This window comes from Providencia rettgeri, assembly GCF_023205015.1.
GTDB classification, from domain to species: domain Bacteria; phylum Pseudomonadota; class Gammaproteobacteria; order Enterobacterales; family Enterobacteriaceae; genus Providencia; species Providencia rettgeri_E.
On sequence record NZ_CP096258.1, the window covers coordinates 346029 to 403699 of the forward strand.

At 42.1% G+C, this 57671-nt stretch carries 53 protein-coding genes (2 of these 53 cut by a window edge); 33 read left to right on the plus strand and 20 right to left on the minus strand.

Annotated elements, in window-relative coordinates; translation table 11 throughout:
• A protein-coding gene (gorA, locus tag M0M83_RS01525) for a glutathione-disulfide reductase (RefSeq protein WP_102138925.1) crosses the window boundary here: on the plus strand, nucleotides 1-1088 show its 3' portion. Its footprint begins 265 nt before the window's first position; the window shows 1088 of its 1353 coding nt (coding positions 266-1353); its start codon lies beyond the left edge, outside the window; its stop codon occupies nucleotides 1086-1088.
• A gap of 58 nt (nucleotides 1089-1146) precedes the next feature.
• Here the strand turns inward: gorA and M0M83_RS01530 are convergent, their stop codons facing one another.
• From M0M83_RS01530 to mobA, 8 genes are all read right to left on the minus strand, one after another.
• Nucleotides 1147-1746 (minus strand): glutathione S-transferase family protein, encoded by a 600-nt coding sequence (locus tag M0M83_RS01530; RefSeq protein ID WP_248467438.1) that lies wholly within the window; start codon nucleotides 1744-1746, stop codon nucleotides 1147-1149.
• 49 nt (nucleotides 1747-1795) lie between these two features.
• Nucleotides 1796-2494, minus strand: coding sequence for a helix-turn-helix transcriptional regulator (locus M0M83_RS01535; protein ID WP_125891697.1), 699 nt, complete (start codon nucleotides 2492-2494; stop codon nucleotides 1796-1798).
• 155 nt (nucleotides 2495-2649) lie between these two features.
• Nucleotides 2650-3954, minus strand: a complete 1305-nt coding sequence (locus tag M0M83_RS01540) for a carbohydrate porin (RefSeq protein WP_248467439.1) — start codon at nucleotides 3952-3954, stop codon at nucleotides 2650-2652.
• Nucleotides 3955-4096: 142 nt separating this feature from the next.
• Nucleotides 4097-5488, minus strand: a complete 1392-nt coding sequence (locus tag M0M83_RS01545) for a glycoside hydrolase family 1 protein (RefSeq protein WP_213913601.1) — start codon at nucleotides 5486-5488, stop codon at nucleotides 4097-4099.
• 12 nt (nucleotides 5489-5500) lie between these two features.
• Nucleotides 5501-7396, minus strand: a complete 1896-nt coding sequence (bglF, locus tag M0M83_RS01550; RefSeq protein WP_248467441.1) for a PTS beta-glucoside transporter subunit IIABC — start codon at nucleotides 7394-7396, stop codon at nucleotides 5501-5503.
• A gap of 169 nt (nucleotides 7397-7565) precedes the next feature.
• Entirely contained in the window at nucleotides 7566-8411 is an 846-nt protein-coding gene (gene licT / locus M0M83_RS01555) for a BglG family transcription antiterminator LicT (protein WP_248467443.1), read from the minus strand.
• A gap of 224 nt (nucleotides 8412-8635) precedes the next feature.
• On the minus strand, nucleotides 8636-9172 hold the full coding sequence (gene mobB, locus M0M83_RS01560; protein ID WP_248467445.1) for a molybdopterin-guanine dinucleotide biosynthesis protein MobB: 537 nt from the start codon (nucleotides 9170-9172) through the stop codon (nucleotides 8636-8638).
• Complete coding sequence (gene mobA, locus M0M83_RS01565) at nucleotides 9169-9762, minus strand: molybdenum cofactor guanylyltransferase MobA (RefSeq protein WP_248467447.1); 594 nt, start codon at nucleotides 9760-9762, stop codon at nucleotides 9169-9171. Before mobA ends, mobB begins: the two co-directional genes overlap by 4 nt.
• Nucleotides 9763-9978: 216 nt before the next feature.
• Here mobA and M0M83_RS01570 point away from each other — a divergent pair, with 216 nt between their 5' ends.
• From M0M83_RS01570 to polA, 4 genes are all read left to right on the plus strand, one after another.
• Nucleotides 9979-10248 (plus strand): YihD family protein, encoded by a 270-nt coding sequence (locus M0M83_RS01570; protein ID WP_004262581.1) that lies wholly within the window; start codon nucleotides 9979-9981, stop codon nucleotides 10246-10248.
• Nucleotides 10249-10254: 6 nt separating this feature from the next.
• Complete coding sequence (locus tag M0M83_RS01575; protein ID WP_282561408.1) at nucleotides 10255-11250, plus strand: serine/threonine protein kinase; 996 nt, start codon at nucleotides 10255-10257, stop codon at nucleotides 11248-11250.
• A 33-nt stretch (nucleotides 11251-11283) separates the two neighbouring features.
• Nucleotides 11284-11904 carry a thiol:disulfide interchange protein DsbA gene (gene dsbA / locus M0M83_RS01580; RefSeq protein WP_125891689.1) on the plus strand — a complete coding sequence of 207 codons (621 nt, stop codon included), beginning with the start codon at nucleotides 11284-11286 and terminating at the stop codon, nucleotides 11902-11904.
• Between the two features lie 399 nt (nucleotides 11905-12303).
• Nucleotides 12304-15096, plus strand: coding sequence for a DNA polymerase I (gene polA / locus M0M83_RS01585; RefSeq protein WP_213913584.1), 2793 nt, complete (start codon nucleotides 12304-12306; stop codon nucleotides 15094-15096).
• 499 nt (nucleotides 15097-15595) lie between these two features.
• Here polA and yihA read toward each other — a convergent pair whose 3' ends face one another.
• Nucleotides 15596-16207 carry a ribosome biogenesis GTP-binding protein YihA/YsxC gene (yihA, locus tag M0M83_RS01590; RefSeq protein WP_125891687.1) on the minus strand — a complete coding sequence of 204 codons (612 nt, stop codon included), beginning with the start codon at nucleotides 16205-16207 and terminating at the stop codon, nucleotides 15596-15598.
• 323 nt (nucleotides 16208-16530) lie between these two features.
• On the opposite strand from yihA, the gene ppiA reads away from it, so the two are divergent.
• From ppiA to M0M83_RS01605, 3 genes are all read left to right on the plus strand, one after another.
• On the plus strand, nucleotides 16531-17103 hold the full coding sequence (gene ppiA / locus M0M83_RS01595; RefSeq protein ID WP_125891686.1) for a peptidylprolyl isomerase A: 573 nt from the start codon (nucleotides 16531-16533) through the stop codon (nucleotides 17101-17103).
• A 446-nt stretch (nucleotides 17104-17549) separates the two neighbouring features.
• Nucleotides 17550-18125, plus strand: coding sequence for an aminodeoxychorismate synthase component II (locus tag M0M83_RS01600; protein ID WP_004265957.1), 576 nt, complete (start codon nucleotides 17550-17552; stop codon nucleotides 18123-18125).
• Nucleotides 18126-18254: 129 nt separating this feature from the next.
• A complete protein-coding gene (locus M0M83_RS01605) occupies nucleotides 18255-19469 on the plus strand; it encodes an aspartate aminotransferase family protein (RefSeq protein ID WP_213913586.1) in 1215 nt (404 codons plus the stop codon).
• A 67-nt stretch (nucleotides 19470-19536) separates the two neighbouring features.
• Here the strand turns inward: M0M83_RS01605 and M0M83_RS01610 are convergent, their stop codons facing one another.
• The 3 genes from M0M83_RS01610 to crp all read right to left on the minus strand — a co-directional run bounded on the left by M0M83_RS01610 (nucleotide 19537) and on the right by crp (nucleotide 22116).
• Nucleotides 19537-20466, minus strand: coding sequence for a hypothetical protein (locus M0M83_RS01610; RefSeq protein ID WP_248467449.1), 930 nt, complete (start codon nucleotides 20464-20466; stop codon nucleotides 19537-19539).
• 299 nt (nucleotides 20467-20765) lie between these two features.
• Entirely contained in the window at nucleotides 20766-21296 is a 531-nt protein-coding gene (locus tag M0M83_RS01615; RefSeq protein WP_248467451.1) for a hypothetical protein, read from the minus strand.
• Nucleotides 21297-21483: 187 nt separating this feature from the next.
• Nucleotides 21484-22116: a cAMP-activated global transcriptional regulator CRP gene (crp, locus tag M0M83_RS01620; protein ID WP_006813718.1), complete on the minus strand. Its 633-nt coding sequence runs from the start codon at nucleotides 22114-22116 to the stop codon at nucleotides 21484-21486.
• Between the two features lie 356 nt (nucleotides 22117-22472).
• Between crp and M0M83_RS01625 the strand changes: the two genes are divergently transcribed.
• Nucleotides 22473-22874, plus strand: a complete 402-nt coding sequence (locus M0M83_RS01625) for an OsmC family protein (RefSeq protein WP_213913590.1) — start codon at nucleotides 22473-22475, stop codon at nucleotides 22872-22874.
• A 90-nt stretch (nucleotides 22875-22964) separates the two neighbouring features.
• On the opposite strand, the gene M0M83_RS01630 is transcribed toward M0M83_RS01625, so the two are convergent.
• From M0M83_RS01630 to M0M83_RS01640, 3 genes are all read right to left on the minus strand, one after another.
• Nucleotides 22965-23834 carry a phosphoribulokinase gene (locus M0M83_RS01630; protein WP_004265947.1) on the minus strand — a complete coding sequence of 290 codons (870 nt, stop codon included), beginning with the start codon at nucleotides 23832-23834 and terminating at the stop codon, nucleotides 22965-22967.
• 176 nt (nucleotides 23835-24010) lie between these two features.
• Nucleotides 24011-24229, minus strand: a complete 219-nt coding sequence (locus tag M0M83_RS01635; RefSeq protein ID WP_125891644.1) for a YheU family protein — start codon at nucleotides 24227-24229, stop codon at nucleotides 24011-24013.
• A complete protein-coding gene (locus M0M83_RS01640; RefSeq protein WP_248467452.1) occupies nucleotides 24226-25209 on the minus strand; it encodes a hydrolase in 984 nt (327 codons plus the stop codon). The genes M0M83_RS01635 and M0M83_RS01640 overlap by 4 nt, the downstream gene beginning before the upstream one ends.
• Nucleotides 25210-25310: 101 nt before the next feature.
• Between M0M83_RS01640 and M0M83_RS01645 the strand changes: the two genes are divergently transcribed.
• Nucleotides 25311-25916, plus strand: a complete 606-nt coding sequence (locus M0M83_RS01645) for a LysE family translocator (RefSeq protein ID WP_125891642.1) — start codon at nucleotides 25311-25313, stop codon at nucleotides 25914-25916.
• Between the two features lie 74 nt (nucleotides 25917-25990).
• Here M0M83_RS01645 and murP read toward each other — a convergent pair whose 3' ends face one another.
• On the minus strand, nucleotides 25991-27454 hold the full coding sequence (murP, locus tag M0M83_RS01650; protein ID WP_248467454.1) for a PTS N-acetylmuramic acid transporter subunit IIBC: 1464 nt from the start codon (nucleotides 27452-27454) through the stop codon (nucleotides 25991-25993).
• Nucleotides 27455-27480: 26 nt separating this feature from the next.
• A complete protein-coding gene (gene murQ, locus M0M83_RS01655; protein ID WP_125891640.1) occupies nucleotides 27481-28392 on the minus strand; it encodes an N-acetylmuramic acid 6-phosphate etherase in 912 nt (303 codons plus the stop codon).
• 255 nt (nucleotides 28393-28647) lie between these two features.
• Between murQ and M0M83_RS01660 the strand changes: the two genes are divergently transcribed.
• The gene (locus M0M83_RS01660) at nucleotides 28648-29508 is read left to right on the plus strand and encodes a MurR/RpiR family transcriptional regulator (protein WP_125891639.1); all 861 of its coding nucleotides are present in this window, start codon (nucleotides 28648-28650) and stop codon (nucleotides 29506-29508) included.
• A 104-nt stretch (nucleotides 29509-29612) separates the two neighbouring features.
• On the plus strand, nucleotides 29613-31880 hold the full coding sequence (gene adiA / locus M0M83_RS01665; protein WP_248467455.1) for an arginine decarboxylase: 2268 nt from the start codon (nucleotides 29613-29615) through the stop codon (nucleotides 31878-31880).
• Nucleotides 31881-31960: 80 nt separating this feature from the next.
• Here the strand turns inward: adiA and M0M83_RS01670 are convergent, their stop codons facing one another.
• Nucleotides 31961-33895 carry an ABC transporter ATP-binding protein gene (locus M0M83_RS01670; protein ID WP_248467456.1) on the minus strand — a complete coding sequence of 645 codons (1935 nt, stop codon included), beginning with the start codon at nucleotides 33893-33895 and terminating at the stop codon, nucleotides 31961-31963.
• Between the two features lie 222 nt (nucleotides 33896-34117).
• Here M0M83_RS01670 and kefG point away from each other — a divergent pair, with 222 nt between their 5' ends.
• The 4 genes from kefG (at nucleotide 34118) to slyD (ending at nucleotide 37386) form a co-directional block, all read left to right on the plus strand.
• Complete coding sequence (kefG, locus tag M0M83_RS01675) at nucleotides 34118-34672, plus strand: glutathione-regulated potassium-efflux system ancillary protein KefG (protein ID WP_125895223.1); 555 nt, start codon at nucleotides 34118-34120, stop codon at nucleotides 34670-34672.
• On the plus strand, nucleotides 34672-36480 hold the full coding sequence (gene kefB / locus M0M83_RS01680) for a glutathione-regulated potassium-efflux system protein KefB (RefSeq protein WP_213914625.1): 1809 nt from the start codon (nucleotides 34672-34674) through the stop codon (nucleotides 36478-36480). Before kefG ends, kefB begins: the two co-directional genes overlap by 1 nt.
• Before the next feature lie 9 nt (nucleotides 36481-36489).
• Entirely contained in the window at nucleotides 36490-36693 is a 204-nt protein-coding gene (locus M0M83_RS01685; RefSeq protein ID WP_125895220.1) for a YheV family putative zinc ribbon protein, read from the plus strand.
• 87 nt (nucleotides 36694-36780) lie between these two features.
• Nucleotides 36781-37386: a peptidylprolyl isomerase gene (gene slyD, locus M0M83_RS01690; RefSeq protein ID WP_004262508.1), complete on the plus strand. Its 606-nt coding sequence runs from the start codon at nucleotides 36781-36783 to the stop codon at nucleotides 37384-37386.
• Nucleotides 37387-37445: 59 nt separating this feature from the next.
• On the opposite strand, the gene M0M83_RS01695 is transcribed toward slyD, so the two are convergent.
• Nucleotides 37446-37667, minus strand: a complete 222-nt coding sequence (locus M0M83_RS01695) for a SlyX family protein (protein WP_004262507.1) — start codon at nucleotides 37665-37667, stop codon at nucleotides 37446-37448.
• Nucleotides 37668-37913: 246 nt separating this feature from the next.
• Here M0M83_RS01695 and fkpA point away from each other — a divergent pair, with 246 nt between their 5' ends.
• The 9 genes from fkpA (at nucleotide 37914) to tuf (ending at nucleotide 45346) form a co-directional block, all read left to right on the plus strand.
• The gene (gene fkpA / locus M0M83_RS01700; protein WP_248467457.1) at nucleotides 37914-38657 is read left to right on the plus strand and encodes an FKBP-type peptidyl-prolyl cis-trans isomerase; all 744 of its coding nucleotides are present in this window, start codon (nucleotides 37914-37916) and stop codon (nucleotides 38655-38657) included.
• Nucleotides 38658-38954: 297 nt separating this feature from the next.
• Complete coding sequence (locus M0M83_RS01705) at nucleotides 38955-39659, plus strand: helix-turn-helix transcriptional regulator (RefSeq protein ID WP_004262503.1); 705 nt, start codon at nucleotides 38955-38957, stop codon at nucleotides 39657-39659.
• Complete coding sequence (gene tusD / locus M0M83_RS01710) at nucleotides 39656-40060, plus strand: sulfurtransferase complex subunit TusD (RefSeq protein ID WP_213914627.1); 405 nt, start codon at nucleotides 39656-39658, stop codon at nucleotides 40058-40060. Before M0M83_RS01705 ends, tusD begins: the two co-directional genes overlap by 4 nt.
• Before the next feature lie 54 nt (nucleotides 40061-40114).
• Complete coding sequence (gene tusC, locus M0M83_RS01715) at nucleotides 40115-40444, plus strand: sulfurtransferase complex subunit TusC (RefSeq protein WP_241098780.1); 330 nt, start codon at nucleotides 40115-40117, stop codon at nucleotides 40442-40444.
• A gap of 57 nt (nucleotides 40445-40501) precedes the next feature.
• On the plus strand, nucleotides 40502-40789 hold the full coding sequence (tusB, locus tag M0M83_RS01720; RefSeq protein ID WP_125895214.1) for a sulfurtransferase complex subunit TusB: 288 nt from the start codon (nucleotides 40502-40504) through the stop codon (nucleotides 40787-40789).
• Nucleotides 40790-40925: 136 nt separating this feature from the next.
• Complete coding sequence (gene rpsL / locus M0M83_RS01725; protein WP_004265905.1) at nucleotides 40926-41300, plus strand: 30S ribosomal protein S12; 375 nt, start codon at nucleotides 40926-40928, stop codon at nucleotides 41298-41300.
• Nucleotides 41301-41397: 97 nt separating this feature from the next.
• Nucleotides 41398-41868: a 30S ribosomal protein S7 gene (gene rpsG, locus M0M83_RS01730; protein ID WP_004262486.1), complete on the plus strand. Its 471-nt coding sequence runs from the start codon at nucleotides 41398-41400 to the stop codon at nucleotides 41866-41868.
• Nucleotides 41869-41957: 89 nt separating this feature from the next.
• Nucleotides 41958-44084, plus strand: a complete 2127-nt coding sequence (fusA, locus tag M0M83_RS01735; protein WP_125895212.1) for an elongation factor G — start codon at nucleotides 41958-41960, stop codon at nucleotides 44082-44084.
• Nucleotides 44085-44161: 77 nt separating this feature from the next.
• Nucleotides 44162-45346 (plus strand): elongation factor Tu, encoded by a 1185-nt coding sequence (tuf, locus tag M0M83_RS01740; protein ID WP_217748398.1) that lies wholly within the window; start codon nucleotides 44162-44164, stop codon nucleotides 45344-45346.
• A gap of 94 nt (nucleotides 45347-45440) precedes the next feature.
• Here the strand turns inward: tuf and M0M83_RS01745 are convergent, their stop codons facing one another.
• The gene (locus tag M0M83_RS01745) at nucleotides 45441-45641 is read right to left on the minus strand and encodes a hypothetical protein (RefSeq protein ID WP_125895081.1); all 201 of its coding nucleotides are present in this window, start codon (nucleotides 45639-45641) and stop codon (nucleotides 45441-45443) included.
• A gap of 325 nt (nucleotides 45642-45966) precedes the next feature.
• Between M0M83_RS01745 and secE the strand changes: the two genes are divergently transcribed.
• From secE to rpoC, 8 genes are all read left to right on the plus strand, one after another.
• Nucleotides 45967-46353 (plus strand): preprotein translocase subunit SecE, encoded by a 387-nt coding sequence (gene secE / locus M0M83_RS01750; protein WP_004265885.1) that lies wholly within the window; start codon nucleotides 45967-45969, stop codon nucleotides 46351-46353.
• Nucleotides 46354-46899, plus strand: coding sequence for a transcription termination/antitermination protein NusG (gene nusG / locus M0M83_RS01755; RefSeq protein ID WP_004264378.1), 546 nt, complete (start codon nucleotides 46354-46356; stop codon nucleotides 46897-46899).
• A 157-nt stretch (nucleotides 46900-47056) separates the two neighbouring features.
• Complete coding sequence (rplK, locus tag M0M83_RS01760) at nucleotides 47057-47485, plus strand: 50S ribosomal protein L11 (protein ID WP_125895083.1); 429 nt, start codon at nucleotides 47057-47059, stop codon at nucleotides 47483-47485.
• Nucleotides 47486-47489: 4 nt separating this feature from the next.
• Nucleotides 47490-48191: a 50S ribosomal protein L1 gene (gene rplA, locus M0M83_RS01765; RefSeq protein WP_125895085.1), complete on the plus strand. Its 702-nt coding sequence runs from the start codon at nucleotides 47490-47492 to the stop codon at nucleotides 48189-48191.
• A gap of 333 nt (nucleotides 48192-48524) precedes the next feature.
• Nucleotides 48525-49022, plus strand: coding sequence for a 50S ribosomal protein L10 (gene rplJ, locus M0M83_RS01770; RefSeq protein ID WP_004264381.1), 498 nt, complete (start codon nucleotides 48525-48527; stop codon nucleotides 49020-49022).
• A 60-nt stretch (nucleotides 49023-49082) separates the two neighbouring features.
• On the plus strand, nucleotides 49083-49448 hold the full coding sequence (gene rplL, locus M0M83_RS01775; RefSeq protein ID WP_004264384.1) for a 50S ribosomal protein L7/L12: 366 nt from the start codon (nucleotides 49083-49085) through the stop codon (nucleotides 49446-49448).
• Nucleotides 49449-49806: 358 nt separating this feature from the next.
• Complete coding sequence (gene rpoB, locus M0M83_RS01780) at nucleotides 49807-53835, plus strand: DNA-directed RNA polymerase subunit beta (RefSeq protein ID WP_125895087.1); 4029 nt, start codon at nucleotides 49807-49809, stop codon at nucleotides 53833-53835.
• 108 nt (nucleotides 53836-53943) lie between these two features.
• Nucleotides 53944-57671 carry the 5' portion of a DNA-directed RNA polymerase subunit beta' gene (gene rpoC / locus M0M83_RS01785; RefSeq protein ID WP_125895089.1) on the plus strand. The gene runs 496 nt beyond the window's last position, so only the first 3728 of its 4224 coding nucleotides appear in the window; it begins with the start codon at nucleotides 53944-53946; its stop codon lies off the right edge, out of view.

Consider the following 57671-nt stretch of genomic DNA (forward strand, 5'->3'; position numbering starts at 1 on the left):
CTGCTTACATTGATCGTATTCACCAATCTTATGACCGTGTCTTAGGCAATAACAAAGTCGATGTTATCAATGGTTTTGCACGTTTTATTGATGCCCATACTGTTGAGGTAAATGGTGAAACCTACACGGCAGACCATATTTTGATTGCAACTGGCGGGCGTCCGGTGATCCCTGCTATCCCAGGTGCAGAATATGGCATGACTTCTGATGGCTTCTTTGAACTTGAAGCCTTACCAAAACGTGTTGCGGTTGTGGGAGCTGGTTATATTGCCGTTGAACTCGCAGGTGTATTAAATGGCTTAGGTGCAGAAGCGCATTTATTCGTGCGTAAACACGCCCCGTTACGCTCATTTGACCCACTTATTGTTGAAACATTAGTGGAAGTCATGAATACGGAAGGGCCAAAACTGCACACAGAATCAATTCCAAAAGAAGTCGTGAAAAATTCAGATGGTTCACTGACATTGAAATTGGAAAATGGCCAAGAACAAACGGTAGACGCATTAATTTGGGCAATTGGCCGTGAACCAATGACTGATAACCTGAATATTGAAGCCACAGGTGTCGCACTGAATGAAAAAGGCTATATCAAGGTTGATAAATACCAGAACACCAATGTACCGGGTGTCTACGCGGTGGGTGATAACACTGGCGCGGTTGAATTAACCCCAGTTGCGGTTGCGGCTGGCCGTCGTTTATCTGAGCGTTTATTTAATAATAAACCGGATGAGCACTTAGATTACAGTAATATTCCAACGGTGGTATTCTCACACCCACCAATTGGCACTGTTGGTTTAACTGAACCAGAAGCAATTGAAAAATATGGCGCTGATAAAGTTAAATGCTATAAGTCATCTTTCACAGCCATGTACACCGCGGTTACTTCGCATCGTCAGCCTTGCCGTATGAAGCTAGTTTGTGTTGGCGACGATGAAAAAATCGTTGGTATTCATGGCATTGGATTCGGTATGGATGAAATGTTACAAGGCTTCGCGGTTGCATTAAAAATGGGCGCAACCAAAAAAGATTTTGATAATACTGTTGCTATTCACCCAACCGCAGCGGAAGAATTTGTGACCATGCGTTGATCCATTGGTTATCTTAAATTAAAAGCTAAGTTCATCTGAACTTAGCTTTTTTTTGGCATTATTTTGCCAACAGTTCAGCAATCGCAGGAATGGCCGCTAAGCTATCAAGGTATTTTTGCATCGCAGGGGTGGTTTCCATGACTTGGTATTTAACTAAAAACATCACAAATGCGCCGATATACACATCGACAGCCGTAAATTGCTCGCCACAAATAAACGGTTTAGCATTGTTTAAACCCACTTCTAAACACGCCATGGCGCGCTCGATAGAACCAAAGCCAGAAGATTTTTGTTGCTCTTCGTCTAATTGAATGCCTAAATTATTGATGGTAAAGGCAGATTCAATTGGCCCAGCAGTAAATAGGAACCAACGGTAGTAATCTGCACGTTTAGGGTCGCTCAAGGCCGGTGCTAACCCTTTTTCAATAAACTTATCTGCTAAATATAAGCAAATGGCGGCAGTTTCAGTGACAATGGCATCACCATCAACAAGCGCAGGGACTTTTGCCATGGGATTAATTGCAAGATATTCAGCAGTGTGCATATCCGCGCCATAACCTAATTCAACACGTTTGTAAGGAATGTCTAAAATTTTTAAAAGTAGGTCGACAGTATTACCGCGTGACATTGAATTAGTAAACAGAACCAGTTCGCTCATGGTGATTTCCTTATATGAAGTTGAGCGCTTACTATAAGGGAGTCGAGTGTCAGAAATTGTCAGGAGAGACGCACAATACTTCTTTTTGCCAACGTTCTAGTAGGTAATTTTTGGGGTAAGGTAGCTTATCTGAAAGTGCCTGATAAGATTGAATGCGGTCTAAACGGAAGTGGCGGTAACTTTCACGTAATTCACACCAAGCGGCCAAAACTTGTGAATCTTTCATATAACCAATCGCAATTGGCCAAATAGTGCGTTTGCTAGGTTGATTTTGTCCATCCAGGTAAGTCATTTGAGCTTTGCACTCTTCTCGCAAGCTTAAACGCAAATCTTTAGCTATCGTGTCATTAATTTCATAGAAATGGGTGGTTGGGGCAAATAAGGTATTTTGATTTAGGATTTTCTGTGAATGACCTGCCACCACCGCATTAATCTTACTTATCGCTCGTATTGCTGAGCTTTTTAGTTCAGTGTCTGTATTACTTTTTACCCAACGTAAACCTAATATTAAGGCTTCGAGCTCATTTTCATCAAAAGTTAAAGGCGGTAATAACAGGCCCGTTTTTAATTGGTAGCCAATACCGGCTTCACCAATAATCTCAGCACCTTGGTCGCGTAAGGATTCTATATCCCGATAGATCGAGCGAACGCTGACCTGCAGTTGTGATGAAAGTGCTTCTGCCGTAATCGGATAGCGATTCTCTTTGAGTATCTGCAATAATGTGAGTAGGCGCTGCGTGCGGGTCATAAAGTCGTCTGCTTAATATTATAGAAGGAGAAAAACAGCAAAGATAATGTGTCTAACTATAATAAAAAAATAATAAGCGGAATGCTAATTTATTGGCGATAAAGGGAGTGGGGAACTCCCTTTATCGATAGAGATAAAATAAACGGTAATATCATTTAAAACGTTAAAACCGTTTTCAAACCCAAGACCCACGCATCTGATGTTCTTTTGACACCGCCCGGTTGATGCCAATACTGCATACTTGGTTGGAGTTCCAACCAATGAACAGGCTTAAAGCGATAATAGAGTTCTGCGTTTAATGCGTTTGAAGTAATAGGATGATATAACGGATCATTATAATCGGTGATCCCTAACTGCTTATTTTGTATTTTTTGGTTTTTTGCAAAGTGGTCACTAAGCTCAATATAGGAAACACCGAGGCCAATCCAATCTTCAGGTCTGGCATCAAAAGCCCCGCGGTAGCGAAGGGAGCTTGAGACAACATAATTCATGAAATTACTGCGCTCATCGTGGTAACTGCCACTAACCGATAGACTTAATCCTCGATTTTCATCGTCTTGATGGCGAGTTAACTGTTGGTTCATTCCGCCATAGGCAAACCATGTGTGGTTGTAGCTTTTATCTTTATAGAGGTCATGCTGTTTGGCATTGGTATATAATAACCCTAGGTTATAGGCACCAGGCAACCCATTGACGAAAGTGCGGTTTTCAATTTCTAAAGGTAATAAAATGCCTTTACTGCCTTTGGTTGACCAACTCCACGCATGGCTTCTATCCGTTGCTTGAGGATTTTGTTCCATAACCCCTGTTTTGATGGTGATTCCGGGGGTGATTTTATAGCTAACCGTTGTTCCCCAAGTGTGAATATTCCAGTTACTCCATGTCAGGGCGTTAGCTGATTTTCCGCCACATTGGCTGAGTAATTGGAAATCACAAGGAATAATTTGGTCGAACTCTTGTACTTTATTCATCATACCAATACGCCAGGTTAGTCGGCGGTCATCAAAGCTACGAGCGAAGGTTAGCCATCCTAATCGTGTTATGGAGCCGCCCCCATAGCTTTCTTGTGCAAGGTCGTTATTCGGTACTCGAGGGTCTTGCAGGCGTTTAATGGTCAGGTTGTCTTCATGGTTTCGATTGACAATATTTCCTTCAATACGGGCATCTGGAATACCTGTCCAACGTTCAAGGTCTTGTGTGAATGTAAAAGCAAATTGGTCGATATAAGCAGTATGTTTATCATTATTGTAGCCACCCCCTGCATTATAGGCGACTTGGCTCAAATAATTGCTGTGAAATGAAAAACCGTGGTCGGATAATATAGGACGTATTCCTAACATATCGCCAAATATTCCTTTAGGGGCGGGCTCAAAGCCTAAAACAGTTCCATTCCATTGTTGCTCATTCGCGATAGCAGGTAACGTTAAAAATAACAAAGAGAATAATAATTTTTTATTCATGTCGGAAATAACCTATTAGCAATAGTTTGCCTTAACCCAATAGTAGATAATGGGTTTATGCAGTTGTCTTTTTAATCTAAGGGCTCTCGAGATAAATAAATTATCCCGAGATATTTTTTATTATATTGAGGTATTTATTTTATTAGCGTAATAACTCTCCTTGGCTCTTAATAATACTTTGATACCAATAAAAGCTTTTTTTACGTTTTCTTTCGAGAGAGCCATTACCTTGGTTGTCACGGTCAACATGAATAAAACCATAGCGTTTTGACATTTCAGCTTTGGATGCGCTAACAATATCAATCGGCCCCCAACTGGTATAGCCCATAATGTCTACACCATCTTGGATGGCTTCATGTATCTGAACTAAATGGTCGTTGATATATTGAATACGATAATCATCAATAATTTCTCCTTCAGGCGTTATTTCATCAATAGCGCCTAATCCATTTTCAACAATAAATAATGGTTTTTGGTATCTATCCCATAATAAATTTAAAAGTGTTCTCATCCCTTTGGGATCTATTTGCCACCCCCACTCTGAACTTTCTAAATGAGGGTTTGGAACCATGCTGAGAATATTTCCGCGTTTTTTCTCATATTCATCTTTATCCGCAGTCACGCAACCCGTCATATAATAACTGAATGAGATAAAGTCCACGGTATGCTGTAAATCGCGTTTATCTTCTTCTGTAATCGTTATATTAATTTGCTGGTCTTTAAAATAACGCAGCATATAGCCTGGGTATTGCCCTCTACACTGTACATCACCAAAAAACAGCCATTTACGATTTTCCGTCAGGGTTTCCCACACATCATCAGGTTTACAAGTTAATGGATAAACAAGACCCCCTAATAACATATTACCGATTTTGGCATCAGGAATAATGTCATGGCAGGCTTTCGTGACTCTTGCACTGGCAACGAGCTGGTGGTGAATTGCTTGGTAAACTGCTGAAGGAGAACTATTTTCAGGCAGGCCCACGCCAGTCATTGGTGCATGTAAAGACATATTGATTTCATTGAATGTCAGCCACAGTTTGACTTTATCTTTATAGCGCTCAAAGACGGTACGTGCATAACGTTCGAAAAATTCAATTGTTTTACGGTTTCCCCAACCGCCATACTCTGTCACTAGGTGATAGGGCATTTCATAATGGGATAAAGTAATAACGGGTTGAATGTTATATTTCGCCATTTCATCAAATAAACTATCGTAAAAAGCGAGGCCGTCTTCATTGGCTGTTAATTCGTCACCAAGTGGAAATATACGGCTCCATGCAATAGAGGTGCGTAAGCAGGTGAAGCCCATTTCAGCAAAAAGAGCGATATCCTCTGGATAGCGATGATAAAAATCGATAGCGACATCTTTAATATATTGGTCGTTATCATTTCGTTCAACAAGCTCTCCAAAAATACCATTTGGCTGAACATCAGATGTACTTAATTCTTTCCCTGCCGTTAAATATGCGCCTTCGGCTTGGTTTGCTGCAATTGCGCCACCCCATAAAAAGGTATTCGGAAATTTGGTCATCATTTTAATTCCTTATTTCGGATTAACTGTCATGAATGTAAGTCCAGAATTGATTGTCTGGTTCAGCAAGGTTGTTTCAACGGCGGCGTAATCATCACTATTACTAATAATGATTGGCGTTGTTAAGTCATAACCAGCCTCAATAATTTTCTCTAATTCAAAGGTGAGAAGAAGGTCACCGGCTTTGAATGTATCCCCTTGTTTAACTTGGGGGGTAAAGTAAAGCCCATCGAGTTTTACGGTATCGATGCCAACATGGATTAATAATTCAATTCCACTTTGGCTTAATAGACCTAGCGCATGGCCAGTTTTAAAAAATGAGCCAACTTCACCATCGAATGGGGCATAGACTGCGCCAACAGTTGGGACAATGGCGGCACCTTGTCCGAGTAATCCACTGGCGAATGTTTCATCAGGGACATTTGTTAGTGGAAGTGAGTGCCCAGACATAGGGGACAAAATATCATTGTCAGTCACGGGTTGAGCTTGAACATGGGTAGGTTGAATGAGTTTAGTTTCATGTTTAAGCCCAAAGAGGCGCGTTGCTAGGCAAGCAAAAACAAAAGAAAGCAATGATCCAATAATCGCTCCCCAAACGGTATTATTGAAACCACTTTCAGGAATGATTTGTGTGAAAGTGAAAATGTTGACTAAGCCAAAAGAGTAGGTCAGCGTTTGGCTATAACCGATGATTGCACCACCGACACCACCACCGATGCAGCCAAAAATAAAGGGACGGCGCAGCGGTAAAGTGACGCCATAAACGGCGGGTTCGGTAATGCCAAAGATCCCTGCGGTGACGGAAGAGCCTGCCATAATCCGCATCTTTGCATTGCGAGTGGCTAGCATGACGCCAAGTGCTGCACCGACTTGCCCCGCAACGGCAGGAAGAAGCAATGGAACCAGCGCATCTTGTCCATAAACACTAAGATTATTGATGCTAATGGGAACAATGCCCCAATGTAGGCCGAAAATAACACAAACCTGCCAAATCGCCCCCATAAATGCACCAGCAATAACGGGGGTAAAGTTATAAATAGTTTGGAAAGTATCTGCAATTAATAGGCTTAGCCAGGTTGCTGATGGGCCAATAACCAAGAAAGTGAGAGGAACGATAATCAGTAAACATAAGAGTGGCGAGATGAAGTTTTTCATCGCAGCAGGCAATAAAGTATTCAGCTGCTTTTCTAATAAACAACTCAGCCAAGCTGCAAAGATAATAGGAATAACCGAAGTACTATAATTAATGAATGTAACAGGTAAACCTAGAAAATATTCAGTAGCCGAACCATTAAGGCTTTGTTGAAATGCCGCTATCATTGATGGGTGTACTAAAGCACCACCAATTGCCATGGTTAAGAATGGGCTTCCTCCAAACTTTTTACCCGCGGTATAACCGAGAACTAAAGGGAAAAAATAAAATAATGAGTCACTGGCAGCAAACCATAATTTATAAGTGGCACTTTGTTCTGATAACCAATTAAGAGTGACAGATAAAGAAAGGAAACCTTTTAAAATCCCCGAGGCTGCCATCACGCCGAGTATTGGTGTGAATATACTGGAGACAATATCGATAAAATGGCTAAGAATATTTTCTTTGTCTTTTTTCTCGTTAGCTATCTGACCGCTTTCTTTTAGGGAATGTTCTGTCGTTACATCTTCTTTGCCAATGAGTTGGTTTATTGCGTTATAAACCTCATGTACATGGTTACCAATAACTACCTGAAATTGGCCCCCGCTTTCAACAACGGTAATCACTTCTGAGTTTTGCTTTAAATGCTCAGGGTTGGCTTTTTTTATCTCTTTAAGCTTAAAACGCAAACGCGTTGCACAATGAATGACATTGACGATATTGTCTTGGCCGCCTACATCGTTAATTATCTGCTCTGCTAAAGGTTGGTACTTCATAAATATTCCTTTATCACTTTATGATGAACACTAGCGCTATTAATGAATATGCAAAAAAAAACCTGATGCACACTCGCCTAATGAGGCGAGTGATAATCAGGTTTTGCCCACCATGAGTTGGTGGTAACAATCCATTCGGTTTTTATTCGTTGTCAGTTAAATAGCGAATTTAATTTTGTGGTAACGCGTTCTCTTTTCTCACGCGCTCAATATGGATAGTAAGAAACATACGTTCTTCATCTGTTAAGTCGCGTTGGTATTTTTTCTGTAAAAACTGGCTTATTTTTTCGGCACATTGCCAAGCAATGGCATAATTTTCTTTAATCACAAGATGCATAGAAACATCATCATTCGGTACTGGCGTATTACTCATCATGCGATGGGCAAAAAACTTTAAATGAGTAACGAAGCGTTGATAACTTAATGTTTCTGCATGGTACTCAACTTTTAGGTTATATTTCACAATGTTCATGATTTCTTGCATCACGTCCATCGTTTGCATAACAACAGGCATTTCCCCTGTAAGCTGCGCATTAACGAAATGTAACGCGATAAACCCAGCTTCATCGATGGGTAAATCAATCTCTAAATCTTGCTTAATTAAGGCCAGTGACGCTAACCCCAACTGGTACTCTTTTGGATAAAGTCGCTGAATTTCCCATAGCATAGTATTAGTGATAGCGAGGCCTTTTTGTTGTCTTTCAATTGCATAATTACAGTGATCAGTTAAAACGATATATAAGCTTTCATGTAGGCTGCCAAGTTTACTTTTCGCATTTTCAATTATCTTGTCACAGACTTGCATGACAGAAATCGGTATTTGGCTCAACAGTTCACTTAATCGGTTTGTTAATTCATGGCTACGTAACTCAAAGATTTTTTCTATTTTTTTAGGATCGATAAAGTCATTAACCTTCATTTGAAAGGCGAGTCCACGCCCCATGATGACAATTTCTTGCTGTTGTTCATTTAGGGCAACGACCACATTGTTGTTTAAAATTTTTGCGATCTGCATTTTGTTTCCCCTGAAACGAAAAAAACCTGATAGCACAATGACAATTCATTGACTAATCAGGTTTTGCCTGCGTGATAAGTGCAGTAACAATCCAATAACTTAATTTCCAAGTACTGTAATTAAACTTTTTGGATTATTCAAACAGCAAAGCATGAAAATGTGAACTCACACGGTCAATTCAGCCAATCTCTTTTTTGCATGACCAATGACCGTGTTGCGCCTATTTAACTGTTTTTTGCCACCAAGACACTTTTTTGCCACCAAGACACAATGTAATCAGCAATTTGTTCTGGGCTATTGATATCTAACTGCGGCACATTTGTATCAATGATTTCATTGCTGGCAACAGCAACCACATAGTCATCAATTAAGCCGTTTAACGGCTTACCCACCTCAGAACGGAACAAGGCAATTTTGTCGATCGTTTCATGTTTGAACCCTTCAACGAGGATCAGATCTAATGAAGTGGGATCGAAACGGCTGGCTAAATAGCGTAGATCCATCTCATTCGTGTCGGGGGTTTCAGTCATCAGTGCCCAGCGTTTTTCACTGGCAACAAGCGTTTGGTCAGCACCAGCTTTACGTAATTCAAAGCTGTCCTTGCCTGGTTTATCCACCTCCATGTCATGGTGAGTGTGTTTAATTAAACCAACGCGTACGTTACGTTGCTTGAGCAGAGGAATAACTTTTTTTAATAGGGTCGTTTTTCCTGTGCCACTGTAAGCGGTAATTCCAAGTAGGGGTAGAGTATTTTGCTTCATGATTCTTTTTGTTGTAGCTCCCAGTTACGGCTATCTTCCAGTGTATTAAGATTCGCAAATGAACCTGACTCGGGTGAGAAAATAACGCCTTTTGCATTAACTCCATGCATAAATAGCATTAATTTACGGTCACCTCTTGCAAGGTAATCATCGAGTTGAGTTTTTAGTGACCGATGTAATAAAGCAAATGTAGGGTGTTCTCGTTCTGCATCACAAGCGTAGCAGGCTAAATGTTTTTCTTTCTCACTAAACATTTTTTCCACTAAATTAAGAGGAAATGCAGGAACATCGCAAGGCACAAACAGTAACCAGTCAGTTGTCGCGTGGTGCAAAGCAGATTGCATTCCTGCTAATGGGCCAGAAAAATGGTTATTTAAGTCAGAAATAACGGTCAATTGGCTTTCGCTGTAACGTGCCTGATTACGGTTTGCATTGATGAGTACTTCGCCAACTTGAGGTTGTAAGCGTGCTAAAATATGTTGATAAAGCGGCTTTCCCGATAAAAGTACCAACCCTTTATCTTGCCCCCCCATTCGAGTGCCTCGGCCACCAGCGAGTATCACACCGGTTATTGACTGACGAAATGACATGTTCAATATCCTTGAATATCTTCAAGAAAATGTTTCAACATTCGTATAAAACACTTTCGAGTATAGTAATTACTAAAATTTATTCTATTTTGCTATAAAATCAATGAATATTCGTGCGTATTGCCGTTAAACTTTACGTAGATTGACAACAGTTCGCTTTTTCTCTTGTATGATTATTGGTAACTTGTATCAAATATTCGTGATAAAGGAATAAACATGAAATGCCATCGCTTAAATGAAGTTATTGAGCTTCTGCATCCTGTCTGGAAAGATAATTCAGATTTAAACTTGGTAGAATTATTGCAAAAATTGGCTGATGAAGCCGGCTTTAAAGGTAGTTTATCTGAGTTAACAGACGATGTGCTGATTTATCATTTAAAAATGCGTGGCTCGGACAGCAATGAAGCGATCCCGGGTTTAAAAAAAGATTATGAAGATGACTTTAAAACCGCTATTTTGCGTGCCCGTGGCATCATTAAAGACTAAAGCGCGATGGATGAAATAGAACATTCGAATTTCCATTTTAGTGGAATTTCCCCTGACTTAATTTTAGATGCCTTAATGGAAGTTGGGGTTTACCCCGAATCAGGGCTACTTGAATTAAATAGCTACGAAAATCGTGTTTATCAGTTCCAAGACGAAAATCGGCAACGTTATGTGGTTAAATTTTATCGGCCTGAACGTTGGAACCGCTCACAAATTCAAGAAGAGCACGATTTTACTTTAGAACTACGAGACGAAGGCTTATCTGTAGCCGCACCTCTTGAGTTTGCAGGGCAAACGGTATTGGAATTTGGTGGGTTTATATTTGCAATCTTTCCGAGTATCGGTGGCAGGCAATATGAAACCGACAATTTGTTTCAATTAGAAAGTGTAGGCCACTTATTAGGGCGTATACACCAAATTGGTCAGCGTAAAAATTTTGCATTTCGTCCGACAATAGGCGTCGATGAATATTTGGCGCAACCCCGCCAAGTGATGGCATCGAGTCCTTTGATTGCGGAACGTTATAAAGCCCAATTTATGGCATCTTTAGATGCATTGATTGCACAAGTAAAATTACAATGGCCTGATTCACATTCATCTATTCGCCTACAAGGTGATTGCCATCCAGGTAATATTCTATGGCGCGATGAAGCTTGGATGGTGGATTTTGATGATGCTCGAAACGGGCCTGCAATCCAAGATATCTGGATGCTGCTTAATGGTTCTCGTCAAGAACAAGTCATTCAATTGGATACGTTATTAGAAACGTATAATGAGTTTTGTGATTTTGATGTAAAACAGCTGAAGCTTATTGAACCTCTTAGAGCAATGCGCATGGTACATTACCTCGGGTGGGTTATCCGCCGCTGGCAAGACCCTGCGTTTCCTAGAGCATTTTCATGGCTACAAGCTGATGATTTTTGGCAAAAACAATCGCTCGAATTTAATCAACAAATTGAACGGTTGCAAGACGCCCCTTTGCAGTTAACCCCTCAGTTTTAACTTTTAAGTTTTTGTTTTTGGAGAATGTAGTCTATGAAAAAAATTATGTTGGCTTTGCTTGGTATTGCCATGTCTTTTAGTGCTGCAGCGGCAAACTACACGGAAGGTAAAGAGTATACTGATGTTAAAGCTGTCCCAAATTTACCACAGGTTCTGGAGTTCTTCTCATTTTATTGCCCACACTGTTATCAATTTGAGAGTGTGTATAAAGTGCCTCAAACCGTAGAGAAAAACTTGCCAGAAGGCGTGAAGATGGAACGCTATCACGTTGACTTTCTTGGTCCTTTAGGCGCTGATTTAACCCAAGCTTGGGCTGTTGCGATTGTCCTGAAAGCAGAAGACAAAGTGACACCTATCCTATTTGAAGGCATCCAAAAAACGCAAACTATCAATAGTAAAGCTGATATCCGTAATGCTTTTATCAAAGCAGGTATCTCGGGTGAAGAATATGATGCAGCGTTAAATAGCTTTGTCGTGAAATCTATCGTTGCAAAACAGCAAAACGCAGCGCAAGACTTAAAACTTCGCGGTGTTCCTGCACTATTTGTTGATGGTAAATACCAAGTTCGTAATAACGGTATCTCAGTTGATAATGCGGCTGATTATGGTAAAGAGTTCTCTAACGTTGTGAACTTCTTAATCAGTAAAAAGTAATCGTACATAGACGGTGGTATATTCACCATCGTCTATTTTCTTCTCGTAATATCCACAATTCTAAGACTTTCTTTCACGTGTGTTAAATCCATTCAATTATGTGCTAACTCTTTGATTTTACTTTTCTGTTTATATTATTAATAGCCATGTTACTTGTTGAATTTACTGAGTAACATAAATTTACACACAAGCTTATCCACAGGATGTTAGTCAGATACTTAGTTAATCGGCGTGATTAATTTTAATTAACTGTAATCAATGGTGTACTCATAATAGTGGATGATTTTGGTGTGTTTTTAGTTATCTAACTAAGCAGAATATAAAACTTGGGATGTATCTGAGGCTACATTATGGCATCCTATTAGCATTCGTTCCTGACTAAAAAGATGATGACAGATTATGGCTCAGATTGCAGAAAACCCCCTTATTTTGGTTGATGGTTCTTCTTACCTATACCGTGCTTATCATGCATTTCCTCCACTGACTAATAGTGCAGGTGAGCCTACAGGGGCAATGTATGGCGTGCTTAATATGCTACGCAGTTTAATTATGCAGTATAAACCTAGCCATGTAGCGGTTGTCTTTGATGCGAAGGGAAAAACATTTCGTGATGAATTGTTTGAAAGCTATAAGTCTCATCGCCCACCCATGCCTGATGATTTACGCGCTCAAATCGGCCCATTGCATGAAATGGTTGAAGCGATGGGGTTGCCTTTACTTGTTGTTTCAGGCGTAGAGGCTGATGATGTTATCGGGACATTAGCCTGTGAAGCAAGCCGAAAAGGTATACCTGTGTTAATCAGTACGGGCGATAAAGATATGGCGCAATTAGTTGAACCTAATATTACGCTAATCAATACCATGAATAACACTATTCTAGGGCCTGATGAAGTCAAAGAAAAATACGGTGTTCCCCCTGAACTTATCATCGACTTTTTAGCCTTAATGGGGGATTCATCAGACAACATTCCCGGCGTGCCAGGTGTTGGTGAAAAAACAGCACTCGCTTTACTGCAAGGTATTGGTAGCTTAGACGCAATTTATAATGACCTTGAAGCTATCGCGCCATTAGGTTTTAGAGGCTCTAAAACGTTAGCTCCTAAAATGGCGGAAAACCGTGATGTTGCCTTTTTATCGTACCAATTAGCGACCATTAAAACGGATGTTGAGCTGGAAAAAACGTGTGAAGAGCTGAAAGTTGCTCAACCTGATGTGGATAAACTGCATCGATTATTCAGTCGTTATGAATTTAAACGTTGGCTAGCCGATGTTGAAAATGGGACTTGGATGGAGGGTAAAGGCTCAAGTGCGAAAGCAAGCCCAACACCAGCAACATCACCTGCGAAGCCATCAGCCCCAACTGCGCCAACATTGTGTGCCGAAAATTACCAAACGATCCTAGAAAAAGCCGATTTAGAGCGCTGGGTTGAAAAATTAAGCAAAGCATCATTATTTGCTTTTGATACTGAAACCGATAGCTTAGATACCCAAGAAGCTCGTTTAGTGGGAATGTCATTTGCAATTGAACCGGGGCACGCCGCTTATTTACCATTAGGCCACGATTACCTTGATGCGCCAGTACAGCTTCCTCTGAAAGAGGTTTTGGAACTTATGAAGCCTATTCTTGAGAGTGAAAACATCCTCAAAATTGGCCAAAACTTGAAGTATGATGCAGAAGTTCTTGAGAATTATGACATCGAATTAAAAGGCATTGGTTATGACACCATGCTGGAATCCTATGTATTAAACAGTGTTGCGGGGATGGGACGCCATGATATGGACAGCTTGGCCGATCGTCATTTGAACCACAAAACGGTGAGCTTTGAAGAGATTGCAGGGAAAGGCAAAAAACAGCTAACATTTAACCAAATCGCCTTAGAAGAAGCCGCTAATTATGCGGCAGAAGATGCAGATGTCACGTTATTATTGCACCACGCGTTATATCCACAATTAGAGGCAGAACCAAAGCTTAATCATATTTTCCAAAATATTGAAATGCCACTTGTGCCTGTGTTAGTGCGTATGGAGCGTAAAGGCGTTTTAATTGATGCAAACGTACTTGCAGCGCAGTCAAAAGTGATTACTGCCCGTTTAGCTGAATTGGAAAAAGAGGCTTTCGAACTTGCAGGGGAAGAGTTTAACCTCGCTTCACCAAAGCAATTGCAAACGATTTTATTCGAAAAATTACAATTGCCAGTGATAAAGAAAACGCCAAGTGGGGCTGCATCGACCAATGAAGAAGTACTTGAGGAATTGGCGCTGAACCATGCATTGCCGAAATTATTGCTTGAGCACCGTAGTTTAGCCAAATTGAAATCCACGTACACGGATAAACTGCCGCTAATGATTAACCCGCGTACTCAGCGCGTTCATACTTCTTACCACCAAGCTGTCACGGCAACAGGGCGTTTGTCTTCTCGGGATCCTAACTTACAAAACATCCCAGTGAGAACCGAAGAAGGGCGTCGGATCCGCCAAGCCTTTGTTGCACGTGAAGGCTACAAAGTGATGGCTGCGGACTATTCACAAATTGAATTGCGTATTATGGCGCATTTATCCCAAGATAAAGGCCTATTAACGGCATTTGCGGAAGGGAAAGATATCCATAAAGCAACAGCCGCTGAAGTCTTTGGTGTACCACTGGAACAAGTCACTAGTGACCAACGCCGCAGTGCCAAAGCGATTAATTTCGGGCTTATCTATGGCATGAGTGCGTTTGGCTTAGCGCGTCAATTAGGGATCCCTCGTGGTGAGGCGCAGCGCTATATGGATCTTTACTTTGAACGTTACCCTGGTGTATTACGTTACATGGAAAACACACGTATACAGGCTTCCGAACAAGGCTATGTTGAAACACTTGAGGGGCGCCGTTTATATCTGGCAGATATTAAATCCAGTAATGGGATGCGCCGTAAAGCAGCGGAACGCGAAGCGATCAACGCGCCAATGCAAGGAACCGCTGCGGATATCATTAAAAAAGCCATGATTGCCGTTGATAATTGGTTGCAAACGGAAAAACCGCATGCAGACATGCTAATGCAGGTTCACGATGAATTGGTCTTTGAGGTCAAAGAATCTGAACTAGAGCGTGTCCAAGCTCAAGTTCAGTCATTAATGGAACAAAGTATGAAACTCGATGTACCATTAAAAGTGGATGTAGGGATTGGCGATAACTGGGATGAAGCCCATTAATTTTTAACTGTATTGAATATAGAAACCTCCAAGACGTTATTGGAGGTTTTTTTATGTTTCAATAAAGGCATAACCGATAATTATGCGTTTGAAATAATTTACTAGAAATTTAATCTAACTCTGCAATAAATCAATTATTTTATGGTGAAACGCCAGAAAATGGATAACATTTTTATGCGACATACATCTCATAAATATGTAATTAAAATCCGTTTTTTGTCTTATTTTATGTGTGTTATTATGCTGAATCGTGGGCAGCTTTGAAAAAAAATTACAAAAAGGCTTTTTTTCGAGCGAAAAATAAAGTACATTAATAGGTGTAGGGTACAGAGGTAAGATGTTCTATCTTTCAGACCTTTTACTTCACGTAATCGGATTTAGCTGAATATTAGCTGCTCCAGTCAAAGTTTTTTTGACTGGAGCATTTTTTTATCTAAAATTCAGTGGATTAGAAGATATAAGGCAATAATGAGCCATTTCTGGCTCACAATAAAAGAAATCAAGCTGGTGTGTTATACCAACTATCTAGCTTAATGCGGAGTTTATCGACACCAATCTTTTTCAGCGCTGAAAAGTATTCCACTTCAATATCCCCTTCAAGAGGAGCAAGTGCTTGGCGAACTTCCATTAACTGTTTCTTTCTTGCGCCAGAGGCAAGTTTGTCTGCTTTAGTGAGCAAAACTAAAACGGGCACATTCATTGCAACAGACCATTCAATCATTTGCATATCGAGGTCTTTTAATGGATGACGGATATCCATTAATACAACAAGCCCCTTAATACATTCTCTTTTTTGGAGATATTCCCCGAGTGCTTGCTGCCATTTACGTTTCATTTCTTCAGGAACTTCGGCATAACCATAGCCCGGAAGGTCAACAAGGCGAACGCCTTCCTCAACTTCAAATAGGTTGATTAGCTGAGTTCTTCCTGGTGTTTTACTGGTACGTGCTAAGCTTTTTTGCTGTGTTAATGCATTTAATGCACTGGATTTCCCCGCATTAGAGCGGCCAGCAAAAGCCACCTCAATTCCGGTATCTTTAGGTAGATGGCGGATATCGGGTGCACTGATGACAAATTTTGCCATCTGGTAGTTATGATTTTTAATTGCCATTTGTCGTTCTCCCTGAGTTAGCCTCAAAAGGCTCGGGGATTATAGCTTTGCTTAGCGCTTCACGACAACTCGAAATATCCTCTCAACCTCTTTTCCCTTTGAATCCAGCCTTATTTTTGTATGTTGTGGGCGGGTGAAATAGTAATAATAGAAAAATAACCATTATTGATGACGTCTTTTACAGAAATTGGTCTAGAATTTAGCGCATTTAGTGTGTTTTTATTTTCTGGCGTAAATATAGGTAAATCTTCAGCATTCTTGTTGGCTTCACTCTAGAATTGCTTGATTGCAGTTGTAATGAGCTATAACGAAAGGGATCTTACATGTTAAAACGAATTTTTGTGCCACTTTTGGCCGTCTGCGCAATGAGCGCATCTTCTCTTGCATTATCTGCGGGTGAGACTTATGTTAAATTAGTCACGTCGGCGGGTGATATCGAATTAGAACTGAATAGCAAAAAAGCCCCTGTTACGACAGAAAACTTCGTTCAGTATGTTAATGAAGGTTATTACAACGGAACCACTTTCCACCGTGTTATTCCTGGATTTATGATCCAAGGCGGTGCGTTTGATAAAGATTTACAACAAAAACAAACCCGTGAACCGATTAAAAACGAGGCAGATAACGGTTTACGTAACTTACGCGGTACTATCTCAATGGCGCGTACAGCGAATAAAGACAGTGCAACGAGTCAATTTTTCATCAATGTCGCAGATAATGCTTTCTTAGACCATGGACAACGTGATTTTGGTTACGCTGTATTTGGTAAAGTGGTCAAAGGGATGGATGTTGCAGATAAAATCTCTAAAGTGAAAACGGAAAACGTGGGGCCATATCAAAATGTCCCAGTTGACCCTATTACAATCATCTCTGCAGAAGTAATTAAAAAGCCATAGTGGTTAAAAACGTCATAGTGGTTAAAAATGGTAGTGATTAAAAACTATCATATCAAATACAGTGGGTAAGTTGCTTTAACGTACCCACTTTTATTAAAAACCACGTTCCCCCCTTTGTGTGTCCCTTCATGAACGCTCTTCGTTAAAATGTGTCAGCTTCTACTCATTTTTAACAGCCTTTTATTTCATTGTATTTAAAGTAAATCTTAATCAAAATACGGGGTTGTTATAAGAGTGTAAATATAATTCCATGATTTTTATATGGAAATTTATCTCTGATAAAAAACAATCATTGACTTAAATAGGCTATTTTCCTGCTTTGGCTGTGCTATGATAGCCGCCATTATTATTTTTATGGTGTTTTAATCATCGTTCTGATTGCCAACACGATAAAAATATGCATAAGAATTAATATATAATGATAAAAATCAGTCGGATAGGCTAATATGCTTTTACTTATTGATAATTACGATTCTTTTACTTACAACTTATACCAATACTTTTGTGAGTTAGGGGCAGAAGTTGTTGTAAAACGTAATGATGAAATTACCATCGAAGAAATTGAACAGCTTTCACCTACACATCTTGTGATTTCACCTGGGCCATGTACACCGGATGAGGCAGGTATCTCCCTTGAGGCGATCAAATACTTTGCAGGTAAATTACCCATTTTAGGGATTTGCTTAGGGCATCAAGCGATTGGGCAAGCATTTGGTGCATCAGTCGTTAAAGCTCGAGAAGTTATGCACGGTAAAACCTCTGCTATCCACCATAACCATCAAGGTGTTTTCAAGGGCTTGAACCGCCCCTTGACAGTAACACGCTACCATTCACTGGTGATTGCGGCAGAGACACTTCCTGTTTCTTTTGATGTATCAGCGTGGTCACTGAACAATGGTGATGTTGATGAAATCATGGGAATACGGCACAAAACCTTGCCTATAGAAGGCGTTCAGTTCCATCCTGAAAGCATTCTGAGTGAGCAAGGCCATGAATTACTCAATAATTTTCTAAAATATTAGTTTATAAATCTGGTTCAGAATAAATTAATTATGCATATTATGCCCTTTGCTATTGCTCTTTTTTGATTTTTTATTCATATTTAATGATTATATTTTCATTGTCGCATTAAATAAGAGCAGGTGAGGGGTATGTCAGAGCAATCAGTAGTAAATCGGCAGACTTTTGATCAAGTTATGTTGCCTATATTTTCGCCAGCGGAATTTATTCCCGTTAAAGGCGAAGGGAGCCGTGTTTGGGATCAGCAAGGTAAAGAATATATTGATTTTGCTGGTGGGATTGCGGTTCTTGCTTTGGGGCATTGCCACCCTAGTTTGGTGTCGGCTGTGCGTGAACAGAGCGAAAAGCTATGGCATGTCAGCAATATTTTCACCAACGAGCAGGCGCTGAAGTTAGCACAAAAGCTCACGAATGCGACATTTGCTGACCGTGCATTTTTTGTGAATTCCGGCTCAGAAGCGAACGAAGCCGCATTTAAATTAGCGCGTCGTTACGCTATCACCAAATATAACCCATATAAAACTAAGATTATTGCTTTTAAACAAGCTTTCCATGGGCGCACATTATTTACCGTTTCGGTTGGTGGGCAAGCGAAATATGCGGATGGTTTTGGGCCAAAGCCTGCGGATATTATTCATGTACCTTTTAATGACCTTGATGCAGTCAAAGCGGTCATTGACGAAAATACCTGTGCAGTCGTTCTCGAACCAGTGCAAGGCGAAGGTGGTGTAACCGCAGCAACGTCAGAATTTCTGCAAGGTGTACGCAAACTGTGTGATGAAAATAACGCGTTGCTGATTTTTGATGAAGTGCAAAGCGGTATGGGGCGAACAGGCAAATTATTTTCTTATATGCATTACAATGTTGTGCCTGATATTTTAACTACGGCAAAAGCATTGGGTGGCGGTTTCCCTATTAGTGCAATGATCACCACTGAAGAAGTGGCAAAAACCATGGAAGTCGGTTCGCACGGCACCACCTATGGTGGCAATCCCTTAGCGTGTGCAGTAGGTAATGCAGCGTTTGATATTATTAATACTGAAGAAGTATTAAATGGTGTTGAAAAGAGTCGTGAATTATTTGTTGCTCATTTAAATAAATTGAATGATAAATACCACATCTTTTCTGAGATCAGAGGAATGGGATTATTAATTGGCGCGGAGTTAGACGGAAAACTATTGAACCGCTCGAAAGATATCCTGCAAGCTAGTGCAGTAGAAGGCCTGATGATGCTCAATGCTGGCACGAATGTTTTACGTTTTACGCCTTCTCTGATCATTTCTGAAGAAGAAATCAACAGCGGTATGGCGAAATTAGATGCGGCGATCGGGAAATTGCTGAGTTAACCATGAGATAAGATTGCAGAAAATATTTTCTGCAATCTATTTTTTAATGTTATTTAATTGTTTTTGTTTAATTTAATTTTAAAATAATATTTTTTTGAAGCTGTATTTCTTTCTTCATCTTGCTATTAAGTTGCTCTAATTTATTAGACGTTTTTTCTATTTCTTTTTCCATTTTACTCAATTTCATTGGGGTCATTGAGGTTGCTTTATGAATTGGGGAAGTTTTATTAATAGGCGGATGTTGTCTTAGTCTAGATGATCGCGTTTGCTTAATTAATAAGGAGCTAGCATTAGTTGCTTTTAGGTATTCAGGTAAATTAACGATTGCTCTCTCTCCTTTGTGGAGTCGATTGGTTGAATCACTGTGTCCATAGGTAATTTTGTCGGCCTTTCTAATTTTTCCAGGTTCTGGAATTTGATAAAGCGGTTTTTTTAAGCTTGTATTTAGTAAATAGCTGTCCATTGTTGTAGTAGGTATTTCTGTTTTATTCGTCGTTGATGCTCCATTAGTTTTAATTAACTGAGGAATATGGCTTTTTTTTGATTTAATTGGATGCTCTATTTTTTTAACCTGTGAAAAATCGTACATTTTGATTCGTTTGGGTATTTGGCTTTTTTGCTCTTCTTTATAATCATTTATATCATCAGAATGATAGCCGGATGAGCTTAAACTTACATTACTTGATGAGTGGGTGAGTTCAAAAGAGGATATTTTATTTGTATTTTTGATTTTATCATCTTTATTTTTTTCTTCTTTTTCAATCACTCGTTTAAAACTATTGTATTCATCTTCCAGCATTCTGATGGTTGCTCTCATATCATTGAAGATAACATTAATATCGCGAATTTTACCATTTGGTGGTATTGGGAAATCTATAATATCGATGATATTTAATTTTTTGAACTGCTTATGATTTTGATAAATGGGGTGGATTTCCTCTTCAGGTTCTGACTTTCTGTTTATCAGTTTATTAATTTCCGATTCAACTCGGATCATTTCATTGAGTAGGAATTTATAATTATTAAATAAATCTGATTTTTGCTGCTGAGCTGTATAAACTAAGTTACTTATAGCCTTAGTGCTATTAATTTCATTGTGTTTTTTAATTAACTCTTGTCTAGCTATAGTAGCCCCATCTGTAATTTTAACCTTTCCATTTTCAAACTTAACGCATAGTTCTTTCTTTTTATTTGTTTTAAAAACATCTCTGAACTTGCGAATACTTTTTTCATGAATGGATTTTATTTTATATTTAAAATTAGATAGCGTACCTGCGGAACGGTTTAAATGAAAATCTACAAACGTTGAGGTTTCAACGTTGTTTTTTTAGTTGTTTGCATTGGTAAGTCTTCCTGAGTTTTATGGGTAATTGAATGGTCTTCTACTGGGGTAAAATTTTTTTCTATTTTTCTCGAATTTTTAAATATGAGGGGATAGCGAGAAACTAAGCTCTGATCTTGAGAACTAGGCATATTTTTAAAAAAATCAAGGCTAGCCTTGAAATCGATAGAGCGGATGTCAATATTTTTATTTTTTTGAGTTCCAAAAGCAATCTTATGTTTAGGATCAAATACCTTATAAGTTGGCTGGGTGTTAGGTAGCAAACTTCCTATATTTAATGAAGATATAAAATTTACATTTCGCGTATTTTTCATCGACTCTGTAGTTTTATTTTCTAATGCCGGGAATTTTTCAGATGTGGAATTTGCATATTGTAATTTCTTTAAAAAATCCTTATTTTGTTGAAAGTTGTTAATAACGCTATTCGTAATATTTCCTGATTGTGGCAAGGAAAACTGGTGGTTTTGGTTGCTATTAATGGGCATATATAAATTCCCGAATGATTATGTATTAATTATCCATGATTTTATATAAGCATATTTTAAATAATATCAAAAAACGCGAGTATACTTGAAAATTAATAGAGGAGTGGGTACAAGAGAAAAGTGTAAACAGCGATATATTGCTGTTTACACTAAGAGTCTAGCCAACCAAGTTTGGCTAAAATATTAATTAACGGGTGCCGTAAACAACGATGGTTTTACCATGTGCAGAGATCAGGTTTTGATCTTCAAGCATTTTCAAAATACGGCCAACTGTTTCACGGGAACAACCCACGATTTGGCCGATTTCCTGACGGGTAATTTTGATTTGCATACCGTCTGGATGTGTCATCGCATCGGGTTGTTTGGCTAAATTTAATAGGGTTTGAGCTATACGGCCTGTCACATCTAAGAAGGCGAGGTTGCCCACTTTTTCAGACGTGGTTTGCAGGCGACTAGCCATTTGCGCAGAAAGGCGCATTAAAATATCAGGGTTTACCTGAATCAATTGACGGAATTTTTTGTAAGAAATTTCAGCAACTTCGCAGGCGACTTTTGCTCTAACCCACGCAGTGCGTTCTTGCCCTTCTTCAAATAACCCAAGCTCACCAATGAAATCCCCTTGATTCAGGTAAGAGAGGATCATTTCTTTGCCTTCTTCATCTTTAATTAAAACAGCCACCGAACCTTTAACGATATAGTAAAGGGTTTCTGCTTTCTCACCCTGATGGATAAGAGTGCTCTTGGATGGATATTTATGAATATGGCAGTGTGACAAAAACCATTCAAGAGTAGGGTCTGTTTGTGGCTTGCCGAGAACCATTAGCGTTATCCTCTGTATGTTATTGCAGCCATTCAGAAAAACGAATTAGAAAGGCTGGCTTTAAAGTCACTAGCTTAGCATATTAATTTGCCTTATATACCTTTAAATAATCTAACAGCTGATTGGTTCAGCGTTTTTGATTGCTTTGGGTAACGCAAATTGATATCAACACTATAATATGATCAATTAAACCGTTGAGTTTTGATCTTAATCCTATCAACTAAGTATTGTTTGTAGCATATTCAATACAGAAAGTCTCCCCTGTATCGCTTCAGCCAAATAAAGTTGATATAACATTCATTATATCTATGGAACAATGTAGCCTTTAAGTCGATTTCATTTCAAGGGGAAATACAATGGAAGCAAGAGTAAAGTGGGTTGAAGGGCTTTCTTTTTTAGGTGAGTCAGCGTCTGGACACCAAGTGATGATGGATGGGAATGCGGGTGATAAAGCGCCAAGCCCAATGGAAATGGTGCTCATGGCAGCAGGTGGCTGTAGTGCGATTGATGTCGTTTCGATTTTACAAAAGGGTCGTTACGATGTGACTAATTGTGAAGTTAAGTTAACGTCACAGCGCCGTGAAGAAGCCCCGCGTTATTTTGTAAAAATCCATTTGCATTTTATTGTAGCTGGGAATGAATTAACAGAAAAAGGGGTCGAACGTGCGGTTCAACTTTCCGCAGAAAAATATTGTTCGGTGGCGTTGATGTTAGAGAAAACCGTTGAAGTCACACACAGCTTTGAAATAAAAAGCTAAAAATAAATTTAATATTTACTAATATATTTGAATCGAAAGATGCTTATCTTAATTAATGATAAGCATCTTATTTATTAATCAAAAAATAATTTAATTGTTGTTCTTTTGATTAATTAATTTTTCGACTATTGGCGCCATAATTAATTCCATCGCTAGCCCCAATTTCCCTCCAGGAACGACAATTGTATTCATTGCGGAAATAAATGAGCCGGATATCATTGATAGCAAATAGGGGAAATCAATTTGTTCTAGCCCACGAAAACGGATCACAATAAAGCTTTCGTCTTGTGACGGAATCGCTTTTGCTGAGAATGGGTTAGATGTGTCTACCGTTGGAACACGTTGGAAATTAATGTGAGTGCGAGAAAATTGTGGCGTGATGTAATTAATATAGTCCCCCATAGAACGCACAACCGAGTCCATGACGGCTTCGCGAGAGTGCCCTCGCTCTGTGGTATCGCGGATCAATTTTTGGATCCATTCTAGGTTGACAATAGGGACAACGCCGACAAGCAAATCAACATGTTGTGCAACATTATGTTCTGGCGTCACAACGCCCCCATGTAGCCCCTCATAAAACAATATATCTGTTTTGTCTGGCAGCGGCTCCCAAGGGGTGAATGTCCCTGGTTGCAAGCCATAAGGTACGGCTTCATCATAAGTATGTAGGTATTTACGGGACTGCCCACAGCCGGTTTTTGCGTAATCAACTAAGGTTTGTTCAAGCAAAGCAAAATCATTCGCTTCGGGGCCAAAATAACTGATGTGCCGCCCTTGTTCTCTGGCTTTACGGATAGCCATATCCATTTCAGGACGTGTATAGCGATGAAAGCTATCCCCTTCCAGTGTTGCCGGTTGAATATTTAATTGGTGAAAAACTTTACGAAATGCTTGGCTAGTTGAGGTTGTGCCAGCACCGCTTGAACCGGTGATGGCTATGATTGGGTGCTTTTTGGACATCGCAGACTCCCTGTGTTGCGCTAATAAGCACTATTTTAATCAACAGTGCATGAAGCGGATTAACGGGTGTTAGGGTTATGAGTCTTATTTGATAGTTTACGACATGGTTGCGTTGGAAAACACTCACTTAATTTGTGGTTGCTGATGATGTCAAAATGAACCATGGAATAAACACATCATAAAGAAAAACTTCCCTTAGGCATGAAATTAACCGATTCATGCAATTCAGACCAGACTAGCACAATTTCACCAGAAACTAACTGCTGTTTCACATCGTTAACCTTATCTTGCAAGCTTTTTTCATGGGAGCCATAGTCTGTCCCTTCTCGTAAAACATAGCTTTCAATTAGGTTTTCCAATGTTTCAGGCTCAAGTTCTTGCCAAGGAATAATCACATTATTTCCTTATCTAAATAAGGCGTTAACCATTGAGGAATACGGGTTTCTAACCACATTTGCGGTTTTCTCAATGTACCGCTCACAAAGCCGACGTGCCCGCCATGTTCTGTCATTTGGTATTCCACATTGTGGGGTAAAAATGATAAATCAGGCACAACTTCAGGCGCCATAAATGGGTCATCTTTGGCGTGAATAATTAACGTTGGTTTAGTGATATAAGCTAATTTGGGTAATGCGCTGCATTTTTGATAATAATCGGTTGCATCATCAAACCCATGAATACGTGCAGTAATCACATCATCAAACTCACGGATCCGTTTAAGCTGCTTTAATTGTAAGAGGTTTAAGGGTAGTGAGCCTGGATAACGCACTAATTTTCGGGTGGCATTGCGTTTCAAGCTATTGAGCAAATAACGTTGATAAAATTGAGAAATGCCCTTTTCCATGCGTAAAGAGCAGGCTTCTAACATCAAAGGAGCAGAAACAACAACACCCGCATCGACATCTGCATTTTGGCCGCTTTCAGCTAAATAGCACGCTAACATATTACCACCAAGGGAATAGCCGACCGCGGCCGTCGGCGTATCACCATAGGTTTGTTTTAACCAACGGAGGAAATAGCGAGCATCACTGGTTTCGCCTGAATGGTAAATTCGCTGTTGGCGATTGGGTTCACCACTACAACCGCGAAAATGCATAATCACCCCCAACCAACCATGTTTTTGGGCAGCTTCTAGCATCCCGTGGGCATAAGGACTCTTAAAATTGCCTTCTAGGCCATGGAATATCACTAAACGTGGCTTGTGCGCTGCTAGCTCAGGTTTTTCACTCCAAGCGAGATCGATAAAATCGCCATCTGGCAATTCAAGCCGCTGCCATATCGGTTTGATTTTCGGTGTTCTACGGAAAATCCTTGGCAGTAATGTTTGAAGATGTGGATTTTTAGCCCAACTTATTGGACGAAAGTTTTCTGACATAGCCTTATTTTTATTTAATGGAGACTCTTGTGAGTCACATAACATACTGTTATTTTTTTGTGATGCAAGTAAACAAATTTGAGTTTGAGGCTAAAGTATAAATGACATTGGGGCTGGTTTTTTCTCTTTTTACGTTTTTATTCATTGCTGCAGTCACTCCCGGCCCTAACAATATGTTGCTAACGTCAAGTGCAGCAAATTACGGTTTTCGTCATACGATTGTATTATGCCTTGGTATTATGTTAGGTATGCAATCTATACTTTATCTCTCTGCATTCGGTATTGCCGCACTTTTACTGCTTTATCCTGCCATTCATATCGCATTAAAAATTGCTGGGAGCTTGTATTTACTTTGGCTCGCATGGAAAACAGCCACCGCTAATTATGCACCACTTAAGGTCAATAGCGAAGTCGCGAAAAGCGTGACTTGGTATCAAGGGGGGTTATTACAGTTTTTGAACCCAAAAGCGTGGATGATGGGTTTAGGAGCTGTAGGGGGATTTAGTCTCCCCGGTGAGTTATTCACCCAATCTATTTTAATGATGAGCATCGCATTCGTGGTAGTTAACTTAGTGGCGGGTTTAATCTGGATGGGGTTTGGTTCATTAATCAGCTTATTTTTGCGTAGCCGCCGTGCTTGGTTTATTTTTAACTGGGTAATGGGAATTTTAACGGCTTTGTGTGTTCCCCTGATTTGGTTGGAATGATTTTTTGATAAAAGTGTAGTTTATAGACTCATAAAAAAGCAGCCAACTAGCTGCTTTTTTGTTTGATCGAGTTATTAATCTAAATCGACGTTCTTAGTTCCGAAAAAATAAGTAAAAATAAAACCGAATAAGTAGGAAACGAGTAACCCGCCTACATAAACTAACATCCCTGGGACCACGCCATCCGCAGAGGTCATCATTGGTATAGCGACTAAGCCAGATGGGCCAAACACGGTATTTAAACCAACCGGTAAACCCATCCAAGCGACTAAGCCAACAAAGAAACCTCCCGCAGCACCGCCTAAACATGCTGTGACAAACGGTTTCATTCGCGGAAGGGTGACACCGTAGATCAGCGGCTCACCGACACCTAAGAAACCTGGAATGATAGCACCACGAATTTGGTTGCGTAATATTGAGTCTTTTGCGGCTTTAACATACAACGCCATTGCGGCACCAACTTGCCCACCACCTGCCATCGCTAGGATAGGGAAAAGTGAGTTAAAGCCTTGAGTTTCAACCAATGCCATATATACCGGAACAAAACCTTGGTGCACGCCAAACATTACTGCAATTAAGAATAGCCCAGCAAGTATTGCCGTTCCGAATGGATTGCTGTTTAAATGAACAAAAAGCCATGACATGCCTGAGAATAACCAACTGCCAATTGGCATGATGAAGATAAACACCGCAGCACCAACAATTAATAGGGTAATTGTTGAAGTTAAAATCATATCAAGGTTTGCTGGGATGATTTTACGTACCTGTTTTTCTACCCATGCGCCAAAAATACAGGCAATCAAGACCCCAATAATGTTACCTCTTGGGTCGATAGCTAACCCGAAGAAGCTATTCATGTCAGAATAGAACCCTTTGGCTATTTCAGGGTTGTAGCCAAGAACAAACAGTGAAGCGATGATGGCGCCATTTACTGCGCTACCGCCAAAGGCTTTTTGAGTGTTATAACCAATAAGAATACTTAGAAAGCTAAACAGCCCTTTGCTAAATACGGACATATATAAAATAGTATGTACGAGTAGGGTCTGCTCTTCAGGTTTTGTGGGGAGACCTGCAGGGAAATAGCTCTGTTTTGCCAGTGTTGCAAAACCTAATAATAAGCCAGCAGCAATAAAACCTGGAATTAAGGGGGTAAATATCGTGGCAAATTTTGATAAAAATCGGTGAACGGCACTGGTTTGTTTCTTTTTCAGTTGCTGTTTATTTGCAGAAGCAATGTCTTTCAGATCATGAGGGGAAGATGCTGCCTGATGGTCGTCGTCTTCACCTTCTAGCAATTGATTCATTAAATCCGCAGCAGTTTGTGCTTTGCCGGGGCCCACGATGATTTGCAGTTGTTCATCACTTTCAATAACACCAAGCACTCCTGCGATTTGTTTGAGTGCGGCTTTATCGACCAACTGGTCGTCATTGAGTGTTAAGCGCAGGCGCGTCATACAGTTGCCCGCTAACTTAATATTACGACGACCACCAACGTGTTGCAGAACTTGCTGCATCATTTCTATTGTTATTTTAGCCATGCTATTTATCTCATAAAATCCGCAGGTTAAGCGGAGGTAGCGATATTGAGTGCTGTACGAATAAAGCCATTATTATTAGAAAGTAACTGGCGGGCTTCATCGGCATTCAAGCCAGATAACACCATTAAAATGGCGGTTTTACAGTGTCTATCACATTGTTGAAGTGCAGACTCTGCGGTATTTCTATCGCATTGTGTCGCTTCCATCACAATCTTTGTTTGTCTTTCAATCAATTTGGCGTTGGTGGCTTCCACATCAACCATCAAATTGCCAAATACTTTACCGATACGGATCATCGCCCCAGTGGTGATCATGTTCAGTACTAATTTTTGTGCAGTCCCTGCTTTCATGCGGGAGGAACCCGTAACGACTTCAGGGCCGACAACTGGCGTGATGGCGATATCAGCACTATTCGCCACAGGGCTATTAGGGTTACAGCTGATAGCCGCGGTGGTGGCGCCAACTTGGCGTGCGTACGCGAGCGCGCCTAACACGTAGGGAGTACGCCCACTGGCTGCGATGCCGACGAGTACATCATTCTCATTAAATTGAATGTCTTTGAGGTCTTGTTCACCCAGTTCAGGTTTATCTTCTGCATTTTCCACGGCACGGAAGATAGCTTGATGACCACCGGCAATTAAACCTACAACTTGTTCATGGGGCGTACCATAAGTTGGCGGGCACTCACTAGCATCAAGAATACCTAAACGGCCCGATGTGCCTGCACCCGAGTAAATCAGACGACCACCTTTTAAAAAGGCTTCTGCGACTTTATCAACCAGTTGGGCAATTTCAGGGAGCACTTTTTCAACCGCTAACGGAACGAGTTTGTCTTCATTATTAATGACCTTCAGCATCTCAGCCGTTGAGAGTTGGTCGATATTAGTACTGGCCGCATTACGGCTTTCAGTTACCATCTTGCTTAAGTCGATAGTCATAAAAATTGCTCCTAAATCAGTTATTGTACTAATAATAAGGAATTATTTATTCCCTTGGTGTGATTGAAATCACGGTGTTATCTATTCTAACTTGCGAATATAAAAGAATATTTTGTTACTTAATTCAGATGGGATTTCTGTTGTTGGTTGAATTTCAACAATTATTTTTAAGTCATCGGTCAAATAAAATAGGAATAATTTATTATTAATTTATTCTATGAAACGAAAAAAGAACGTTAATCTCTAGAGGGTGTCATGACACTATTGGATATCATTACTTACTCATTACCGCGATTAGCAGAAAACCAACGCAAAATTGCACAATTTATCCTTGAAAATCCCGAAAATGTGCTGAACTTGTCATCTCAGCAGCTAGCGGAAATTTTAGATGTCAGCCAATCTGCTATCGTTAAGTTTAGCCAAAAAGTTGGGTTAAAGGGATATCCTGCTCTGAAACTGGCGCTTAGTGAGATTATCGGGCGCCAACAATTTAAGGAAGGAGCGCCTCATTCCGCTCTACATAATCGTATTGCGCCTGATGACAACTTGATGGTTGTTGCTCAGAAATTGGCAATGGAAAAAAATCATTCAATTACAGAAACAACAAAATTAATTGATTTCAAGCAATTTGAAAGAGTTGTTGAACGAATAGACCAATCACAGAGAGTTCAAATTGTCGGTATTGGAGGATCAGGATTAACAGCAAAAGATTTAAGTTACAAATTACAAAAAATTGGAATTACAACGCTAGTGGAGTCAGACCATCATGTGCAAATAGCGGCTGCCCTCACGCTTAATACTCATGATGTACAAATCGTTATTTCTTTTACAGGTAGGCGTAAAGACATGCTAACTGCCGCGAATATTGCACGTAAGCAAGGGGCGTGCGTCGTTGCGATCACGCGTGATCGTGATTCACCATTGGGGCAACTAGCGGATTATGTTCTTGAAAGCATCGCAGAAGAAGATGAATGGCGTAGTTCGTCAATATCATCAAGAACTGCGCAAAATACGCTTACTGATTTGATCTTTATGGCGTTATTACAACGAAGAGAAGCGAAAGCGAAGTCATTGGTTATGAATGCAAGAGTAGTGATTAATAAATTAGATGAATGATTGGTGGCTAGGATCCTCATCGATAACTTTGCAATCAAGCCTTATTTGCGTTAAGACTAATATCATAAGTATTTTGATTTTAAAAAGTTAAAAGGGAGTTATTGATGAGAGCACTCATAGTTTATACGGAATTAACCGATGACGACTCCGTTATTAGCCATGCCGTAGCAAGACTCGCCAGTGAACTTAAAGATGAGCACGTAGAAACCGTGATCATTCGTAATTTTGAAGATGGGATGGCATACATTCGGTCAAACACCAGCATTGACTGCTTGTTATATGGCCGTGATATGTCAGACACGCAGGAACAAACGCAAGCACATCAATTAATTACCCAACTTCATCGCAGGCAAGAAGATGTCCCTGTCTTTTTATTAAGTGATCGTGAAGAAGCCTTGACGGCATTTGACCGTAAGATGATGGAACAAGTCGATGAATTTGCGTGGATTTTAGAAGATTCTGCAGATTTTATTGCAGGCCGTGTCCTTGCCGCGATTATCCGTTACCGTGCTAATTTATTACCCCCTTTGATGAAAAGCTTGATTAAATACAGTGATGTACATGAATATTCATGGGCAGCTCCGGGGCATCAAGGTGGTGTTGGGTTCACTAAAACCCCCGCAGGTCGCATCTATCATGATTTCTTTGGGGAAAATTTATTTCGTACAGATATTGGTATCGAGCGGGTTGCTGTGGGTTCACTGTTAGATCATACCGGCGCATTTGGTGAATGTGAAAGAAATGCCGCACGTATTTTTGGGGCTGACCAATCTTATTCCGTGGTTGTGGGAACATCCGGTTCGAACCGAACAATTATGCAAGCTTGCATGACAGATGATGATGTTGTTGTCATTGACCGTAACTGCCACAAATCTATTGAGCAAGGTTTGATTTTAACCGGAGCAAAACCGGTTTATATGACGCCAAGCCGTAATCGTTATGGCATCATTGGTCCGATTTACCCTCAAGAAATGACCGCAGAAGCGATTGCTGAAAAAATCGCTAAAAACCCATTAACGTCGGATAAAATAGGCAAACGTCCTGCATATAGCGTTGTCACCAACTGTACTTACGATGGCGTATGTTATCACGCACGTAAAGTACAAGACTTGCTGGATAAATCATTGGATAGGATCCATTTCGATGAAGCATGGTACGGCTACGCACGTTTTAACCCTATCTACCATGACCATTTTGCGATGCGTGATGACCCCAGAAAAGACGATGAGCCGACCATTTTTGCGACTCACTCTACGCATAAATTATTGAATGCACTTTCGCAAGCTTCATTTATCCACGTTCGAAATGGCCGTAATGCGATTGATTTTAATCGTTTTAACCAAGCCTACCATATGCATGCGACCACTTCACCGCTATATGCCATTTGTGCTTCGAATGATATTGCCGCAGACATGATGGACGGTAATAGTGGACGTTCACTTACTGATGAAGTGATCCGTGAAGCTATCGACTTTCGCCAATCACTGGGCTACCTATATAAAGAATTTATCAATGACGACGAGTGGTTCTTTAAACCATGGAATCAAGAGATGGTGAAAGACCCAGCAACAGGTAAGCGCTATGCTTTTGAAGATGCCCCTGTTGAACTGTTGATGAAAGAGCAAAGCTGCTGGGTGATGAACCCTGAAGATAAATGGCACGGTTTTAAAGATATCCCTGAAAATTGGGCGATGCTTGACCCGATTAAGGTCAGTATCTTGTCTCCAGGAATGGGGGATGATGGTAAATTACTGGATAGCGGAGTCCCAGCAGCGCTAGTCACGGCATGGTTAAATCACTATGGTATCGTGCCAACCCGGACGACTGATTTCCAAATTATGTTCTTGTTTTCAATGGGAATTACAAAAGGTAAATGGGGGACGCTGGTTAATGCGCTGCTATCGTTTAAACGCCACTATGACAATAATACAGCACTGAAAAAGGTATTGCCTGAAGTGGTTGAAGCGGCACCTGAAATTTATGGTGAGATGGGGTTACGTGATTTAGGGAATAAAATGTTTGTGTATCTGCAGAAAAATAACCCTGGAGGCCAGTTAAACCAAGCTTATGAGCAACTCCCTCAAGTGATGATGAGCCCACGCGATGCCTATCAAGAAATTGTTGCTAACCGCGTTGAGGCGGTGCCTTTAGATAAACTCGCCGGTCGTATCGCAGCAAACTCGATTATTCCGTACCCACCGGGCATTCCAATGTTGCTATCAGGGGAAAGTTTTGGTGATAAAAATAGTCCACATATTGGCTATCTAAATAGCCTTCAAGCATGGGATAGCGAATTTCCTGGCTTTGAACACGAAACGGAAGGCACTGAAATTATTGATGGCCAGTATTATGTGATGTGTGTGAAAGAATAAGATTCAGTGATGATAAAAATGAAAAGCTATCAAAAGATAGCTTTTCGTGATTTTAATGGATTGTGATGTTTTATAACGAATTAATTTAATTCAAACTCACTAGTCATAGCTTCTAACTGCTCTTGCAATTCCATCCACTCCATTTCGGCCTCTTCAAGAGCTGCTTTGTGTTCAGTTTGTTTTTTCAAGCATTCCGCCAATTCGGCTTTTTTATCTTGTTCGTAAATGGCAGCATCAGAAAGTTTGGCTTCTAGGTCACTTAGGGTATTGGAATGCTTATCCATCAGCTTTTCCAATTCCGTAATTTTTTTACGGATAGGCTGAGTTAATTGACGAAATTCAGCTTCACGACGTTTTTGATCTTTTCTATCTTGTGCTGTAACCGTTGCAGCGGCCGCCGGTTTGTCTTTTTCTTGCCGGTCACGGAACTGTTGTAATTCCAGCTTATTTTGTTCTGCTAGCCATTGTTGGTAATCTTCTAAATCACCATCAAATTGCTCGACAGAACCGCCATGGACTAAATATAGTTCATCGGTGGTGGTGCGCAGTAAATGCCTATCATGGGAAACGACAACTAAAGCCCCTTCGAAGGCCATTAAGGCTTCGGTAAGTGCTTGGCGCATGTCTAAATCCAAGTGGTTGGTTGGCTCATCCAGTAACAGTAAGTTAGGACGCTGCCATACAATCAACGCTAGCACTAAACGGGCTTTTTCACCGCCAGAGAAACGGCCGCTCGGGTCTGTCACTTGGTCGCCTTTAAAGCCAAACCCCCCTAAATAGTCGCGTAATTGCTGCTCAGTTTGCTCTGGTGCAAGGCGAGCAAGATGCTGCAAAGGTGATTCTTCAGGGTGCAAATACTCCAATTGGTGCTGGGCGAAATAACCCAGTTTAATCCCTTTTGCGAGGGCGATTTCTCCCTGTAATGGCGGTAAATCACCCGCTAACATCTTAATTAATGTGGATTTACCCGCACCATTTCGGCCCAGTAGGCCGATGCGTGAACCTGGTACCAAGTTTAGTTTAATGGATTGCAAAATGACTTTTTCACCGTAGCCAGCGCTGACTTTTTCCATTTTCAATAATGGATTCGGTAAGCTTTCTGGTTTACGGAATGAAAAATGGAATGGATTATCCACATGAGCCGGAGCGACCATTTCCATTCTTTCAAGCATCTTAATACGGCTTTGTGCTTGCTTGGCTTTCGTCGCTTGCACTCTAAAACGGTCAATATAACTTTGTAAATGCGCCGCTTTGGCTTGTTGGCTCTCATACAACGCTTGTTGCTGAGCGAGTTTTGTCGCACGTTGGCGCTCAAAAGAAGAATAGTTACCCGTGTATTCAAACATCGTTTCTTGTTCGATATGCAGGACTTTATCAATAATCGGGTCGAGGAAATCCCTATCATGGGAAATCAAAATCAGGGTGCCTTGGTAGCTTTTTAACCATTTTTCTAACCAAATCACTGCATCTAAATCAAGGTGGTTGGTTGGCTCATCGAGTAACAACAGGTCAGAACGGCAAAGCAGTGCCTGCGCGAGGTTCAAACGCATCCGCCATCCACCGGAAAATGATTTTACTGGGGAATCTAGTTGTGACTGACTAAAACCTAAACCATGTAGCAAACTGGATGCGCGAGAACGGATGGTCCATGCATCAATGGCATCAAGCTGCCCATGAACCATAGCGATGGCATGACCATCATTTTTTTCATTAGCTTGTTGAAGTTTTTGTTCTAAAGCTCGGAACTCGCGGTCGCCATCAATCACATATTCAAGAGCGGGCACATCAAGCGCTGGGGTTTCTTGGTTCACCCATGCCATGGACCAATTACTTGGAAAGGTTGCAGAACCTGCTTCAGCTTGCAATTCGCCTTTTAATAACGCAAGAAGGGTCGATTTACCGCAGCCGTTTTTACCCACTAAACCAACTTTTTGGCCGGGGTTAATAGTCGCAGTGGCATTGTCCAACAGAACACGGACACCTCGACGAATTTGGAGTGAAGAGAAAACAATCATAGCAACCGTCTATTCAAAATATGTTAAATTATCAACGTATATACTCTAAATCTTTCACGGTGCGGTTAGGCGACAAGCAAATGAGTTGCTAGGAGCCTACTTAAGTCGGTGACTAGCGCGAATGCGCGTAGTCAACAACACCGCAACGTGAAGTATGACGAGTATAGCAGGCTGCATGGTAACGGAAAATGTTCCGTCTGACACGCCTTTGAGGAGGGAAAGATGTCAAATACACCAAAAGTGCTGGTGGTCTACGCTCACCCGGACCCCGACGAGTCTATAGCCAATAAGGCGTTACTTGATGCGGTGCGTGGTCTTGAACATGTGACCCTGCATGATTTATACGCAATTTATCCGGATTATTTTATTGATGTTACCGCGGAACAAAAATTATTGTGCCAGCACGACATCATTGTTTTTCAACATCCCCTTTATACTTATAGTTGCCCTGCATTGTTGAAAGAGTGGTTTGACCGTGTGTTAACTCGCCGTTTTGCTACCGATGTGGGGTACCAAAAATTAAAAGGCAAATACTGGCGCTCGGTGATCACCACCGGAGAGCCCGTTCATGCTTACCAACATGATGGATATAACCATTACCCACTCACAGAAATACTTCGCCCATTTGAATTGACTGCATTAATGTGTGATATGCAGTGGTTAGAACCAATCATTATTTATGCAGCTCGTCGGCAACCGAAAGAACGCTTTGAACAGCTTATCGATGATTACCGTCAATGGATGCAACAACCGCTAGGCGCGGGAGGACTATCCTAATGTCAGAACTGGGGCTATTTGAGTCCGTTATTATTTTCCTCTGTGCAGGGGTAATAATGGTGCCTATCGCACAGAAAATCCGCTTAGGTGCTGTGCTCGGTTATTTGCTTGCCGGGATCATAATTGGGCCATTTGTTTTCGGCTTTATTCATAATGTTGATGATATTTTACACTTCTCCGAGATGGGGGTCGTGTTCCTGATGTTTCTCATTGGGTTAGAGCTCAAACCTTCTAAATTATGGGAACTTAGGCGCTCGATTTTCGGTGTTGGTACGCTTCAAGTGGTTGTGACCGCTGCTATCATGGCGTCACTGTTATTTTTAGCCAAATTCTCTTGGCAAGCCGCCATTGTCGGTGGATTAGGAATGGCGATGTCATCAACGGCAATGGCGCTTCAGTTGATGAACGAAAAAGGGATGTCCAATAAAGAAAGTGGGCAACTTGGTTTCTCTGTTTTGTTATTTCAAGATATGGCCGTGATCCCGATTATGGCACTGATCCCATTGCTCGCCGGGGACACCGCAACCAGTGATTGGCAAAAAATTGGCTTGAAGGTAGTGGCATTCGCCGGCTTATGGGTCGTTGGCCGCTATTTATTACGGCCGATGTTCAGGCTTGCCGCGAAATCTGGCGTTCATGAAATTTTTACGGCTGCGGCATTGCTGGTGGTATTAGGTTCTGCGCTCATTATGGAAAGCCTTGGGTTTTCTATGGCACTGGGCACCTTTATGGCGGGAGTCATGTTAGCGGAAACTGAGTTTCGCCATGAACTAGAAATTAATATCGAGCCATTTAAAGGGTTATTATTGGGGTTATTTTTTATCTCAGTAGGTATGTCATTAAACTTAGATGTGTTATGGGCTTATTTACCACAAGTATTGATTGCTGTTGCAGTATTAGTCGGAGTCAAAGCGTTGGTGCTTTACGGCTTGAGTTTAGCGGCTCGGCTTCGAAATGGTGCAAGAGCGCAATTTTCCGGGGTACTTAGCCAAGGCGGTGAATTTGCTTTTGTGATCTATGGAACTGCCTTTGGGGCAAGTGTGATTAATGAATGGCAAATGGACTTACTGCTGGTGGTTGTCACACTTTCCATGATGACTACGCCACTTGTGATGCAACTGATAGATGCTTATTTGAACTACCGTTATAATCAACAACCCGCCTCGAGTGAAAAACCGTTTGTGGAAGACAATGACCCGCATGTTATTTTGGTCGGTTTTGGCCGCATGGGGCAAGTGGTTGGCCGTTTATTGATGGCTAACAAGGTTAAAATCACCGTGCTAGAACAAGATGTTACGGCAATTGGTACCATGCGCCGCTATGGCTATACTGTATATTATGGTGATGCGCGTGAGCTGCAATTATTGCGCTCAGCAGGAGCAGATAAAGCAAAATCTATTGTGATCACCAGTGATGTACCGGAAGAAGTGATGGAAATTGTGCAAATTTGCCAAGAAAATTTCCCTAACTTGCATATCATTGCACGTGCTAAAGGTCGTCTTGAGGCCCATGAGCTATTACAAAGTGGAGTGACTGATTTTAGCCGTGAAACATTCTCAAGCGCACTTGAATTAGGAAGCAAAGCGCTTGTTAGCACGGGGATGCATCCTCATAAAGCTTATCGCGCGAAGCAGCATTTCCGCCGTTTAGACATGAAAATGCTTAGAGATATTTACCCAGAGAATGAAAATAGTGACAGCGGGCAAATTTCACGCATTAAAGAGGCACGCCGTGAACTTAATGAGCTTTTTGAGAAAGAAATGCAAAGAGAACATCGACAGCCTCATAGCTGGAACAATGAACAATAAGGGTTAGAAATGGTTTCAACACGTAAACGCTTTATTGCTGGGGCGACGTGCCCTAAGTGCAAGTCACAAGACACATTAATGATGTGGCGTGAAGATAAAATCGATGTTGTCGAGTGTGTCAATTGCGGTGACCAACAACGCCAAGCAGGGGATGAAGCAACGGAGCATGTTAGACAAAAAGAGCAAGTTATTGGAATTTTTACACCTGAATAATAGAAATTTGTCAATTCTCAATACATCACTATAGTTTTTCGGTACAATTGGCAAAAAATTTTTCCCTTACGGGTAGTAGGAGATGTCATGAAAGTAGCAAAAGACTTGGTGGTCAGCTTGGCTTATCAAGTAAGAACAGAAGACGGTGTTTTAGTTGATGAGTCGCCAGCAAGCGCGCCAATGGACTATTTGCATGGTCGTGGGTCTTTAATTTCAGGTTTAGAAAAAGCATTAGAAGGTCGTTCTGTCGGCGAAAACTTCGATGTTGAAGTTGCTTCAGATGATGCATATGGTCAATACGATGACAACTTAGTTCAACGTGTTCCTAAAGATGTATTTATGGGCGTTGATGAGTTAGAAGTGGGTATGCGTTTCTTAGCTGACACTGACATGGGCCCAGTTCCTGTTGAAATCACAGGTATCGAAGGTGATGAAGTTATCGTTGACGGTAACCACATGTTAGCAGGTCAAAACCTGAAGTTTAATGTTGAAATCATGGCTATCCGTGAAGCAACAGAAGAAGAAATCGCACATGGCCACGTTCATGGCGCTGGCGGTCACGACCATGACCACGACCACGAAGGTGGTTGCTGTGGCGGTGGCGGTCATAGCCACGGTTCAGAAGGCGGTTGCTGTGGTGGCGGTGAAGGTCACGGGCATGGTCACAAACAAGGCGGTTGCGGCTGCCACTAATGCGCTGTATTAGTGTTTATAAAAAAAGGAAGCAAAAGCTTCCTTTTTTACGTTTAAAATCAATAGTGTGGTGGTGGTGTTTCTTCTTCAGGTCTTGCCAAGTGAGAATCTTGGGATGATTTCAGTCTTTCAGCCACAATGCGCAAATGTTCTTGCAGGCGGCTCATTTGCATTTGCTGGTCAGTAATAACCTGATTAAGTTGTTCAATAGCCAGTTCTTGAAAGGCAACTTTACTTTCTAAAAGTTCTAAACGTTGTTCAAATGTATCAGATGAGTCCATATTCGACTCTCCTTAAGCGTTTATATCGTAATTAAACCATCATAATAACTGAACATTACAAATCAATAGATAAGTTTTAGTTAAAGATATAGGCGAAGAAACGACTTTTTGTTAATGTGGTCTCAGTAGTTATTATATTTTTTTAATACTCAATGGGGTAACGGGGTCTAAACTTAAAGAGCCCTACCCATAAAACGAATAGTTCGCTATTCGAATATAATCGAAGAAAAGTTATCGGAGACTAGGATGAAATCACTGTTTAAGGCAAGCCTTTTAGCAACTACGCTAGCATTTACTTTTGCTGCTCCGCAAGTGATGGCAGCGGAAGCCAAAGCACAAAATAGCGCATTCAAAAACGCAGAAGAGCGTAATGCGTATGCATTGGGCGCATCTTTAGGTCGCTACATGCAGAATTCTTTAGAAGAACAGAAAACAATCGGTATTAATTTGGATAAAGCTCAATTACTGGCTGGTGTCCAAGATGCATTTAACGGCAAAAGCAAAATGACCGATGCAGAAGTTGAAGAAACGTTGCGTCAATTTGAAGGCCAAGTCAAAGAAGCCGCTGACAAAAAAATGAAAGACGAATCAGCAGCGAATGAGAAAAAAGGTGCTGAATATCGCGAGAAATACGCTAAAGAAAAAGGCGTAGTTAAAACCAAATCTGGCTTACTGTACAAAATTGAAAAAGACGGTACAGGGGCGAAACCTAAAGCAGATGAAACTGTCGTAGTTCACTATAAAGGTTCACTGATTGACGGTACTGAATTCGACAGCTCATATTCACGTAACGAGCCACTGACAATTCCATTAAATTCAGTTATTAAAGGCTGGACTGAAGGTCTAGTTAACCTGAAAAAAGGTGGGAAAATGCAGTTAGTGATCCCTGCTGAATTAGCTTATGGTGAAAATGGCGTGCCGGGTATCCCTGCAAATTCAACATTAGTCTTTGATGTTGAATTATTAGATATCAAACCTGCCGCGAAATAAGCACTCACAAAGTATTAGCTAAGTCTATTTTTGAGCCCAATGCATTCATGCCTTGGGCTTTTTCGTCTTTCTCATCAAAAAAAATCTCAAATTGTTTAAAACTTGTGATAAAACAGACTGTCTTGCATTCATTCGCTTGACGGCAACGTCTTGGAGTTTTAACTTCAGAAGACTCTATTTTATTTTTTATCATCACAATTGTTGGCTACAAACAAAGTAATGAAGGCCAAATAGTCGAATAATGAACGCCTTTTTAGTCAACAGGATGAGTTTTTACATTAGAAGGATGATGTTGAAATGTCTGATTCTATACAATCACACGATCTCAGCGATATTAACATATTGGATAACCAACCATTTTCTGAGACAGACCATGAAATTTTAAAATCATATGAAGCCGCGGTGGATGGTCTGGCAATGCTAATTGGTGGGCATTGTGAAATTGTTCTTCACTCTTTAGAAGATCTAAACTGCTCTGCAGTCAGAATCGCAAATGGCCAGCACACTGGGCGTAAAATCGGCTCACCGATAACAGACCTTGCGTTGAGAATGTTGCATGATATGGCAGACGAAGAATCGAATGTTTCGAAAGCTTATTTTACGAAAGCAAAAAGCGGCGACTTAATGAAATCCGTGACTATTGCCATTCGTAACCGCAAACAACGTGTGATTGGCTTACTATGCATTAATATGAACCTAGATGTGCCATTCTCTGAAATTATTCAATCGTTTGTTCCAGAAACCAAACAAGAAGTTACTTCCGATGTGAACTTCGCCTCTTCAGTTGATGATCTTGTCGCGCAAACACTCGAATATACGATTGAAGAAGTAGGCGGTGACCGTAATGTTTCTAATAATGCGAAAAATAAGCAAGTGGTTCTTAACTTATACGAAAAAGGCATTTTCGATATTAAAGATGCCATTAACCAAGTTGCAGATCGCCTGAATATTTCTAAACACACCGTGTACTTATACATTCGTCAATTTAAGAGTGGTGAATGAGTAATATCAATTCGTTAACTTATTGCTTAGTTGTGACTGGCCCCGCTTACGGTACACAACAAGCAGCAAGTGCGTATCAATTTGCAAAAGCCCTTCTTGAAGAAGGGCATATATTGAAAACACTCTTTTTTTATCGAGAGGGGGTTTTCAATGCGAACCAGCTCACATCACCGGCAACAGATGAATTTAATTTAGTTGCAGCTTGGCAGGAACTTGCAAAACAATCTGGGTGTGAAATGCATATCTGTGTTTCCGCTGCGTTACGTCGAGGAGTGGTTGACCAAGAACAAGCGCAGAGTTTATCTCTTCCAACGGCTAACCTTGCTGAGGGCTTTATCATGAGTGGGTTAGGGAGCCTTGCGGAAGCGATGATAACCACAGACCGAACGATTCAATTCTAAGAACAGCTCAATACAAGGTATCGTGTGAAAAAAATAGCTTTTGTCTTTACAACCATGCCCCATGGAAATGCCAGTGGCCGAGAAGGGCTAGATGCATTATTAGCAACTTCAGCGCTGACAGAAGACATTCAGGTGTTTTTTCTCTCTGATGGAGTCTATCAGCTTCTAGCAAACCAACACCCTGCGGAAGTGCTTGCCCGAGATTACATCGTAACATTTAAAATATTGCCGCTATATGACATTGAAAAAATTTATCTCTGCGGTGCTTCGTTACAAGAAAGAGGGTTGGGAGAGAATGGTGAATGGGTTGTGACACCAACAATTCTCAACAAGAAAGAGATCAGAGCTAAAATAGCGGAATGTGATGTGGTGCTTAATTTTTAATCTACTGTGCGAATTTTGAGCTTGGGTTAGGTTTTGATCTATAGTAGGATCTTTTCTATGCTGTATACATTAGCAACATCTCCATTTAAATGTGATTTTTCTGCGGTGCTCGGTTTTATTACGGCTGAAGACGTAGTTTTACTGATGCAGGACGGCGTGGTTGCGGCAGTCGCACAGTCGCCTTTTCTTGCGACATTACAAAAAACAGGCGCGCAATTGTATGCTTTGGATGTCGACATCAACGCTCGCGGGTTGCAAAATATCCTCTCAACCACCGTTTCTGTGATCACATATCAAGGTTTTGTGAAGCTAACAGAAGTCCAAAAACAACATTTTGCTATATAAAGGCATTAAAAGTTGTATATTTCTTGACACCTGAGCCAGTCAGCAATAAAATTTCGCGTCCTCGTGTATCGTCATGTTGGCGAACGGGGTCAAAATCCGTGTTTACGAAGCAATAAAACCAGGAGCTTTTTTAATAATGGCAACTATTAATCAGCTGGTACGCAAATCCCGTAGCTCGAAAGTTGTGAAAAGCAACGTTCCAGCACTGGAAGCTTGCCCGCAAAAACGTGGCGTATGTACTCGTGTATATACTACCACTCCTAAGAAACCAAACTCAGCATTACGTAAAGTATGCCGTGTTCGTTTAACTAACGGTTTCGAAGTTTCTTCCTACATCGGTGGTGAAGGCCACAACTTGCAGGAGCACTCCGTTATCCTTATCCGTGGTGGTCGTGTTAAAGACTTACCAGGTGTGCGTTATCACACCGTTCGCGGTGCACTGGACTGTTCTGGTGTTAAAGACCGTAAGCAAGCTCGTTCTAAATACGGCGCGAAGAAACCTAAGGCTTAATGGATTTCCGTTAAGTAAGGCCAAACATTTTAATCTTAATGTCAAAATACTCTCGTAGAGTTTTGGACAAACCTGAATTAACAACGGAGTCATATCCATGCCACGTCGTCGCGTAATAGGTCAACGTAAAATTCTTCCAGATCCTAAGTTCGGATCAGAATTACTGGCCAAATTTGTAAATATCCTGATGGTAGACGGGAAAAAATCTACTGCTGAAGCAATCGTATATAACGCACTTGAGACCCTTGCTCAGCGTTCTGGTAAAACTGAACTTGATGCATTCGAATTAGCACTGGATAACGTGCGTCCGACTGTGGAAGTTAAATCCCGCCGTGTTGGTGGTTCAACTTACCAAGTTCCAGTTGAAGTTCGCCCGGTTCGTCGTAATGCCCTGGCAATGCGTTGGATCGTTGATGCTGCTCGTAAACGCGGTGATAAATCTATGGCACTTCGCCTGGCAAATGAATTATCAGACGCTGCTGAGAACAAAGGTTCCGCTGTTAAGAAACGTGAAGACGTTCACCGTATGGCAGAAGCTAACAAGGCGTTCGCACACTACCGTTGGTAATGATTGTTTACCTACATTAGTGATGTATCTCAGGGTAGCCATTTGCTACCCTTTATATGAAGCATTGAACGCCCACGAGAGAGGAAAAAATGGCCCGTCAAACGCCCATAGCACGTTATCGTAATATCGGTATCAGTGCACACATCGACGCCGGTAAAACCACAACTTCTGAACGTATTCTGTTCTATACTGGTGTAAACCATAAAATTGGTGAAACTCACGAAGGTTCTGCAACAATGGACTGGATGGAGCAGGAGCAAGAGCGTGGTATTACTATCACATCTGCAGCGACTACTGCATTCTGGTCTGGTATGGCAAAACAGTATGAGCCACACCGTGTTAACATCATCGACACCCCAGGACACGTTGACTTCACCATCGAAGTAGAACGTTCTATGCGTGTTCTCGATGGCGCAGTAATGGTTTACTGTGCGGTTGGTGGTGTTCAGCCACAGTCTGAAACTGTATGGCGTCAGGCTAACAAATATAAAGTTCCACGTATCGCGTTCGTTAACAAAATGGACCGTATGGGTGCGAACTTCTTACGTGTTGTTGAGCAATTAAAATCACGTTTAGCAGCTAATGCAGTTCCACTGCAATTACCAGTCGGCGCAGAAGAGTCGTTCACTGGTGTTATTGACTTGCTGAAAATGAAAGCAATCAAGTGGAACGATGAAGACCAGGGCGTTACCTTCGAATACGAAGATATCCCTGCAAACATGCAAGAAGCAGCTGAAGAGTGGCACAACAACCTGATCGAAACCGCAGCAGAAGCATCAGAAGAACTGATGGAAAAATATCTGGGCGGTGAAGAACTGACTGAAGCAGAAATTAAAGCTGCATTACGTCAACGTGTTCTTGCAAGCGAAATTATCCTGGTTACCTGTGGTTCTGCATTTAAGAACAAAGGTGTTCAGGCGATGCTGGATGCTGTTATTGATTACTTACCTGCGCCAACAGATGTACCTGCAATCAATGGTATTCTGGACGATGGTAAAGACACTCCTGCTGAGCGTCACGCAAGTGATGATGAGCCATTCTCATCATTAGCATTTAAAATTGCAACCGACCCATTCGTTGGTAACTTAACGTTCTTCCGTGTTTACTCTGGTGTTGTTAACTCAGGTGACACAGTACTGAACGCAGTTAAAGCGAAGAAAGAACGTTTTGGCCGTATCGTACAGATGCACGCTAACAAACGTGAAGAGATTAAAGAAGTTCGCGCTGGTGACATCGCGGCTGCAATCGGTCTGAAAGACGTAACTACAGGTGATACTTTATGTGCTGTTGATGCACCAATCATCCTGGAGCGTATGGAATTCCCAGAGCCAGTAATCTCTGTTGCAATCGAACCAAAAACAAAAGCTGACCAAGAAAAAATGGGTATCGCATTAGGCCGTCTGGCTCAAGAAGACCCATCATTCCGCGTATCAAGTGATGAAGAGACTAATCAGACTATCATCGCTGGTATGGGTGAATTACACTTGGATGTTCTGGTTGACCGTATGCGTCGTGAATTTAAAGTTGAAGCGAACGTTGGTAAACCTCAAGTTGCTTACCGTGAAGCAATCACTATGAAAGTGACTGATATCGAAGGTAAACACGCGAAACAATCTGGTGGTCGTGGTCAGTACGGTCATGTCGTTATCGATATGTTCCCACTGAACAAAAACGATAAAGACGGCGTTCAAATGGATTACGAATTTGCCAACGACATCAAAGGTGGTGTAATTCCAACTGAATACATCCCTGCCGTTGACAAAGGTATCCAAGAGCAGCTGAAATCTGGTCCATTAGCTGGTTACCCTGTTGTTAACATGGGTGTTCGTTTACATTTCGGTTCTTACCATGATGTTGACTCCTCTGAATTGGCGTTTAAACTTGCGGCTTCAATCGCGTTTAAAGATGGCTTCAAAAAAGCTAAACCAGTTCTGCTTGAGCCAATCATGAAAGTTGAAGTGGAAACACCAGAAGACTACATGGGTGATGTTATTGGTGACCTGAACCGTCGTCGTGGTATGATTGAAGGTATGGATGACCTGCCTACTGGTAAAGTCGTTCGTGCACAAGTACCATTGTCAGAAATGTTCGGTTATGCTACTGACCTGCGTTCTCAGACACAAGGTCGTGCTTCATACTCTATGGAGTTCCTGAAGTACAATGAAGCACCAAACAACGTTGCACAAGCTGTAATCGAAGCTCGTAACGCTAAATAATCGATTTTTATCGGTTAACTACTTTAATTTAAGTTCCTTCTTTATCGTGAAGAGGGAACTCCATAAGGAATAGAGTCGTGTCTAAAGAAAAATTTGAACGTTCAAAACCGCACGTTAACGTTGGTACTATCGGCCACGTTGACCACGGTAAAACTACTCTGACAGCAGCTATCACTACTGTTCTGGCAAAAACTTACGGCGGTGCTGCTCGTGCGTTCGATCAAATCGATAACGCACCTGAAGAAAAAGCGCGTGGTATCACCATCTCTACTTCACACGTAGAATATGATACTCCAACTCGCCACTACGCACACGTAGACTGCCCAGGACACGCCGACTATGTTAAAAACATGATCACTGGTGCTGCTCAGATGGACGGTGCAATTCTGGTTGTTGCTGCGACTGATGGCCCAATGCCACAAACGCGTGAGCACATCCTGTTAGGTCGCCAAGTAGGCGTTCCTTACATCATCGTTTTCCTGAACAAATGTGACATGGTAGACGACGAAGAGCTGTTAGAATTAGTTGAAATGGAAGTTCGTGAACTTCTGTCTCAGTACGATTTCCCAGGCGATGACACTCCAGTTGTTCGCGGTTCAGCACTGAAAGCGCTGGAAGGCAACCCAGAGTGGGAAGCGAAAATTGTTGAATTAGCAGAGCACCTGGACAGCTACATCCCAGAGCCAGAGCGTGCAATTGACAAGCCATTCCTGCTGCCAATCGAAGACGTATTCTCAATCTCAGGTCGTGGTACAGTAGTAACAGGCCGTGTTGAGCGTGGTATCATCAAAGTTGGTGAAGAAGTTGAAATCGTTGGTATTCAAGACACGGTTAAAACAACTTGTACTGGCGTTGAAATGTTCCGTAAACTGCTGGACGAAGGTCGTGCGGGTGAGAACGTTGGTGTTCTGCTGCGTGGTACTAAACGTGAAGAAATTCAACGTGGTCAAGTACTGGCAAAACCAGGTTCAATCAAGCCACACACTAAATTCGAATCAGAAGTTTATATTCTGAGCAAAGATGAAGGTGGTCGTCATACTCCATTCTTCAAAGGTTACCGTCCACAGTTCTACTTCCGTACAACTGACGTAACAGGTACTATCGAACTGCCAGAAGGCGTAGAGATGGTAATGCCAGGTGATAACATCAACATGATCGTTACCCTGATCCACCCAATCGCGATGGACGACGGTTTACGTTTCGCAATCCGTGAAGGTGGCCGTACTGTAGGTGCGGGTGTTGTTGCAAAAATCATTGCATAATACCGCTCTTTCTGAATAAGAAAGAACCACTTAGTAAAAAAGGGCGTCTAATAGACGTCCTTTTTATACGTTGCAAAATTCAGACGTTGCAAAATTAAGAACCTATCTCATCAATCATTTGTATAATTATTGGTGAGATAGGCTCTGAAACAACGAATTGATAACTGTGCGGGCTACTTTGCGCAGTTATATGAGATTTATTAAGGTTTTGCTCGGAAGATATGGTATATTTTACTGCTGCCACAAAAAGAAAGTCACTTTCTTGATTGGTGTAGTTAAAAAATTTACTGAGCATGCTGAAATTCCTGCAAAATGGAATAGCACTTGTGAAATGGGTAGCACTTGTAAAGTGATAGTACTGACGTACACGTAGTACTTGCGAAATAAAATGTTACTGCAACTTGTTATTTTTGCAGAACGAATAACGCTAATTACCTCCATTAACAAGGCTAATTACTTTTTAGATCGCAGGTAATGCTATTGATATCCCTATCAAATTTTTGCAGGCTTAGTTTGTAGTAATTGAGGGATATGTTGGCATATTCTATTGGTTTGGCTTGGTTGTCTTACCTTTGTAAACAAGCAAGCTTTGTACATACTTCATGGTAACAGGTTGAATTATGAGTGCGAATAGCGAAGCTCAAGGAAGTGGACGCAGTGCAGACATCTTCAAGTGGGTCATTGTCTGTGCCTTATTAATAATTGCTATTGTTGGTAATTATTACTTCCGTCAATATAATCTCGCGCTGCGTGCTTTTGCAGTTGTGGCTGTTGTCGCTATTGCAGGTGCTGTCGCTTTATGGACCACAAAAGGTAAAGCAACACTGGCGTTTGCACGCGAAGCTCGCGTCGAGATGAGAAAAGTCATTTGGCCTACTCGCCAGGAAACATTACAAACTACTTTAATTGTTGCTGCAGTAACGGCTGTAATGTCATTAATACTGTGGGGACTAGATGGTATTCTGGTGCGTTTAGTTTCATTTATTACAAGCCTGAGGTTATTCTAAATGTCCGATTCACCTAAAAAGCGCTGGTATGTCATTCAGGCATTCTCTGGTTTTGAAGGTCGCGTAGCACAGTCTTTACGTGAACATATCAAATTACATGCTATGGAAGATTCTTTTGGCGAAGTTATGGTTCCAACAGAAGAAGTTGTTGAAATCCGTAGCGGTCAGCGCCGTAAGAGTGAACGTAAATTCTTCCCAGGCTATGTCTTAGTCCAAATGGTCATGAATGATGACTCTTGGCACTTAGTACGTAGTGTACCGCGTGTAATGGGGTTCATTGGCGGGACGTCAGATCGTCCAGCGCCAATTAGCGATAAAGAAGTTGATGCTATAATGAACCGCTTACAACAAGTTGGTGATAAACCACGTCCGAAAACATTGTTTGAACCAGGTGAAATGGTTCGCGTTAGCGAAGGCCCATTTGCTGACTTTAACGGTGTTGTTGAAGAGATTGATTATGAAAAGAGCCGCTTAAAAGTCTCTGTTTCTATCTTTGGTCGTGCAACTCCAGTCGAATTGGATTTTGGTCAGGTAGAAAAAGCCTAATCTAAACGACAAAACTGACTTGCAAAAGGCGTGAAATTTGACTACAATTTCGCGCCTTTTGTTTTTATGTTCGGCACAATTAACGTGCGGGGCATGTTTAATGTAACGGGGAGCCTTACAAACCGTAAGGCGCTATCACCCATCTAGAGGAAATATCATGGCTAAGAAAGTTCAAGCCTACGTTAAGCTGCAAGTTGCAGCTGGTATGGCGAACCCAAGTCCACCAGTTGGTCCAGCTCTGGGTCAACAAGGTGTTAACATCATGGAATTCTGTAAAGCGTTCAACGCAAAAACAGACAGCCTGGAAAAAGGTTTACCAATTCCTGTTGTTATTACTGTTTACGCAGACCGTTCTTTCACTTTCGTTACCAAAACTCCACCTGCAGCAGTTCTGCTGAAAAAAGCAGCTGGCGTTAAGTCTGGTTCAGGCAAGCCTAACAAAGATAAAGTTGGTAAAGTGACCTCTGCTCAGATTCGCGAAATCGCTGAAACTAAAGCTGCGGACATGACTGGTGCTGATCTTGACGCAATGATGCGTTCAATTGAAGGTACTGCTCGTTCCATGGGCCTGGTAGTGGAGGACTAAGACAATGGCTAAACTGACTAAGCGCATGCGCAATATCCGTGAAAAAGTTGATGCAACTAAACAGTACGACATCAACGAAGCCGTTGCACTGCTGAAAGAATTAGCAACTGCTAAATTCGTAGAAAGCGTTGACGTAGCTATCAACCTGGGCATCGATGCTCGTAAATCTGACCAAAACGTTCGCGGTGCAACTGTACTGCCACACGGTACTGGTCGTTCAGTTCGCGTTGCTGTGTTCGCACAAGGCGCAAACGCTGAAGCTGCTAAAGCTGCAGGTGCTGAACTGGTAGGTATGGAAGATCTGGCTGATAAAATCAAAGCTGGTGAAATGGACTTTGACGTTGTTATTGCTTCTCCAGATGCAATGCGCGTTGTTGGCCAATTAGGTCAAGTTCTGGGCCCACGTGGTCTGATGCCAAACCCGAAAGTTGGTACTGTAACTCCTAACGTTGCTGAAGCAGTTAACAATGCTAAAGCAGGTCAGGTTCGCTACCGTAACGACAAAAACGGAATCATCCATACCACTATCGGTAAAGTTGATTTCGACGCTGACAAACTGAAAGAAAACTTAGAAGCACTGCTGATCGCGCTGAAAAAAGCAAAACCAGCTTCTGCTAAAGGTGTTTTCATCAAGAAAGTTAGCCTGTCCACCACTATGGGTGCAGGTGTTGCTGTTGACCAAGCTGGTCTGTCAGCGACAGTTTAATTGCTATAGCTTTGGCTAATTGGTAATTAGGCTTTACCTTTGCGTCAAATTTGTATAAAATTTGACGCCTTGAGTTTGTTGGGTATAGCGATATACTCAACGAACCACGAATTTCGGTATGGAGTCTGGCCTTTCCAGACCCCGTCCAAGACCGCAGGTGTGGTTTATTAGTTATGATAGCTACTTAATTTACCTGCGTAGACGGTGACAGAGATACCTAGAATTTAATTCTGGATTCTATTCTGCTCACCGTGTTTTAGCGCTCTTACATAATGTTGTGTTTGAGTGATGTGAGTCCCGGGTTTTCCCGGTTAATCCAGGAGCAAGAAGCTAATGGCACTAAATCTTCAAGACAAACAAGCGATTGTTGCTGAAGTCAGCGAAGTAGCCAAAGGCGCGCTTTCTGCAGTTGTTGCTGATTCACGCGGCGTAACTGTAGCAAAAATGACTGAACTGCGTAAAGCAGGTCGCGAAGCAGGCGTTTATATCCGTGTTGTTCGTAACACACTGATCCGCCGTGCTGTTGAAGGTACTTCTTATGACGTACTGAAAGACGTGTTTGTCGGTCCAACCTTAATTGCTTTCTCTAACGAACACCCGGGCGCTGGCGCTCGTTTGTTCAAAGAGTTCGCGAAAGCGAATCCAGCATTTGAGATTAAAGCTGCGGCCTTTGAAGGTGAGTTAATCCAAGCGAAAGATATCGATCGTCTGGCAACTCTCCCAACTTACGATGAAGCAATCGCACGCCTGATGTCAACCATGAAAGAAGCCGCTGCAGGCAAATTGGTTCGTACTCTGGCTGCTCTGCGCGATCAGAAAGAAGCTGCATAAGCCCTTTCCTTCGTTGCTTTTTAACGTATAAACTATTTCTGAATTTTAGGAACACTTGTTATGTCTATCACTAAAGACCAAATCCTTGATGCAGTTGCAGAAATGTCTGTAATGGACGTTGTTGAACTGATTACTATGATGGAAGAAAAATTCGGCGTTTCTGCTGCTGCAGCTGTTGCTGTTGCTGCGGGCCCAGCTGAAGCTGCTGAAGAAAAAACTGAATTTGACGTTGTACTGTCAGCTGTTGGCGGTAACAAAGTTGCAGTTATCAAAGCAGTTCGTGGCGCAACCGGTCTTGGCCTGAAAGAAGCTAAAGATATGGTAGAGTCTGCTCCAGCGACCATCAAAGAAGGCGCGAGCAAAGACGAAGCTGAAGCTCTGAAAAAATCTCTTGAAGAAGCAGGCGCTTCTGTTGAACTTAAATAAGTTCAATTGCAAGAACGCAGCCTAATCTAATTAGGCTGATGGCTGGTGATTTTTTAATCACCAGCCTTTTTGCGCTGTAAAGCGTGATGGGTGTTAACAGCTTTTCACGCAGTTTTAATGTTAACAACAACCCTCCAATACTTCTTTCTATTGACGACTTAATATACTGTGTTCTTCGCTACGACCCGCTCGGGTAGCTCGGTAGCAAAAGTAACGCAATGAAATGATTTAAGAGTAATAGCAATGAGTATTAAGGAAAGTATTCATTTTCCGTTTCTTATAAAAAACGCGTTGCGGTTCAGTCTCTTATACTAAGAGCTAACCACTTGGGTCACTGATCAACGAGCTGAGGAAACCTATGGTTTACTCCTATACCGAGAAAAAACGTATTCGTAAGGATTTTGGTAAACGTCCACAAGTTTTGGACATACCTTATCTCCTTTCTATCCAACTTGACTCGTTCCAGAAGTTTATCGAGCAAGATCCTGATGGCCAGAATGGGCTGGAAGCTGCTTTCCGTTCTGTGTTTCCAATTCAGAGCTATAGCGGTAATGCTGAATTACAATATGTCAGCTATCGTTTAGGCGAGCCTGTTTTTGATGTTAAAGAATGTCAAATTCGCGGTGTAACTTACTCTGCGCCTTTGCGTGTGAAATTGCGTCTCATCGTTTATGAGCGTGAAGCACCGGAAGGAACTGTTAAAGACATCAAAGAACAAGAAGTCTACATGGGTGAAATTCCACTCATGACTGAAAACGGAACTTTCGTTATCAACGGTACTGAGCGTGTTATCGTTTCTCAGTTACACCGTAGTCCGGGTGTATTCTTCGACAGCGATAAAGGTAAAACACACTCTTCAGGTAAAGTGCTCTATAACGCACGTATTATCCCTTACCGTGGTTCATGGCTTGATTTCGAATTTGACCCGAAAGATAACCTGTTTGTACGTATTGACCGTCGCCGTAAATTACCTGCGACCATTATTCTGCGTGCAATGGATTACAATACAGAAGAAATCTTAAATCTATTCTTCGAAAAAACTGTATTCCAAATCCGTGATAATAAACTGATGATGACGCTGGTTCCTGAGCGTCTACGTGGTGAAACGGCTTCTTTTGATATTGAAGCGAACGGTAAAGTCTATGTAGAAAAAGGCCGCCGTATCACTGCACGTCATATTCGTCAGTTAGAAAAAGAAGAAATCAATAGCATCGAAGTGCCTGTTGAATATATCGCAGGTAAAGTTGTTGCTAGAGACTACATTGATGAAAGCACCGGTGAGCTGATTTGTGCAGCAAACATGGAACTTTCTTTAGACATGTTGGCGCGTCTGAGCCAGTCTGGTCATAAAACAATCGAAACATTGTTTACCAATGACTTAGACCACGGTGCTTACATTTCTGAAACCGTTCGTGTCGACCCAACTAACGACCGTCTGAGTGCATTGGTAGAAATCTACCGCATGATGCGTCCTGGTGAGCCACCGACCCGTGAAGCGGCAGAAAACCTATTCGAGAACCTGTTCTTCTCTGAAGACCGTTACGACTTGTCTGCTGTAGGTCGTATGAAGTTCAACCGTTCACTGAACCGTGAAGAAATTGAAGGTTCAGGTATCCTGAGTGAAGAAGACATCATTGATGTGATGCGTAAACTCATCGATATCCGTAACGGTAAAGGCGAAGTGGATGATATCGACCACTTAGGTAACCGTCGTATTCGTTCTGTTGGTGAAATGGCAGAGAACCAATTCCGTGTCGGTCTGGTTCGTGTTGAGCGTGCAGTGAAAGAGCGTCTTTCTCTGGGCGACCTCGATGCATTAATGCCACAAGATATGATCAACGCGAAACCAATTTCAGCCGCAGTGAAAGAGTTCTTTGGTTCTAGCCAGCTGTCCCAATTTATGGACCAGAACAACCCACTGTCTGAAATTACGCACAAACGTCGTATCTCTGCGTTAGGCCCTGGTGGTCTGACTCGTGAGCGTGCGGGCTTCGAAGTACGTGACGTTCACCCAACTCACTACGGTCGTGTTTGTCCTATCGAAACACCTGAAGGTCCGAACATTGGTCTGATCAACTCATTATCTGTTTATGCACAGACCAATGAGTACGGTTTCTTAGAAACCCCATACCGTTTAGTACGTGATGGTTTAGTTACAGATGAAATCCATTATCTGTCTGCGATTGAAGAAGGTAACTTCATCATTGCTCAGGCAAACACCGTTTTAGGTGATGATGGTAGCTTCGTTGAAGAACTGATTACTTGCCGTAACAAAGGTGAATCAAGCTTATTCAGCCGTGAACAGGTTGAATATATGGACGTTTCGACTCAACAGGTTGTTTCTGTTGGTGCGTCTCTGATCCCATTCCTTGAACACGATGACGCCAACCGTGCATTGATGGGTGCGAACATGCAACGTCAAGCGGTTCCTACTCTACGTGCTGACAAACCATTAGTTGGTACTGGTATGGAACGTGCAGTAGCGGTTGACTCCGGTGTTACTGCTGTTGCAAGACGTGGTGGTTCAGTTCAGTACGTTGATGCGTCTCGTATCGTTATCAAAGTTAACGAAGATGAGATGTACCCAGGCGAAGCTGGAATCGATATTTATAACCTGACTAAATATACCCGTTCTAACCAGAACACCTGTATTAGCCAGATGCCTTGCGTATCTTTAGGTGAACCTGTTGAACGTGGTGATGTGTTAGCAGATGGTCCGTCAACAGACCTCGGCGAATTGGCACTTGGCCAAAACATGCGCGTGGCATTCATGCCATGGAATGGTTATAACTTCGAAGACTCCATCTTAGTTTCTGAGCGTGTTGTTCAAGAAGACCGTTTCACAACTATTCACATTCAAGAGCTCTCTTGTGTGTCTCGTGACACTAAATTAGGGCCTGAAGAAATCACTGCGGATATTCCAAACGTCGGTGAAGCTGCTCTGTCTAAACTTGACGAATCCGGTATCGTGTATATTGGTGCGGAAGTGAAAGGCGGCGACATTCTGGTTGGTAAAGTAACACCTAAAGGTGAAACTCAGCTGACGCCAGAAGAGAAACTGTTACGTGCTATCTTCGGTGAAAAAGCATCGGACGTTAAAGACTCTTCTTTACGTGTTCCTAACGGTGTATCTGGTACGGTTATTGACGTACAAGTATTTACCCGTGACGGTGTAGAGAAAGACAAACGTGCATTGGAGATCGAAGAAACTCAGTTACGCGATGCGAAGAAAGACTTAACAGAAGAGCTGCGTATTTTCGAAGCTGGCCTGTTTGCACGTATCCGTTCTGTACTGGTTAACGGCGGAATTGAAGCTGAAAAACTGGACAAACTGCCTCGCGATCGTTGGTTAGAGTTATCTTTAGCAGACGAAGAGAAGCAAAACCAGTTAGAGCAATTAGCCGAACAGTATGACGAACTGAAATCTGAGTTCGAGAAAAAACTCGATGCAAAACGTCGTAAAATTACTCAAGGTGATGACTTAGCACCGGGTGTACTGAAAATTGTTAAGGTTTATCTGGCGGTTAAACGTCAAATTCAACCGGGTGATAAAATGGCGGGTCGCCATGGTAACAAAGGTGTTATCTCAAAAATCAACCCAGTCGAAGACATGCCTTACGATGAAAACGGTAACCCAGTTGACATCGTTCTGAACCCGCTGGGCGTACCATCACGTATGAACATCGGTCAGATTTTGGAAACCCACTTAGGGATGGCAGCGAAAGGTATTGGTGAGAAAATCAATGCTATGCTTAAACAGCAAGAAGAAGTTGCCAAACTGCGTGAGTTTATCCAAAAAGCGTACGATTTAGGTGATGATCCACGCCAGAAAGTTGACTTGAATACTTTCTCTGACGAAGAAGTTATGCGTTTGGCTGAGAACCTGAAAAAAGGTATGCCAATTGCAACACCAGTATTCGATGGTGCGAAAGAGAAAGAAATCAAAGAACTGCTGAAATTGGGTGGTCTGCCAACTTCAGGTCAGATTACATTATTCGATGGTCGTACTGGCGAGAAATTTGAGCGTCAAGTTACCGTTGGTTATATGTACATGCTGAAACTGAACCACTTGGTTGACGATAAGATGCATGCCCGTTCAACAGGTTCTTATAGCTTGGTTACTCAGCAACCGCTGGGTGGTAAAGCGCAGTTCGGTGGTCAGCGTTTCGGGGAGATGGAAGTGTGGGCACTGGAAGCATACGGTGCAGCCTATACTCTTCAAGAAATGCTTACAGTTAAATCGGATGACGTTAACGGCCGTACGAAGATGTATAAAAACATCGTCGATGGCAGCCATCAGATGGAACCTGGTATGCCGGAATCTTTCAACGTATTGCTGAAAGAGATCCGTTCACTGGGTATCAACATCGAGCTGGAAGACGAGTAATTCGTTTTATGCCGGAAGGTTCGCCTTCCGGCACATGTAAGCACTGGGATTTGGGGAGAGTGTCTTTGAACACTCACCTGACAGGTCTAACTCCGACAGGAGCATTTTGTGAAAGACTTAATAAAGTTTCTGAAAGCGCAAACCAAGACCGAAGAGTTTGATGCTATCAAGATTGCTCTGGCATCACCTGATATGATCCGTTCATGGTCATTCGGTGAAGTTAAAAAGCCAGAAACCATTAACTACCGTACGTTCAAGCCTGAGCGTGACGGTCTTTTCTGTGCGCGTATTTTCGGGCCAGTAAAAGACTACGAATGTCTGTGCGGTAAGTACAAGCGTTTAAAACACCGTGGTGTGATTTGTGAGAAGTGTGGCGTTGAAGTTACACAGACCAAAGTCCGTCGTGAGCGCATGGGTCACATTGAACTTGCCTCCCCGACTGCACACATTTGGTTCTTAAAATCACTGCCATCCCGTATCGGTTTGCTGCTTGATATGCCACTGCGTGATATCGAACGCGTTCTGTACTTTGAATCATATGTGGTTGTTGAAGGCGGTATGACTAGCCTTGAGCGTGCACAGATTCTGACAGAAGAGCAATACTTAGATGCGCTGGAAGAGTTCGGTGACGAATTTGATGCGAAAATGGGTGCGGAAGCAATCCAAGGCCTGCTGAAAAACCTCGATCTTGAGAACGAGTGTGAAACGCTGCGCGAAGAGTTAAACGAAACTAACTCTGAAACTAAGCGTAAGAAGCTGACCAAGCGTATCAAACTGCTGGAAGCCTTCATTCAATCTGGTAACAAACCAGAGTGGATGATCTTAAACGTGCTGCCAGTATTACCACCGGATCTGCGTCCATTAGTTCCACTCGATGGTGGTCGTTTCGCAACATCGGATCTGAACGATCTGTATCGTCGCGTAATCAACCGTAATAACCGTCTGAAACGTCTTCTGGATCTGGCTGCGCCAGACATCATCGTACGTAACGAAAAACGTATGTTGCAAGAAGCGGTTGACGCCCTGTTAGATAACGGTCGTCGTGGTCGCGCAATCACAGGTTCTAACAAACGCCCTCTGAAATCTTTGGCAGATATGATCAAAGGTAAACAAGGTCGTTTCCGTCAGAACTTACTTGGTAAGCGTGTTGACTACTCAGGTCGTTCTGTTATCACCGTAGGTCCATACCTGCGTCTGCATCAGTGCGGTCTGCCGAAGAAAATGGCTCTTGAATTATTCAAACCATTCATCTACGGCAAATTAGAATTACGTGGTCTGGCAACAACCATTAAAGCTGCGAAGAAAATGGTTGAGCGCGAAGAAGCGGTTGTTTGGGATATCTTGGATGAAGTTATCCGTGAACACCCAGTCATGCTGAACCGTGCACCAACACTTCACCGTCTGGGTATCCAAGCTTTCGAACCTATTCTGATCGAAGGTAAAGCTATCCAATTGCACCCACTCGTTTGTGCGGCATATAACGCCGACTTCGATGGAGACCAAATGGCGGTACACGTTCCTCTGACTTTGGAAGCTCAGTTAGAAGCACGTGCGTTGATGATGTCAACCAACAACATCCTGTCACCTGCAAGTGGTGAGCCTATTATCGTTCCTTCACAGGACGTTGTATTAGGTCTTTACTACATGACACGTGACTGCGTAAACGCGAAAGGCGAGGGCATGGTATTAGCCGGTCCTAAAGAAGCTGAGCGTGTTTACCGTTCAGGTCATGCTTCATTGCATGCCCGCGTTAAAGTCCGTATCACTGAAGAAGTGAAAGATTCGGAAGGTAACATCACTATCAATACTGGTTTAGTTGACACCACTGTTGGTCGTGCAATTTTATGGATGATCGTACCAAAAGGTCTGCCGTTTGCGCTAGTTAACCAAGCGTTAGGTAAGAAAGCGATCTCCAAAATGCTGAACACCTGTTACCGTGTTCTGGGCCTGAAGCCTACGGTTATTTTTGCTGACCAAATCATGTATACCGGTTTTGCCTATGCAGCACGCTCTGGTGCATCAGTTGGTATCGACGATATGGTTATTCCAGAGAAAAAAGCTGGGATCATCGCCGAAGCAGAAGCGGAAGTCGCAGAAATTCAGGAACAGTTCCAGTCTGGTCTGGTTACAGCAGGCGAACGTTACAACAAAGTTATCGATATCTGGGCAGCGGCAAACGAACGTGTTGCTAAAGCGATGATGGAAAACTTGTCGACTGAAGCGGTTATTAACCGTGATGGTGTTGAAGAGCAACAAGTTTCTTTCAACAGTATCTTTATGATGGCCGACTCCGGTGCTCGTGGTTCCGCCGCTCAGATCCGTCAGTTAGCGGGTATGCGTGGTCTGATGGCTAAGCCAGATGGCTCCATCATCGAAACACCAATCACGGCAAACTTCCGTGAAGGTCTGAACGTTCTCCAGTACTTTATTTCTACGCATGGTGCGCGTAAAGGTCTTGCCGATACCGCATTAAAAACAGCAAACTCTGGTTATCTGACTCGTCGTTTAGTTGACGTTGCACAGGACTTGGTTGTGACTGAAGACGACTGTGGAACTCACGAAGGTATCCTGATGACTCCGGTTATCGAGGGTGGTGACGTTAAAGAACCACTGCGTGAGCGTGTACTGGGTCGTGTGACTGCAGAAGATATCCTGATCCCAGGAACGGCAGACATTCTGGTTCCACGTAATACATTACTGCACGAAAAACTGTGTGACCTGTTAGAAGCTAACTCAGTCGACAGCGTTAAAGTTCGTTCAGTTGTAAGTTGTGAAACTGACTTCGGTGTGTGTGCTCACTGTTATGGTCGTGACCTTGCTCGTGGTCATATCATCAACAAAGGTGAAGCTATCGGGGTTATCGCGGCACAGTCAATCGGTGAGCCGGGTACACAGTTAACGATGCGTACGTTCCACATCGGGGGTGCGGCATCTCGTGCGGCGGCAGAATCTAGTATTCAAGTCCGTAACACAGGTACTCTGAAACTGGTTAACGCGAAATACGTAACGAACTCAGAAGGCAAACTGGTTATTACTTCACGTAATACAGAATTGCGTCTGATTGATGAATTTGGTCGTACGAAAGAAAGCTATAAAGTCCCTTACGGTGCGCACTTGACGAAAGGCGATGGCGATGCAGTAACGGGCGGTGAAACTGTTGCGAACTGGGATCCACATACCATGCCAGTCGTCAGTGAAGTATCGGGTATTATCAGCTTCTCTGACATGCTTGATGGTCAAACAATGACGCGTCAGACCGACGAATTAACCGGTCTGTCTTCAATCGTTGTTCTGGATACTGCGGAACGTACCAGTGGTGGTAAAGACCTGCGTCCTGCTCTGCGTGTTATTGACGCAAATGGTAACGATGTTCTTATCCCTAACACAGACATGCCTGCTCAGTACTTCTTACCGGGTAAAGCAATTGTTCAGTTAGATGATGGCATCGCTATTAACGTCGGTGATACCTTAGCACGTATTCCACAAGAATCTGTGGGTACTAAAGATATCACGGGTGGTCTACCACGCGTAGCTGACTTGTTTGAAGCACGTCGTCCGAAAGAGCCTGCAATCTTGGCTGAAATCAGCGGTATTATCTCGTTTGGTAAAGAAACCAAAGGGAAGCGTCGTCTGGTTATTACGCCATTAGATGGCAGCGATCCTTACGAAGAGATGATCCCTAAATGGCGTCAGCTCAACGTGTTCGAAGGTGAGATTGTTGAACGCGGTGACGTAGTTTCCGATGGTCCAGAATCTCCACACGATATTCTGCGTCTGCGTGGTGTCCATGCTGTTACGCGTTATATCACGAACGAGGTTCAGGAAGTTTACCGCTT

What these genes read in the sequence shown, in the direction of transcription:
- M0M83_RS01630 (WP_004265947.1), bottom strand. Translation starts at nt 23,834, where the DNA reads ATGTCCAAAAAGCACCCAATCATAGCCATCACCGGTTCAAGCGGTGCT.
- licT (WP_248467443.1), bottom strand. Translation starts at nt 8,411, where the DNA reads ATGCAGATCGCAAAAATTTTAAACAACAATGTGGTCGTTGCCCTAAAT.
- M0M83_RS01640 (WP_248467452.1), bottom strand. Translation starts at nt 25,209, where the DNA reads ATGTCAGAAAACTTTCGTCCAATAAGTTGGGCTAAAAATCCACATCTT.
- bglF (WP_248467441.1), bottom strand. Translation starts at nt 7,396, where the DNA reads ATGAAGTACCAACCTTTAGCAGAGCAGATAATTAACGATGTAGGCGGC.
- M0M83_RS01705 (WP_004262503.1), top strand. Translation starts at nt 38,955, where the DNA reads ATGTCTGATTCTATACAATCACACGATCTCAGCGATATTAACATATTG.
- M0M83_RS01535 (WP_125891697.1), bottom strand. Translation starts at nt 2,494, where the DNA reads ATGACCCGCACGCAGCGCCTACTCACATTATTGCAGATACTCAAAGAG.
- M0M83_RS01645 (WP_125891642.1), top strand. Translation starts at nt 25,311, where the DNA reads ATGACATTGGGGCTGGTTTTTTCTCTTTTTACGTTTTTATTCATTGCT.
- M0M83_RS01615 (WP_248467451.1), bottom strand. Translation starts at nt 21,296, where the DNA reads ATGCCCATTAATAGCAACCAAAACCACCAGTTTTCCTTGCCACAATCA.
- tusD (WP_213914627.1), top strand. Translation starts at nt 39,656, where the DNA reads ATGAGTAATATCAATTCGTTAACTTATTGCTTAGTTGTGACTGGCCCC.
- rplK (WP_125895083.1), top strand. Translation starts at nt 47,057, where the DNA reads ATGGCTAAGAAAGTTCAAGCCTACGTTAAGCTGCAAGTTGCAGCTGGT.
- M0M83_RS01670 (WP_248467456.1), bottom strand. Translation starts at nt 33,895, where the DNA reads ATGATTGTTTTCTCTTCACTCCAAATTCGTCGAGGTGTCCGTGTTCTG.
- fkpA (WP_248467457.1), top strand. Translation starts at nt 37,914, where the DNA reads ATGAAATCACTGTTTAAGGCAAGCCTTTTAGCAACTACGCTAGCATTT.
- rplA (WP_125895085.1), top strand. Translation starts at nt 47,490, where the DNA reads ATGGCTAAACTGACTAAGCGCATGCGCAATATCCGTGAAAAAGTTGAT.
- M0M83_RS01610 (WP_248467449.1), bottom strand. Translation starts at nt 20,466, where the DNA reads ATGATCCGAGTTGAATCGGAAATTAATAAACTGATAAACAGAAAGTCA.
- M0M83_RS01625 (WP_213913590.1), top strand. Translation starts at nt 22,473, where the DNA reads ATGGAAGCAAGAGTAAAGTGGGTTGAAGGGCTTTCTTTTTTAGGTGAG.
- tusB (WP_125895214.1), top strand. Translation starts at nt 40,502, where the DNA reads ATGCTGTATACATTAGCAACATCTCCATTTAAATGTGATTTTTCTGCG.
- slyD (WP_004262508.1), top strand. Translation starts at nt 36,781, where the DNA reads ATGAAAGTAGCAAAAGACTTGGTGGTCAGCTTGGCTTATCAAGTAAGA.
- mobB (WP_248467445.1), bottom strand. Translation starts at nt 9,172, where the DNA reads ATGAAGCAAAATACTCTACCCCTACTTGGAATTACCGCTTACAGTGGC.
- M0M83_RS01660 (WP_125891639.1), top strand. Translation starts at nt 28,648, where the DNA reads ATGACACTATTGGATATCATTACTTACTCATTACCGCGATTAGCAGAA.
- mobA (WP_248467447.1), bottom strand. Translation starts at nt 9,762, where the DNA reads ATGTCATTTCGTCAGTCAATAACCGGTGTGATACTCGCTGGTGGCCGA.
- M0M83_RS01545 (WP_213913601.1), bottom strand. Translation starts at nt 5,488, where the DNA reads ATGACCAAATTTCCGAATACCTTTTTATGGGGTGGCGCAATTGCAGCA.
- murP (WP_248467454.1), bottom strand. Translation starts at nt 27,454, where the DNA reads ATGGCTAAAATAACAATAGAAATGATGCAGCAAGTTCTGCAACACGTT.
- rpsG (WP_004262486.1), top strand. Translation starts at nt 41,398, where the DNA reads ATGCCACGTCGTCGCGTAATAGGTCAACGTAAAATTCTTCCAGATCCT.
- fusA (WP_125895212.1), top strand. Translation starts at nt 41,958, where the DNA reads ATGGCCCGTCAAACGCCCATAGCACGTTATCGTAATATCGGTATCAGT.
- rpoB (WP_125895087.1), top strand. Translation starts at nt 49,807, where the DNA reads ATGGTTTACTCCTATACCGAGAAAAAACGTATTCGTAAGGATTTTGGT.
- murQ (WP_125891640.1), bottom strand. Translation starts at nt 28,392, where the DNA reads ATGACTATCGACTTAAGCAAGATGGTAACTGAAAGCCGTAATGCGGCC.
- polA (WP_213913584.1), top strand. Translation starts at nt 12,304, where the DNA reads ATGGCTCAGATTGCAGAAAACCCCCTTATTTTGGTTGATGGTTCTTCT.
- M0M83_RS01745 (WP_125895081.1), bottom strand. Translation starts at nt 45,641, where the DNA reads ATGCTCAGTAAATTTTTTAACTACACCAATCAAGAAAGTGACTTTCTT.
- yihA (WP_125891687.1), bottom strand. Translation starts at nt 16,207, where the DNA reads ATGGCAATTAAAAATCATAACTACCAGATGGCAAAATTTGTCATCAGT.
- nusG (WP_004264378.1), top strand. Translation starts at nt 46,354, where the DNA reads ATGTCCGATTCACCTAAAAAGCGCTGGTATGTCATTCAGGCATTCTCT.
- crp (WP_006813718.1), bottom strand. Translation starts at nt 22,116, where the DNA reads ATGGTTCTCGGCAAGCCACAAACAGACCCTACTCTTGAATGGTTTTTG.
- rplL (WP_004264384.1), top strand. Translation starts at nt 49,083, where the DNA reads ATGTCTATCACTAAAGACCAAATCCTTGATGCAGTTGCAGAAATGTCT.
- tusC (WP_241098780.1), top strand. Translation starts at nt 40,115, where the DNA reads ATGCCCCATGGAAATGCCAGTGGCCGAGAAGGGCTAGATGCATTATTA.
- M0M83_RS01570 (WP_004262581.1), top strand. Translation starts at nt 9,979, where the DNA reads ATGAAATGCCATCGCTTAAATGAAGTTATTGAGCTTCTGCATCCTGTC.
- M0M83_RS01600 (WP_004265957.1), top strand. Translation starts at nt 17,550, where the DNA reads ATGCTTTTACTTATTGATAATTACGATTCTTTTACTTACAACTTATAC.
- M0M83_RS01530 (WP_248467438.1), bottom strand. Translation starts at nt 1,746, where the DNA reads ATGAGCGAACTGGTTCTGTTTACTAATTCAATGTCACGCGGTAATACT.
- dsbA (WP_125891689.1), top strand. Translation starts at nt 11,284, where the DNA reads ATGAAAAAAATTATGTTGGCTTTGCTTGGTATTGCCATGTCTTTTAGT.
- adiA (WP_248467455.1), top strand. Translation starts at nt 29,613, where the DNA reads ATGAGAGCACTCATAGTTTATACGGAATTAACCGATGACGACTCCGTT.
- M0M83_RS01685 (WP_125895220.1), top strand. Translation starts at nt 36,490, where the DNA reads ATGGTTTCAACACGTAAACGCTTTATTGCTGGGGCGACGTGCCCTAAG.
- M0M83_RS01540 (WP_248467439.1), bottom strand. Translation starts at nt 3,954, where the DNA reads ATGAATAAAAAATTATTATTCTCTTTGTTATTTTTAACGTTACCTGCT.
- kefB (WP_213914625.1), top strand. Translation starts at nt 34,672, where the DNA reads ATGTCAGAACTGGGGCTATTTGAGTCCGTTATTATTTTCCTCTGTGCA.
- M0M83_RS01575 (WP_282561408.1), top strand. Translation starts at nt 10,255, where the DNA reads ATGGATGAAATAGAACATTCGAATTTCCATTTTAGTGGAATTTCCCCT.
- secE (WP_004265885.1), top strand. Translation starts at nt 45,967, where the DNA reads ATGAGTGCGAATAGCGAAGCTCAAGGAAGTGGACGCAGTGCAGACATC.
- kefG (WP_125895223.1), top strand. Translation starts at nt 34,118, where the DNA reads ATGTCAAATACACCAAAAGTGCTGGTGGTCTACGCTCACCCGGACCCC.
- rplJ (WP_004264381.1), top strand. Translation starts at nt 48,525, where the DNA reads ATGGCACTAAATCTTCAAGACAAACAAGCGATTGTTGCTGAAGTCAGC.
- M0M83_RS01695 (WP_004262507.1), bottom strand. Translation starts at nt 37,667, where the DNA reads ATGGACTCATCTGATACATTTGAACAACGTTTAGAACTTTTAGAAAGT.
- M0M83_RS01605 (WP_213913586.1), top strand. Translation starts at nt 18,255, where the DNA reads ATGTCAGAGCAATCAGTAGTAAATCGGCAGACTTTTGATCAAGTTATG.
- ppiA (WP_125891686.1), top strand. Translation starts at nt 16,531, where the DNA reads ATGTTAAAACGAATTTTTGTGCCACTTTTGGCCGTCTGCGCAATGAGC.
- rpsL (WP_004265905.1), top strand. Translation starts at nt 40,926, where the DNA reads ATGGCAACTATTAATCAGCTGGTACGCAAATCCCGTAGCTCGAAAGTT.